Below are 56,036 nucleotides of genomic sequence, written 5' to 3'. Positions count from 1 at the left end.
GCCGCAAGGCCTTCACCGAATTGCGGCAACTCCTGGCGGTGCACGAGACCGCCGAGGAGATGGTGGTCCATCCGCGAGTGCGCCACGAGGTCGAGGGCGGCGACATCATCGTCGACGCTCGTCTCGTAGAGGAACACGATTCCAAGGAAGTGCTCGCGGCACTCGAGACGATGGACATCGGTTCGCAGGAGTTTCTCGACGAGTTGACGCTGTTCCGCGGCTCGGTACTCGACCATGCCGAGCGCGAAGAACTCGAGGAGTTCAACCGCTTGGAGCGTGAACTCGACGCTGACGACCTCGGTCGCATGGCGAAGGCCGTATTGGCGGCAGAGGCCATCGCGCCCACTCGTCCGCACGCGGGCGTCGAGTCGGCGAAGGCCAACTTCGCCGTGGGCCCGTTCGCCTCCATGCTCGACCGGGCGCGCGACGCGATCTCCGCTGCCCTTCGCTAGCCCACGCCGCTGCTGACGGCTCGGGGCGCGCGCCCACTCTGCGTGTTGACATAATGTTGCTCGAAGCAGAGCAGACGGGCCTGCGGCCTGGGGAGCGGTGACGCACTGAAACCGGTCGAGACGCGACACACCGGGGTCGGTAGCTGAGTCACAGACGTAACACCAGGCACACTGGTAACTGTCAACTACGCCTGGAGGGTGTTGCCGTGTACCGAGTATTTGAAGCGCTTGACGAGTTGGGCGCGATTGTGGAAGAAGCGCGCGGCGTGCCCATGACGGCAGGCTGCGTCGTGCCCCGCGGCGATGTCCTGGAGTTGATCGACGACATCAAGGACGCGATCCCCGGCGAACTCGACGACGCCCAGGATGTGCTGGACGCTCGCGACTCGTTGTTGCGCGAGGCCAAGGAGCACTCCGGATCCATGGTGTCGTCGGCCACGGCCGAGGCGGATTCCCTGGTCAACCACGCCCGCGCCGAGGCCGACCGGCTGCTCGCCGACGCGAAGTCGCAGGCAGATCGCATGGTCGGCGAGGCCCGCCAGCACAGCGAGCGCATGGTCGCAGAGGCGCGCGAAGAGGCCTCGCGTCTGGCGGCAACCGCCAAGCGGGAGTACGAGGCGAGCACGGGACGTGCCAAGAACGAGGCCGACCGGCTCATCGAGAACGGCAACCTCGCCTACGAGAAGGCCGTGCAGGAAGGCATCAAGGAACAGCAGCGGCTGGTCGCCCAGACCGAGATCGTCCAGACCGCCACGCTGGAAGCCACCCGCCTCATCGACTCGGCACACGCCGAGGCCGACCGACTGCGCGGCGAATGCGACATCTACGTCGACAGCAAACTGGCCGAATTCGAGGACTTCCTCAACGGCACGCTGCGGTCGGTAGGCCGCGGTCGCCATCAGCTGCGGACTGCGGCGGGGACGCACGACTACGCAGCTCGCTAGGCCCTGGGACGGTCGCCGTAAGATCGATCCCTATGGCGACGCATGCGAAGTCGGCGGCGCGGCGGGCCTCGCGATCGCCGCTCGTGTTGAACATCTCCAGGCTCGGCCGCAGGCCGGGGTCGATGATCACCGTCGCCGAGACCGTGCCCAGCCCCATGCGTATCGGACTGGACCTGATCGCGATCGACGAGGGCGCCCCGCTGGATCTGGATCTGCGGATCGAATCCGTCTCGGAGGGGGTTCTGGTCACAGGCACGATGTCCGCCCCCACGGTCGGTGAGTGTGCGCGCTGTCTGACGCCGATCACCGGGCACGTCGACATCGACATCACCGAACTGTTCGCTTATCCCGACAGCGCCACCGATGAGACCACAGAGGCCGACGAGCTCGGCCGCGTGGTGGACGACACCGTCGACCTGGAGCAGCCGATCATCGACGCCGTCGGCCTGGCGTTGCCGTTCGCCCCGGTGTGCGGACCCGACTGCATCGGGCTGTGCCCCGACTGTGGTGTGCCCCTGGCGACAGCTGAACCGGGGCACCAGCACGAAAAGATCGATCCGCGATGGGCCAAGCTCTCGGGCATGTTCGACGCTGTCGGCGGAGCCGACGATCCCGCTACTGTCGGCGGAGCCGACAATCCCACTGAGGACACCCGTGACTGACCGCACGCCACTCCTCAAGGCGCTGGGCGTTGACCTCCCGGAAGAACTGCTGACCATTTCACTCACCCATCGCAGTTACTCATACGAGAACGGCGGGTTGCCCACCAATGAGCGGTTGGAATTCCTCGGCGACGCTGTACTCGGGCTGACCATCACCGAGGAGCTCTATCACCGCCACCCCGATCGCACCGAGGGTGATCTGGCCAAGCTGAGGGCAAGCATCGTCAACACCCATGCGCTTGCCGGCGTCGGACGTGAACTGTCGGACGACGGGCTTGGCGCCTACCTGCTGCTGGGCAAGGGCGAGGAAAACTCCGGCGGCGCAGGCAAGGCCAGTATCCTCGCCGACGGTGTCGAATCCCTGCTCGGTGCAATCTATTTGGAGCATGGCATCGTCACGGCGCGGGAGGTGATCTTGCGTCTGTTCGCTTCGCTGCTCGACACCGCGCCGACGTTGGGTGCGGGGCTGGACTGGAAGAGCAGTCTGCAGGAGCTCACCGCATCCCGCGGCATGGGATCGCCGGCGTACACGGTGACATCAACAGGGCCAGACCACGACAAGGAATTCACCGCGATGGTGATCATCGCCGACGATGAGTACGGCAAAGGAGTCGGCCGCACGAAGAAAGAGGCCGAACTCAAGGCGGCCGCTGCGGCGTGGAACGCGCTGACGTCCGCCGCAGACGAAGATGCCTGAACTTCCCGAAGTCGAGGTCGTTCGCCGGGGCTTGGCCGCGCACGTCGTCGACAAGACCATCACCGCTGTGCGGGTTCATCATCCACGCGCTGTGCGTCGACACGAGGCTGGACCCGCCGATCTGACTGCGCGCCTGCTCGATTCGCGGATCGTCGGAACGGGGCGACGCGGGAAGTACCTATGGCTGACGCTCGATGACGGCTCAGCGCTCGTCGTCCATCTCGGGATGAGCGGACAAATGCTGCTCGGGCCTGCGATGAGCGCTAGCGCGAAGAGCCAACAGCCGGAGCCGCGCAACAACCATCTGCGCATTGCGGCACTTCTCGACGATGGCACCGCGCTGAGTTTTGTGGACCAGCGCACGTTCGGCGGATGGATGTTGGCCGACCTCGTCACCGTCGATGGCACCGATGTTCCCTTTCCCGTCGCGCACGTGGCGCGCGATCCGCTGGACCCGGATTTCAACCGCGATGGTGTCGTTACGGTGTTGCGGCGCAAGCACTCCGAGATCAAGCGGCAGCTGCTCGATCAGACGGTGGTATCGGGGATCGGCAACATCTACGCCGACGAGGCGCTGTGGCGGGCACGCGTCAACGGTGCGCGACTGGCGTCGTCGCTGACCCGGTCGAAGCTGGCTGAGGTGCTCGACGCCGCCGCCGAGGTGATGACCGAGGCGCTCGGCCAGGGAGGCACGTCCTTCGACTCGCTATATGTGAATGTCAACGGCGAGTCCGGCTATTTCGAACGATCGCTGGACGCCTACGGCCGCGAGGGTGAGCCGTGCCGGCGCTGCGGCGCGGTGATGCGGCGGGAGAAGTTCATGAACCGCTCGTCGTTCTACTGCCCGAAATGCCAACCGCGCCCGCGAGTCCGGCGGGAATAAGGTTCGCGAATGACCGTGTTTGTACGTCGACACGCCGTGCAGGGCTGGCATTTTGCGGTCGCTCACGGGGAAGAAGGGAACCATGACAGAACTGTGGGTTGAGCGCACCGGCGCCCGCCGCTACACCGGACGCAGCGCGCGCGGTGCCGAGGTACTCGTCGGCAGCGAGGATGTCGAGGGAGTGTTCACGCCCGGCGAGCTGATGAAGATCGCGCTGGCGGCCTGCAGCGGGATGGCCAGCGACGCCCCGTTGCAGCGTCGTCTCGGCTCGGATTACTCGACCACGATCCGGGTGTCGGGTCCCGCCGATCGCGAGCAGGAGCGCTACCCGCTGCTCGAGGAGCGCATGGAACTCGACCTGTCGGCGCTGTCGGAACCGGAGCGGGCGCGGGTACTCACCGTCGTGGAGCGGGCGATCGATCAGGTCTGCACGGTGGGCCGCACACTCAAGTCCGGTACCAAAGTGACGTTTGAGGTTAATGATGCAGGAGTTAGCTGAGGTACGACTCACGGCGTGGGTGCACGGCCACGTTCAGGGAGTCGGCTTCCGGTGGTGGACACGGTCGCGCGCGCTGGAACTCGGGTTGACCGGATACGCCTCGAACAGGCCCGACGGCCGCGTTCAAGTGGTCGCCCAGGGCCCGCGAGCGGCCTGCGAAAAGTTACTTGACCTGCTGCAAGGCGGACATACGCCGGGACATGTCGACAAAGTGATCGCGGATTGGTCAGAAGTCGGCGAAACGCTATCGGGGTTCACCGAGCGTTAGCCTGCGCGACGGTAGTGTGGCACGTCGTGCACCTCAAGAGTCTGACCCTGAAGGGCTTCAAGTCGTTTGCTTCGCCGACGACTCTGCGCTTCGAGCCAGGCATCACGTGTGTCGTCGGCCCGAATGGGTCCGGCAAGTCGAACGTGGTCGACGCGCTCACGTGGGTGATGGGCGAACAGGGTGCAAAGACTCTGCGCGGCGGCAAGATGGAAGACGTCATCTTTGCAGGCACGTCGTCGCGCCCGCCGCTGGGCCGCGCCGAGGTGACGGTCACGATCGACAACTCCGACAACTCGCTGCCGATCGAATACTCCGAAGTGTCGATCACTCGCCGGATGTTCCGTGACGGCGGCAGCGAGTACGAGATCAACGGCGCCAGTTGCCGTTTGATGGACGTGCAGGAACTGCTGTCCGACTCCGGCATCGGCCGCGAGATGCACGTGATCGTCGGACAGGGCAAGCTCTCCGAGATCCTCGAATCCCGCCCCGAGGACAGGCGCGCATTCATCGAAGAGGCCGCGGGTGTCCTCAAGCACCGCAAGCGCAAAGAAAAGGCCGTCCGCAAGCTCGACTCGATGTCGGCCAACCTGGCGCGGCTGACGGACCTGACGACCGAGTTGCGCCGTCAGCTCAAACCGCTGGGCAGACAGGCGGAGATGGCTCGCCGCGCCCAGACCATCCAGGCCGACCTGCGCGACGCCCGGCTGCGGCTGGCGGCCGACGACCTCGTCGTCCGCAAGGCGGAGTTCGAGAACACCAACCAGACCGAGACGACGCTGCGTCGCGAACATGACGATCTGGCGGCGCGGCTCGAGGCGCGTACCGTCGAGCTGAACGCGCACGAGTCGGCGGTCGGCAGCCTCAGCGAGCGCGCGGAATCGGCTCAGCAGACCTGGTTTTCGCTGTCGGCGTTGGCCGAACGGGTTAGCGCCACGGTGCGCATCGCCAGCGAGCGGGCCCAGCACCTGGACACCGAGCCCGAAGCGTCGACTGGCCCCGATCCCGACGAGCTGGAGGCCAAGGCCGAAGAGGTCGCCGCCCAGGAGCGCCGACTGCTTCAGGAGCTGGACGAATCGCGCACGCGCCTGGAAGCCGCCCGCGCCGAACTCAGTGAGCGCGAAGGTGTCGCCGCAGAAGCCGAACGCGCCCATCTGGCCGCCGTCCGCGCCGAGGCCGACCGCCGTGAAGGTCTGGCCCGGCTGGCCGGCCAGGTGGACACGATGCGCACCCGCGTCGAGTCGATCGACGAGACCGTCGCACGGCTGACCGTCGGGATCGACGAGGCCGCAGCCAAAGCCCAGCAAACGCAGGCGGAGTTCGAGACCGTGCAGAGTCGAGTCGGCCAACTCGATGCCGGCGAGGTCGGCCTCGACGAGCACCACGACCGCACCGTCACCGCATTGCGTCTCGCCGACGAGCGGGTCGCCGAACTGCAGGCAGCCGAGCGTGGCGCCGAACGTCAGGTTGCCTCGTTGCGTGCTCGCATCGAGGCGCTGTCCGTCGGCCTGGACCGCAAGGACGGCGCCGCGTGGCTGCAGAAACACCACGGTGGCGCAGGGCTTTTCGGATCGATCGCCAATCTGGTCAAGGTGCGCCCGGGTTACGAGGTGGCGATCGCCGCCGTGCTGGGGGCTGCTGCGGATGCGGTCGCCGCCGAGAACTCGGGTGCGGCGCAGTCGGCCGTCGTCGCGTTGAAGCAGTCTGACGGCGGCCGCGCGGCCATCGTGCTCGGCGACTGGCCGCACCCCTCGGTGCCGAACGCGGGCCTGCCGCCCGAGGGCGCGCAGTGGGCGTTGGATCTCATCGACGCCCCCGACCGACTGCAAGGGGCGATCACCGCATTGTTGTCGGGTGTGGCGGTGGTCAGTGACCTTTCCGCCGCGCTCGACGTGGTCGCAGCGCGTCCGCAGCTGAAGGCGGTCACCGCCGACGGTGATCTGGTCGGCGCGGGCTGGGTGACCGGCGGGTCCGACCGTAAGCCCAGCACGCTGGAGATCGCGTCGGAGGTCGAGAAGGCCCGGACTGAACTGGCGGCCGCCGAGAAACAGACCGGCGAACTGTCGGCCGCGCTGGCCGGTGCACTGGCCGAGCAGTCCACCCGCCAGGACGCCGCCGAGCAGGCGCTGGCCGCGCTGAACGAGTCCGACGCGGCGATCTCGGCGGTCTACGAACAGCTCGGGCGGCTCGGCCAGGATGCCCGCGCCACCGATGACGAATGGCAGCGGCTGATCCGGCAGCGCGACGAACTCGAGGCCAGCCGCAATCGGACGGTCCAGGAGCTCGCCGAGCTGGAGCAGCGACTCCACAACGCGCAAGAGGAGCCGACCTTCGAATCCGAACCGGTCGATCGCCAGGAGTCGATGGCGGCCGCCGAGGCTGCCCGCGCTGCCGAGGTGGAGGCCCGGCTGGCCGTGCGGACGGCCGAAGAGCGAGCGAACGCCGTTCGCGGCCGGGCCGATTCGATGCGCAGGGCGGCTACCGCCGAACGTGATGCCCGCTTGCGTGCACAGCGTGCCAGGGAGGCGCGCGTGCACGCCGCCGCAGTCGCGGCCGCCGTGGCGGAGTCTGGACGCCTGGTCGCGCAGCGGCTCAGTGCGGCGGTGGCGGTCGCGTCGCGGGCGCGTGACGACGTCGCGGCCGAACGTCAGCACCGGGCAACCGCATTGGCCAAGGCGCGCGAGGAGGTCAACGAGCTGGGCGCCAAGATCAATGCTCTCACGGACGCCCTGCACCGCGACGAGATCGCCAAAGCGCAAGCCGCACTTCGTATCGAACAGCTCGAGGAGCATGTCCTCGAGACGTTCGGAATGGCGGCGGCCGATCTGGTCGCCGAGTACGGCCCCGATGTCGGGCTCCCTCCGTCGGAGCTCGAGATGGCTGAGTACGAGCAGGCGCGCGAGCGCGGCGAGCAGGTGATGGCGCCAGCGCCCATGCCGTTCGACAGGCCCACCCAGGAACGTCGCGCCAAGAAGGCCGAGCGCGAACTCAACGAGCTGGGCCGGGTGAATCCGCTGGCGTTGGAGGAGTTTGCCGCACTGGAGGAGCGCTACAACTTCCTGTCCACCCAACTGGAGGACGTCAAGGCGGCCCGCAAGGATCTGCTCGACGTCATCGACGATGTCGACGCCCGGATCCTCCAGGTGTTCTCCGAGGCATACGTCGATGTGGAACGTGAGTTCCAGCAAGTGTTCTCGGCGTTGTTCCCCGGCGGCGAGGGCAGGCTGCTGCTGACGAACCCCGACGACATGCTCACCACCGGCATCGAGGTGGAGGCCCGCCCGCCTGGCAAGAAGATCAAGCGCCTGTCACTGCTGTCGGGTGGTGAGAAGTCGCTGACCGCCGTCGCAATGCTGGTGGCCATCTTCCGGGCGCGGCCGTCGCCGTTCTACGTCATGGACGAGGTGGAGGCCGCACTCGACGACGTGAACCTGCGCCGCCTGCTGGGGCTTTTCGAGCAATTGCGCAGCCAGTCGCAGCTGCTCATCATCACGCACCAGAAGCCGACGATGGAGATCGCCGACGCGCTCTACGGCGTGACGATGCGCGACGACGGCATCACCGCGGTGATCAGTCAGCGCATGCGCGGCCAGGAACTCGTCGGCGCCGCCAACTGATAGCGATTTCGGTGTCATTGGTCGCGCTCACCGCGACTGTCGACACCGAAATCACAGGGGGGTGACGCCGCCCTCGCGGAGTTCGGCAAGGTTGGCCGCGCCGCTGCCGTGCAAACAGATCATCAGTTCGTCGATGAAGCGCTGCAGCCAATCCACAACGGCGGCAGACGATTCGATCGCAGGTGCCAGCAACGGTCGCGCCACTGCCACCACGTCGGCACCCAATGCGATCGCCTTGGCCGCGTCCATCCCGGTGCGAATGCCGCCGGAGGCGACCAGCGGAACTCCGGGCAGTGTGCGCCGCACTTCCACAAGTGCCTGTGCGGTCGGAATGCCCCACTCGGCCAGCGCCGGGTACCGGATCTCGCCGTAGCGGACGAACTGCTCTACGCGCGCCCACGAGGTACCGCCCGCGCCTGCTACGTCGACCGCCGCGATGGGGCAGTCCGAGAGTTCGGCCGCGGCCTTGGCCCCGATGCCGTGGCCGACTTCCTTGACCATCACCGGGTATCCGATGGCTGCCGCGATGTCGCGAAGGCGTCCTATCGAACCCGAGAAGTCGGTGTCACCCTTGTGCTGCATGGCTTCCTGTAACGGATTGGTATGCACCGCAAGGGCGTTGGCGCCGATCCGATCCAACGCCTCGACCAGTGCCTGCACCGTCTGCGCGGTCAGTTGGCTCAGTCCGATGTTGCCGATCAGCAGTACATCCGGCGCGATGTCACGGACCCGGAACGTCGCGGACGCCGGACCGTTGTCGAGCATGATGCGCTGCGAGCCCAGCATCATCCCGACACCGAGCTGCTGGGCCGCATCGGCGAGGTTGCGATTGATGGTGCCGGACAACTCCGCGCCACCGGTCATCGCGCCGATGAGCACGGGCGCGCGCAAGTGGACGCCTAGGAACTCGGTCGCCAATTCGATGGACCCGAGGTCGGTCTGGGTGAGCGCGTTGTACGGCAACCGATAGCGCTCGAACCCCGTCGTCACCGTCTGGAATTCGACCGCATCGCCGAGGCACACGTCGATGTGACGTCGTTTGCGGGTTTCCATGCCACCGGGGCCGAGCGTCACCGGCTACCCCTCCTGAGACAATGACGTGGTGACTGTCGAGTTGTGGATCGCGTTCGCGGTCATCGCCGTTCTCCTCGTGACCGCGCTAGTCGTGGGCCTGGTGCGGTACCGGCGCCGACGGGTGAGTTTGTCGTCCAAGGACACCGCCACTCCTCTCGACCGCTCGGGCGGCTACACCGCCTCGTCCACCATCACGTTCTCGCAAGCAGCGCCCGCTGAGCCGGTCGAACGGATCGATACCGACGGACTACCCGCCGTCGGCGATGATGCCACCATTCCCCGGGACGCCCCGAAGCGGGTGATCGCCGACGTCCAGCTGCCGGAGCCGCCGGTCGTCCAACAACCGCCAGCAGCCCCCGCCGAACCGGCGGCCCCCGCGGAGCCTGAAGCCCCTGCCGCGCCTGAAGCGCCCGCCGAGCCTGCAGCGCCTGCACTCGACGAGATCGCCCCGGCGGAGGGCCGGCTGGAGAGGCTGCGGGGTCGCCTCGCCAAGTCGCAGAGCACGCTGGGCCGCAGCATGCTCGGCCTGCTCGGCGGCGGCGACCTCGACGAAGACTCCTGGCAGGACGTCGAGGACACCCTCCTGATCGCCGACCTGGGTCCTGCGGCGACGGATTCGGTCGTCGCGGCGTTGCGTGCGCGGATGGCCAGCAGCCAGGTGCGTAACGAGGCGGACGCCCGCGGGGTACTGCGCCAGGTCTTGATCGACCAGTTGCAGCCCGACCTGGATCGGTCCATCAGGGCGCTTCCGCACGCCGACAAACCGTCCGTACTGCTCGTCGTCGGCGTCAACGGCACGGGCAAGACGACGACCGTCGGCAAGCTGGCTCGGGTGCTGGTGGCCGACGGACGCCGTGTCGTCCTGGGTGCGGCCGACACCTTCCGCGCGGCCGCAGCAGACCAGTTGCAGAGCTGGGCGTCTCGCGTCGGCGCGCAGGTCGTACGCGGAGCCGAGGGCGCCGACCCCGCCTCGGTGGCGTTCGACGCCGTCGACGTCGGCGTCGAAACCGGTGCCGACGTGGTCGTCATCGATACCGCAGGGCGCCTGCACACCAAGACCGGCCTGATGGACGAACTGGGCAAGGTCAAGCGCGTGGTGAGCCGTCGCGCCGAGGTCGACGAGGTGCTGCTGGTGCTCGACGCCACGATCGGCCAGAACGGTCTGCCACAGGCCCGCGTGTTTGCCGAAGTCGTCGACATCACCGGCGTGGTACTCACCAAACTCGACGGCACCGCGAAAGGCGGGATCGTGTTCCGCGTGCAACAGGAGTTGGGTGTGCCCGTCAAACTCGTCGGTCTGGGCGAGGGACCGGACGACCTCGCTCCGTTCGAGCCGGCGGCGTTCGTCGACGCGTTGCTCGGTTAGTCAGCGGCCGCAAAACACGTGATGTAACACCGACGAAACGTCCAGCGTCCATCCGTTCACACGAGTGAAACACCGTGGCGTCTTCGACGAAACAACCACTCAGCAAAGTCTTGGACCAGGTCAACGGTCGTAAAGCGTTGCGGCCGTGGCATGTCGAAGGAGGAAACTGCGAGTGGATGGATTCCCGACCCTCGGTATACCGGACACCGGTGATACCGCGTGGATGCTGGCAAGCGCAGCGCTTGTCTTGTTGATGACGCCGGGCCTGGCCTTCTTTTACGGAGGCATGGTTCGGGCCAAGGGCGTGCTCAACATGATCATGATGAGCTTCAGCGCCATGGGTTTGGTGACGGTGCTGTGGGTGCTGTACGGCTACTCGATGGCGTTCGGCAACGACGTCTCCAATGTGGTCGGCGACCCGACGCAGTTCTTCGGACTGAAGGGCCTCATCGGCGGTAACGCCGCCCCCGCGGTCGAGGCGATCGCCGCGGCCCCGGGCGTGGAGGCTGTCGAGGCGGTGCCGGAGACCCTCATTCCGCTGGTCTTCACGATGCCGGCCTCGGTGTTCGTCGCGTTTCAGTTGATGTTCGCGATCATCACCGTCGCCCTCATCTCGGGCGCGGTGGCCGACCGCATCAAGTTCGGCGCATGGCTGCTCTTCGCAGGCCTCTGGGTCACCTTCGTGTACTTCCCGGTCGCGCACTGGGTGTTCTCGTTCGACGGTGGCACCGCGGAGACCGGTGGCTGGATCGCCAACAAACTGGCGGCGGTCGACTTCGCAGGCGGCACAGCGGTCCATATCAACGCAGGCACCGCCGCACTGGTTCTCGTACTGATCCTCGGAAAGCGCAAGGGATGGCCGAACACCCCTATGCGCCCGCACAATCTGCCGTTCGTCATGCTCGGCGCCGGTCTGCTGTGGTTCGGCTGGTACGGCTTCAACGCGGGCTCGGCCGGCGCCTCCGGCGGCCTCGCCGGTTCGACCTTCGTCACCACGACGGTGGCCACGGCGGCGGCGATGCTGGCGTGGTTGCTCACGGAGCGCATTCGCGACGGTAAGGCGACATCGCTGGGTGCGGCCTCGGGTGTGGTGGCCGGTCTGGTCGCCATCACTCCGTCGTGTTCAGCGGTCAATGTCCTGGGTGCACTCGTCATCGGTGTGGTCGCAGGTTCGTTGTGCGCTCTGGCGGTCGGCCTGAAATACAAACTGGGCTATGACGACTCGCTCGACGTGGTCGGTGTTCACCTGGTGGGCGGCATCGTCGGCACGTTGTTGATCGGATTTGTGGCGGCCCCAGAGGCCGGTGCGGGAGTGGCCGGTCTGTTCTACGGCGGCGGAGTCGACCAACTATGGCGTCAGGCAGTCGGCGCCGGGGCGGTTCTGCTCTACAGTGCGATCGGGACAGCTATCTTGGCCTACATCGTGAAATTCACGATTGGGCTGCGACTCAGCGAAGAAAAAGAGGCTGCTGGTGCCGACGAGAGCGAACACGCGGAAAGCGGTTACGACTTTGCAGCTGTCGGTGGCGGTTCGGTCCTCGGACGTCACGGCGGAGAGGAATAAGGGGATATGAAGCTGATTACTGCGATCATCAAGCCGTTCACGCTCGAAGACGTCAAGACCGGACTCGAGCAGACCGGAATTCTCGGAATGACCGTCAGCGAGGTTCAGGGCTACGGTCGCCAAAAGGGCCACACCGAGGTGTATCGCGGCGCCGAGTACTCCGTCGACTTCGTTCCGAAGGTTCGGGTCGAGGTCGTGGTCGATGATTCCGCCGTGGACAAGGTCGTGGACGTGATCGTCCAGGCCGCACGCACCGGAAAGATCGGCGACGGCAAGGTGTGGGTCAGTCCCGTTGACACGGTCGTGCGGGTGCGCACCGGTGAACGTGGAACGGACGCCCTTTGACCAGCCTGACGAAATAAGACGTCGTCGCCCGGCCGTTGCACCGTGAATGTTTGAAGGTAAGGGCCGGGGGAGGACACGAAATGACTGAGCAGAAACCAGATTCCGCCGCCGGGGCCCCTCGATGGGAACCCCCGGCGGCGGGTTCGTTACGACCCGCGACCGACCTTTCCGCCGCCGCCGAACAGCTACTGACCAACGGTCCCCGGCAACTGGATTCGGCTGCGTTACGCGACGCGCTGCTCGATTTGCACGAATTCTGGCTCACCACAAAGGCCACCGAGATCGGCATCACGCCCACCAGCGGCTTCGCCATCGTCGCGACCGGTGGGTTGGGCCGCGGCGAGCTGGTGCCCTATTCGGATCTGGACCTGACACTGCTGCACGACAACATGCCGCATGATGTCGTGGGCCAGGTCGCCGAGTTGCTGTGGTACCCGTTGTGGGACGCCAACATTCGCATCGACCACAGTGTGCGCACGGTACCCGAGGCGTTGACCGTCGCCAGCGAAGACATCTCCGCGGGGCTGGCCATGCTCGAAGCGCGGCACATCGCGGGCGATGCGGATCTGTCGACCCTGTTGATCGGGCGAGCGCGGCGGCAGTGGCGTACCGGCGTCGCTTCGCGTTTCGACGAACTCGTCGAGCACACCCGGGCGCGGTGGCAGCGCAGCGGCGAGATCGCCCACCGCGCCGAGCCCGACCTCAAATGCGGACGCGGTGGCCTGCGCGACGTTCAACTGCTCAACGCGTTGGCGATCGCCCAGCTCGCCGATGTCTATCCCAGCCGATCCCTGGCGTCGCCCACCGAAACTCTCGGTGAGGCGCACATGACGCTGCTGAACGTACGCACCGAATTGCATCGGGTGGCTGGGCGCGGCCGGGAGTTGTTGCTCGCCCAGCATGCCGACGAGATCGGCGCCGCGCTGCAGATCGGCGACCGGTTCGAGTTGGCGCGCATGCTCTCCGACGCCGCCCGCACCATCAGCTTCTACGTCGACGCCGGAATTCGCACCGCAGGCAACGCACTTCCCAGACGCGGACTCTCGGCGTTCCGCAGGCCCGCGCGCCGACCCCTGGACGAAGGCGTGATCGAGTTCGGCGGCGAAGTCATCCTTGCCCGCGACGCCCGTCCCGAACGTGATCCGGGTTTGATCCTGCGCGTGGCGGCCGCCTCGGCCAACACCGGCCTGCCGATGGCGGGGTCCACGCTGGCCCGCCTCGCCGAAACCGCACCCGAGCTGCGTACCCCGTGGCCTCGCCAGGCGCTCAAAGACCTGCTCGTCATGCTGGGCGCGGGTCCCGCGGCCGTGGCCACTATCGAGGCACTTGATCGAACGGGTCTGTGGGGCAGGCTTTTTCCGGAATGGGGCGCCGTGCGCGACCTCCCGCCGCGCGACGTCGTTCACATCTGGACAGTTGACCGTCATCTCGTCGAGACCGTCTCGCGAGCCAGCGCATTCACCACCAGGGTGTCGCGGCCGGATCTGCTGGTTCTCGGTGCGCTCTGCCATGACATCGGGAAGGGCCGCGGCGGCGACCACAGCATCATCGGTGCCGAGCTCGCGGTTCAAATCGGCACCCGACTCGGCCTGTGGCCGTCGGATGTGGAGATCCTGTCCAAGGTGGTGCGCCACCACCTGCTGTTGCCGCACACCGCCACGAGGCGCGATCTGCAGGACCCCAACACCATTGCGTCGGTGGTCAACGCACTCGACGGCGACCACGTCGTGCTCGAACTACTGCACGCGCTTGCCGAGGCGGACTCACTGGCCACCGGACCCGGGGTGTGGGGCGATTGGAAAGCCTCGCTCATCGGCGATCTCGTGCACCGCTGCCGGTTGGTGATGGCCGGTGACCCACTGCCGCAGCCCGATCCCATTGATCCCCGGTATCTTTCGCTGGCCGCCGAGGTCGGTATACACGTCGAGATCACGCCTGCCGACAGCCCCCACATCTACAACATCACGATGATCGCGCCGGACCGCCGGGGACTGTTGTCCAAGGCCGCGGGGGTGCTGGCGCTCAACTCGCTGCGGGTGCATTCGGCCTCGGTCAACGGACACGCGGGTTCGGCGATCAACACCTTCGTCGTGTCGCCGCATTTCGGTGCTCCACCGGCGGCCGAACTGTTGCGGCAGCAGTGGATCTTGGCCCTCGACGGCGACCTCGACGCGCTTGCCTCACTGGACAAGCGTGATCGCGACGCCGCGCAATACGGAACGGCGCGAGCGGGCGAAGTGCCGGACGCGGTGCCGATCAACCATGTGGTCGCCCCGCCACGGATCCTGTGGTCCGAAGGTGCGGCCCCGGGCGAGCTGGTGGTACAGATCCGCAGCACCGACCGCACCGGCCTGTTGGCGAGGCTGACGGCGGTGTTCGAGCGCGACGGCGTCGACATCGCCTGGGCGAAGGTCACGACACTGGGTTCGTCGGTGGTCGACCTGTTCGGAATCACCGCCGTCGGAGACGGCGATGCCGTTCGGGCCGAGCTCGAGCGCGACCTGTACGCGATCCTGCCGACCCCCGCGCCCGCGAAACCGGTTTCGGAAGCCAGCTAGTTGTACTGACCACGGGGGATTGGTGCAGGGTCGCCCCTGCAGCGACGGTCACCGATGTCGGCGCCGCGGCAATGCTCTCGTTCTCCTCGTATTCGAACCCGGTTCTGTGGATCGACCGGTGCTGATGGTCGACACTCTCGTTCTGTTGGTCGCGGCCTGGGGCGTAGCGCGCCGCAACACGCCGAAACGGCCTGGTCCCGGCGCTGGTACTTGCGCCGCTAGGCATCGTCTTCGGGCACGTGGCGCTGAGGCAGATCGAGAGAATCGGTCAGGACGGCCGGGGAATGGCCGTTGTCGGCCTGGCGATCGGCTACGTCGGGACGGTGCTGCTGGCGCTGTTCCCAATCCTCGCCGTGGCGTCGATCGTCGACGTGTCGAATGCGCTGAGAAGACCCGGCTGACCCGGGTGCCGCCTGGAAGAAGTTAGGCTGGACCGCGTGTTTGAATCGCTTTCCGACCGGTTGACCGGCGCCCTCCAGGGGCTGCGTGGCAAGGGGCGGTTGTCCGACGCCGACATCGACGCGACGACCCGCGAGATTCGGTTGGCCCTGCTCGAAGCGGACGTGTCGCTGCCGGTGGTGCGCGACTTCGTCGCACGCATCAAGGAGCGCGCGAAGGGGGCCGAGGTATCGGGCGCGCTGAACCCCGCGCAGCAGGTCGTCAAGATCGTCAACGAGGAACTCATCGCCATTCTCGGCGGGGAGACGCGCCGGCTGGCGTTCGCGAAGACCCCGCCGACGGTGATCATGCTGGCGGGTCTGCAGGGTTCCGGTAAGACCACGCTCGCCGGCAAACTTGCCAAATGGCTTAAAGAACAAGGGAATACGCCGCTTCTCGTGGCGTGTGACCTGCAGCGGCCCGGTGCCGTCAACCAGCTTCAGATCGTCGGCCAGCGAGCCGGTGTCGACGTCTTCGCGCCCCACCCCGGCACCGCCGAGGGATCCGACGATTCGGCGCCCGGCGATCCGGTCGCGGTGGCGTCGGCAGGTATCGCCGAGGCCAAGGCCAGGCACCACGACGTCGTCATCGTCGACACCGCGGGCCGCCTCGGCATCGACGAGGAGCTCATGCGGCAGGCCGGCGCCATTCGCGACGCCGTCAACCCCGACGAAGTGATCTTCGTGCTCGACGCGATGATCGGTCAGGACGCCGTCAACACCGCCGAGGCGTTCCGCGAAGGGGTCGGCTTCACGGGCGTGGTGCTGACCAAGCTCGATGGCGACGCGCGCGGCGGTGCCGCGCTGTCGGTGCGCGAGATCACCGGTGTGCCGATCCTCTTCGCGTCCGCTGGCGAGAAGCTCGAGGATTTCGATGTCTTTCATCCCGACCGGATGGCCAGCCGGATCCTGGGTATGGGCGACGTGCTCACGCTCATCGAGCAGGCCGAACAGGTCTTCGACGCGCAACAGGCCGAGGAAGCCGCCGCGAAGATCGGCAGCGGCGAACTCACGCTGGAGGACTTCCTCGAGCAGATGCTGGCGATCCGCAAAATGGGCCCGATCGGCAATCTGCTGGGCATGCTGCCCGGTGCGGGCCAGATGAAGGACGCGCTGGCAGCCGTCGACGACAAGTCGCTCGACCGGTTGCAGGCGATCATCCGTGGCATGACGCCCGCCGAGCGTGCGGACCCCAAGATCATCAACGGTTCGCGTCGCCTGCGTATCGCCAACGGATCCGGGGTCACGGTCGGTGAGGTCAACCAGCTTGTCGACCGGTTCTTCGAGGCGCGCAAGATGATGTCGTCGATGGCCGGTCAGATGGGTATGCCCTTCGGCCGCAAGGGATCGTCTCGTAAGGCGGCGAAGAACAAGAAGAAGGGCAAGAAGGGCGGTCGCGGGCCGACGCCACCCAAGGTGCGCAATCCGCTGGGTCAGGGAATGCCTGCCGGATTCCCAGACCTTTCCGATATGCCCAAGGGACTGGATGAACTTCCCCCCGGTCTCGCCAACATCGACCTTTCGAAGTTCAAGTTCCCGGGCCAGAACTAGGCATGCCTCAGCCACCACTGCACGTACGCGGTCGCGGGCTGCCCGATGAACAACCTGTCGAGTGGTGGATCGTCGACGGCATGCTCAGTGCCGAACCGGTGCAGGACGCCCAGACCGTCTTCGGTGCTGACGGAGCGGACGGCTGGATCCTGCCCGGGCTCGTCGATGCGCACTGCCACGTCGGCCTCGGGGAGCACGGCCCTGTCGACACCATCGACGAGTGCATCAGCCAGGCTGAGACGGAACGCGGCGTGGGCGCCCTGCTGCTGCGCGATGCGGGCTCACCCATCGACACCCGCAGCCTCGACGATCACCACGACCTGCCGCGGATCATCCGCGCGGGCCGCCACCTCGCCAGGCCCAAGCGTTATCAGCGCGGCTTCGCGATCGAAATGGCGGACGAGTCCCAACTGCCCGACGCCGTCGCCGAACAGGCGCGGTTCGGCGACGGGTGGGTGAAGCTCGTCGGCGACTGGATCGACCGCGAAGTCGGCGATCTGGCGCCGCTGTGGTCCGACGATGTGCTGAAGGCGGCGATAGAGGCGGCCCACGACAACGGCGCCCGCGTCACGGCGCACGTGTTCAGCGAGGACGCGTTGCCCGGGCTCATCAGGGCAGGCATCGATTGCATCGAGCACGGTACCGGCCTGACCGATGACACCATCGAGCTGATGGTCGAACACGGCACTGCGCTGGTGCCGACGCTGATCAATATCGAGAACTTTCCCGGAATCGCCGACAACGCAACGAAATTCCCGGCCTATGCCCGACACATGCGAGATCTTTACGAGAAGTGCCCGTCGCGCATCGCTGCCGCGCGGGAGGCGGGCGTGCCGATCTTCGCGGGCACCGACGCGGGCAGCATGGTGGTTCACGGCCGCATCGCGGATGAGATCGACGCGCTCAAGGGCATCGGGATGAGCCCGACCGAGGCGCTGGGCGCGGCCTGTTGGACCGCCCGCGAATGGCTGGGCCGCCCCGGCATCGAGCACGGGGCCTCGGCCGATCTCGTCTGCTACCGGGACGATCCCCGCCAGGGCGCTGCCGTCGTCAGTGCGCCCGATGTGGTGATCCTGCGGGGCAGGGTCTACCGCTAGTAGACGTCGCGCAGATACCGATGCGATTTGATGAGGTCGTTGACGTACTGGTGCGCCGCATTCCTGGTGAATTCGGCGCGCTTACCAACCCTGAGGGTCGGTTCGCGCGCCGAATACGCGTCAGCGCGGTTGGCCGAATCCCCAGTCGAACAGGCGTATCGCCTGGCCGTACAGATCGCCGGTGCCGTACATCTCCACCACCACGAGACGACGGTTGCCCCGTTGTGCGGCGGCCACAAAGGTCTCGCGGGCGAGGTTGGTGAACCCGGTCTTGCCCGCGAACGTGCCGGGGTAGCGGGTCAGGAGCTCGTTCTGGTTGCTCAGCGTCTTGCCGGGGAATTGTGCCGATTGCGATCGCATGATCTGCGCGATGAGCGGATATTTCAGGGCCGCGCGATAGATCAACGCCAGGTCGAATGGCGTGGTGGTGGATTCCCATCCGGGGCCGTCCAGCCCCGACGGCGACGAGGCCCTGGTGGAACGGGCACCGAGGCCGGCCGCCTTGCGATTCATCGCCGGGATCGCGACACCTTGCCCGCCGAGCATGTCGGCCAGCATGTTGGCGGCGTCGTTGCCCGACACCATCAACAGCGCCGACAGCAGCTGGAGGACCGTATAGGGCTGCCCGGGTTTCAATCCCACGCACGAGCACTCGACCTCGGTATGTGACGAGTTGGCGCGGGCGAAGTTGTCCGGCCGCAGGTGGTCGAGCACCACCATCGCCAGCAGCGGCTTGATGGTGCTCGCGGGCGCGTGTGACTCATTTGGGTTGCGGGAGGCCAGAATTGCGCCGGTGTCCAGATCGGCAAGCAGCCACGCCTGCGCCGGTCCTTCCGGCAACGCGACAGCCCCCGACGGCTCTATGCCGGGCTGGGCCGCGGCAGGCGTCGCCACCGCGTAGGTCGAACACAGAGAGAACATTGTGATCACCAACGCGGCCAACAACTTTCGCACGAACGCCGAGCGTAACCGGCGCGTTCCCCGTCGCGGTCTCGAACGTGTTGCGATTCAGCAACTTTGCGTCGGCTAAAGACTGCCGATCGTCGCATTCCGATCGAGTGCAAAGCCCCAGTCCAGCAGGCTGGCGGCCTGGTCCCAGTAGGTCGGCTGCCCGGGCTTGTCCATACCGAACATCATCGCGATGACCAGGCGTCTGCCGTTGCGGCCCGCTGCACCGACGAACGTCTTCTGCGCAATGTCGGTGAAGCCGGTTTTGCCGCCGAGGGTGCCGGGATAGCGCTTGAGCAGTTCGTCCTGGTTGACCAGCACCTTGTCGCCGGTCTTGGTGGGGAAGACGGCCGTCGGCTGTGCGGTGATCTGCGCGAACACCGGGTTGCCCATGGCGGCGCGGAAAATCACTGCGAGGTCATGCGGCGAGGACCACATGTCGATACCTGGACCATCGAGACCCGACGGTGAGCCGGCATTGGTGCCGTACGCGCCGAGCAGCGCCGCCTTACCGTTCATCTTCATCACGGCGACGTCTTGACCGCCGAGCATGCTCGCCAAGGTGTTGGCGGCGTCGTTGCCCGAAACCAGCAGCAGCGCCTCGAGCAGCTGGCGTGTGGTGTAGACCATGCCCGGAGCCACGCCTGCGCAGTTGCATTCGACCTTGGTGTCTGCCTCGCTGGCCACGATTGTCGCGTCGAGCGGGAGTTCGTCGAGCACCGTCAGCGCAAGCAGCACCTTGATGGTGCTCGCCGGTGCGAACTGGCCGTACTCGTCGCGGGCCGCCAGCACCGCGCCGCTGTCCATGTCGGCGACGATCCACGCCTGAGCGGGGCCTTCGGGGATGGGCACCGAACCCGATGGCTGGATGACGCCGGCGGGCACCGCCGACGCGACGGCGGTCCCCCCGGCGACCAGGCACAGCGCGGTCGCAATGCAGACGAGAATCTTCCGCATGACGGGTGAGCCTATCCCCGCAGAGTGATCGTGTTCAATCGACTCATGTTGAGCTTGGAAGAGATATCGGATCGATTCGAGATACAGCAGCTGATGATCGACTACTCGAACGCGATCGATCAGAAGCAATTCGACAACCTTGATCGCGTCTTCACCCCGGACGCTTACATCGACTACCGCGTCACCGGTGGGATCGACGGGCGTTTTCCGGACGTCAAGGCGTGGCTCAAGGAAGTGCTTCCGAACTTCCCGGCCTACTACCACATGCTGGGCAATTTCGACGTCCGCATAGACGGCGACTCCGCATCATCGAAAACCATCTGCTTCAACCCGATGGTGTTCAACGCCGAAGAGAAGCAGATCCTGTTCGTCGGCATCTGGTACGTCGACGAGTTCGTCCGCACCGCAGAGGGCTGGCGAATGAGCAAGCGCGTCGAGGAGAAGTGCTTCGACAAGCTGTTGTAGCGGTTAGCGGCGTGCCAGCTTGGCCGCCGCCCGGGTGAGCCGGTCCGAAATGCGCACAGAGAACAGCGGATTGAAGAAGTCGGTGCGAAGGCGGGTCAACGTCGAACTCGTGATGAGCCACTGGCCGTCGATCTTCTCGTAGGTCTCGTGGTAGTGGCCGTAGCCATCGAGATTCAGCCCCGGCGCCAGCCGGACGACATCGTTGAGGGCCCACACCCCTCGCGCGGTGGTGGCCGAGGTCAACTCGATCTCCGGGGCGTGCACTTGATGCACCGTCGGCTGCTTCTCCAGGGTCTTGCGCACAAACGCGACGAACTCGTCGGCACCGTCGATCACCTTGCCGCCTGATGGTGAGGTGTCGCTGTGGAAGTCGTCGGCGAAGACGCCGCGCCAGCCCTGCCAGTCCTTGGTGTCCAGGAAGCGGCAGTAGCGTGCCTTCAATTGCTTGATGGCTTCGATCTCGAGCAGGGTGTCGGCGGCGTCCACATTCGAGAGGGTAACGACCGGATTTCCACCGGTAGGGGCTGTTCTGGCAGAATGGGCGGCTGTCTGCCACGCGACCCGCTCTGAGCGATCCGCCTCCGGCTTCCCGCTGGGCGCTTGTGTGGCGGTCACACACGTAAGGCAAAACCGGGTGCGCGCAATCCGCGGGCATCGCTGAATTGCAGCGTGGCAATCACAGGAGAAGTCGTTCAACATGGCTGTCAAGATCAAGCTGACTCGGCTTGGCAAGATCCGCAATCCCCAATACCGCATCGCCGTCGCTGACGCGCGCACCCGCCGTGATGGTCGGTCGATCGAGGTCATCGGCCGGTACCACCCGAAGGAAGATCCGAGCCTGATCGAGATCGACTCGGAGCGGGCACAGTACTGGCTCGGCGTCGGCGCCCAGCCCACCGAGCCCGTGCTGCAGCTGCTGAAGATCACCGGCGACTGGCAGAAGTTCAAGGGTCTGCCCGGTGCCGAGGGCACGCTGAAGGTCAAGGAACCCAAGCCCAGCAAGCTGGACCTCTTCAACGCGGCGCTGGCCGAAGCCGACGGCGCACCGTCGGGCGAGGCGACACAGCCCAAGAAAAAGAAGGCGCCTGCCAAGAAGGCCGCAGAGAAGGCCGAGACGGCTGACGCGGCGCCCGCCGAGGATGCCGAGGCCGCGCCTGCCGAGGCTGCACCCGAGTCGTCGGCAGCTGGCTCCTCGGACGAGTCCTCGTCAACTGAGAGCTGAGGGCCCTGCTGTGAGCTCAGTCGTCGTCGACGCCGTCGAGCACCTGGTTCGCGGAATCGTGGACAACCCCGACGATGTCCGGGTCGACATGGTCACGAGTCGCCGCGGGCGCACCGTCGAGGTGCACGTCCATCCCGACGACCTCGGCAAGGTCATCGGCCGCGGCGGACGCACCGCGACCGCCCTGCGCACGTTGGTGGCCGGCATCGGGGGCCGTGGGATTCGCGTCGACGTGGTGGACACCGACCAATAGGTACGGCGGGCTGGAGCGAAGCGACTCGGGGATCGGGGCAGTTATGGACCTGGTTGTCGGGCGGGTCGTCAGAGCGCACGGGATCACCGGCGAGGTCGTCGTCGACGTCCGCACCGACGACCCGGAAACCCGTTTCGCGCCCGGAACGAGTCTGCGCGCTCGTATCAAAGGCGGAACCGAACAGCGCTTTACCGTCGACGCTTCGCGTCCGCACGGTGGGCGGCTGCTGGTCCGGCTCGACGGGGTTGCCGACCGCAACGGCGCTGACGCGTTGCGCGGCACGCTGTTCCTCGTCGATTCCGCGGACCTGCCGCCGATCGACGATCCCGACGAGTTCTACGACCATCAGCTGGAGGGGCTGCGGGTCCGAACCACCGCCGGAGCCGACGTCGGCGCGGTCGCGGAGGTGTTGCACACCCCGGCCGGCGAGTTGCTTTCGGTACGAACCGGCGATCGTGAGGTACTCGTCCCGTTCGTCGGCGCGATCGTGACGTCGGTGTCACTGGCGGATCAGGTGATCGAGATCGACCCGCCCGAGGGTCTGCTGGAACTGGAATGACGATGAGCAGCGGTCTGAAAATCGATGTGGTGACCGTGTTTCCGGCATATCTCGATCCGCTGCGACAGTCGTTGCCGGGCAGGGCGATCGAGGCTGGAATCTTCTCGGTGGCGGTGCACGATCTGCGCCGCTGGACCCACGATGTGCACCGCTCGGTCGACGACTCGCCCTACGGTGGTGGGCCGGGGATGGTCATGAAGGCTCCGGTATGGGGTGAGGCGCTCGACGAATTATGTTCCGACGAAACCCTTTTGGTGGTCCCGACGCCCGCGGGCAGGCTGTTCACCCAAGCCGACGCCCAGCGGTGGAGCAACGAAAAGCACCTGGTGTTCGCCTGCGGACGGTACGAAGGCATCGACCAGCGGGTCGCCGACGATGCGGCCCGCCGGATGCGCGTCGAAGAAGTGTCGATCGGCGACTACGTGCTGCCGGGCGGTGAGTCCGCGACGTTGGTCATGATCGAAGCGGTCGCGCGTCTGCTGCCGGACGTGCTTGGCAATCCCGCTTCGCACCAAGATGATTCGCATTCTGCCGGGATCTTGGAAGGACCGAGCTACACTCGGCCGCCGAGCTGGCGCGGACTCGACGTGCCCGAGATCCTGCTGTCCGGCGACCACGCCAAGATTGCAGCGTGGCGACGCGAGCAGGGCCTGCAACGCACCCGTGAGCGCCGCCCCGAGTTGCTGGACTGAGCGCCGTCAGGAGACCGACTCGGCCAGAGCTAGATACGGCCGCCGGGGAACATCGTCTTGACGAGTTGGGTGACGTGATCGCGCGCGGCCGCTTCGCCGCTGGGATCCAGCGATCCGATGGCCATGACGTAGCGACGCTCGGGGCCGATGACACCCGTCGACACATGCAATTGGTTGGCGCCGCTCCAACAGCAGAACCACCCCTGTTTGACGGCGACGGGCTCGGCATCGAACCCCTCGGGAATGCCGAACCTCTGCGGGTAACCGTCGATCCCCGTCGGCGTCGACTGCGCGAGATTGGCCATGATGACGTTGGCCTGCTCCGGCGGTAGCCCGCCGCTACCGCTCAGCAATTTGTCGTAGTACCGGACCAGGTCGCCCGCGGTGCTCGTCGTGAGGTCCCATTTGCCGTTGTACGGCTGCTTCGTGTTCGCCAGCCCGTACCGTGTCACGACGCGGTTGACGATGTCGCTTCCGCCGCTGCGGTTCCAGAAGTTCTCGGCCGCACTGTCGTCCGACGATCTGAGCATCACGTCGAGCGACCTGCGATCGGCTGGTGATAGCTCCGTCTCACCTTTGGATTCCTGCAGTAACAGGTCGTCGGCGATGAACAGCTTCACCACGGATGCGATGGGGAACGACGCATCGTCCCCGCCCGATACCACTTCGCCGGTGTTGCGATCCAGCATCACGACGGAGATCTGGGCGCCGGTCTTGGCGGCGTTGGCGATGGCTTGGCGGGTGCGGTCACGCAGTCCGCCGAAGGTGGCGGCGGGTTCGTCGGGTGGGGCTTCGGGCAGCGGCGCCATCCTGCCCTGCGGTACGACGACCGTCAGCGCGGATTCCGGGGGAGTTCCGTACACCCGGGCTTCGCACCCGCTCGCGGACAGCACCGCTACGCCTGCGATGGCGAGTGACGTGACCAGTTTCGACGGCCCGCGTCGCATGACCCTCCTTGACGCTGTCCTGGATTTGGGTGTCGGGCTAACTACTCCGCCGTAGCCTGTTATCCAGCCTAACCGTCTCTGGTAGCCGACGCTTGGTCAGACCGCGGGCGCGTTCGGGAGCGGTTCATCACCGGATTTCTCCGGACGGGGGCCCATCTGGCACAATTGAGCAGTTGTCTGTGCCGGTCGGGGACCTTGAGCCTCTCCGTCCGCTGCGAGATACACCCCGAAACCCGAAAGATCGGCTCGGCGACGCGATTGATTTCGCGACCACGCCCGCGGCCGCCGACAGCAAGGATGTGTCACCGATGAACACGCTGGACTTCGTCGATCAGGCGTCGCTGCGCGACGACATCCCGGACTTCAGCCCCGGTGACACCGTGAACGTGCACGTCAAGGTCATCGAGGGCTCCAAGGAACGTATCCAGGTCTTCAAGGGCGTCGTCCTGCGCCGGCAGGGTGGCGGCATCCGCGAGACCTTCACCGTGCGCAAGGAAAGCTACGGCGTGGGTGTCGAGCGGACATTCCCGGTGCATTCGCCCAACATCGACCACATCGACGTCGTCACACGTGGCGATGTGCGCCGCGCCAAGCTGTACTACCTGCGCGAACTGCGTGGCAAGAAGGCGAAGATCAAGGAGAAGCGCTGACCGGCGCACTCGGCCGACACGCCCGGTACTGACGCGTGGCAGCCGATGATCGCGGTGACGAGCGCCGCGGTGGCTACCCTGATGCGGTGAGTGGATCCACCGACCCCGATGAGCCCATCGACCTCGCGTCCGAGGACTCCGATTCGGTTTCCGATGTCGCCGCCGGGGCGGCTCCGGAAGACGACGCCGACGAGCCCAAGAAGAAGCACGGCGCGCTGCGCGAATTCGCGATACTGATCACGATCGCGCTTGTCCTGTACTACGTCATGCTGACGTTCGTCGCGCGCCCGTACCTCATTCCGTCGGAGTCGATGGAGCCCACCCTGCACGGCTGCGCCGGCTGCACAGGTGACCGCATCATGGTCGACAAGCTGACATATCGGTTCTCCTCACCGGAACCGGGTGACGTCATCGTCTTCAAGGGTCCACCGAACTGGAACATCGGCTACAAGTCGATTCGCTCCGACAACACCGCGGTGCGCTGGGTACAGAACGCGTTGTCCTTCATCGGCTTCGTCCCGCCCGACGAGAACGACCTGGTGAAGCGCGTGATCGCGGTAGGAGGGCAGACCGTCGAGTGCCGAACGAACACGGGGCTGACGGTCGATGGCAAGCGCCTCGACGAGCCGTATCTCGACTACACCACGATGAATGTCGCGCCCTCCAACCCCTACGCCGCGTGCCTTGGCAATGAGTTCGGACCGGTCACGGTTCCCGAGGACAAGGTCTGGGTGATGGGCGACAACCGCACGCATTCCGCCGATTCGCGCGCGCACTGCACCAACACCCCGGGGGACGCGCAACGCGGCCTGTTGTGTACGGGTGACCCGGAGGCGGGCACCGTGCCGATCGAGAATGTGATCGGAAAGGCACAGTTCATCGCCTGGCCGCCGTCGCGATGGGGCGGCGTGGGAAGTGTGAACCCGCAGACCCAATAGGAGTTTCAGTTGCCGGCGACATGGCCTCCGCGGACGGTGATCCGGAAATCCGCTGGCCTGCGTACGTTGGAGTCCGCGCTGTACCGGAGTGGGCTGGGACCGGTGGCGGGTGTCGACGAGGTGGGCCGCGGCGCCTGCGCGGGCCCGCTTGTGGTGGCGGCATGTGTGCTCGGGCCGAACCGGCTCGAGAGCCTTGCGGCGCTCGATGACTCGAAGAAGCTCAAGGCCAGGGAGCGTGAGCGGCTGTTTCCGCTGATCCGCAGGTACGCGTTGGCCTACCACGTGGTCTTCATCCCGACGGCCGAGGTCGATCGTCGCGGGGTCCACGTGGCGAACATCGAGGGCATGCGACGTGCCGTGGCGGGCCTGTCGGTGCGCCCGGGGTACGTGCTGTCCGACGGCTTCCGGGTGCCGGGTCTGTCGGTCCCGTCGCTGCCCGTGGTCGGCGGTGACGCGGCCGCGGCGTGTATCGCGGCGGCGAGTGTGCTGGCGAAGGTGAGTCGTGACAGGCTGATGGTCAAGATGGAGGCCGAGCATCCGGGCTATGGCTTCGCCGAGCACAAGGGTTACAGCACCCCGGCGCACAGCGCAGCGCTTGCCGAGCTGGGCCCGTGCCGCGAGCATCGGTATTCGTTCATCAACGTGCGACGGCTGGTGACGGTCGAGAGTGAGATGGGCCCGGTGTTGGTACCCGACATCGGGCTCGACACAGAATTCGACGCCGAACCCGAACAGCAGAGCCGATTCGGGTAGGGGAGGATTGGAGTCGCGATGAACGCGTATATGAAGGAACTGAGCCGATGAGTGCCGAGGATCTCGAAAAGTACGAAACCGAGATGGAGCTCTCGCTCTACCGCGAATACAAGGACATCGTCGGGCAGTTCAGCTATGTCGTGGAGACCGAGCGGCGCTTCTACCTCGCCAACAGCGTCGAACTGGTGCCCCGCAACACGGAGGGCGAGGTGTACTTCGAGCTGCGGCTCGGCGACGCCTGGGTGTGGGACATGTACCGTCCGGCGCGCTTCGTCAAACAGGTTCGGGTCATCACCTTCAAGGACGTCAACATCGAAGAGGTGGAGAAGCCCGAGCTGCGGTTGCCGGAGTGAGCGCCCTCAGCCCTGGGTCCTGAACGCTCCCTTGGGAATGGTGAGAGGCAGGTCGACGGAGCTCACCAGGCCCGGCGGTGCATCGACCACGTACGGCACGGCGTTGACCACCCGCATCGCCGTGGCCACCATCGCACCCGCTCCGGACGTCATGCTTTCGATCCCGGCTTTCTTGCGATCGCGAAGTGTCACGTCGAACGTGCAGTCGATGTCCGGTGTGCCGGTGATGACCACGCGATAGCCGAGGGCGTTCGGCAATGTCGGCCAGTCCGGCGCGACGTCAGGAGCCAGCCGGGTGACGTGTTCGATGACGATGGCCTCGCGTCCATCCACGACACCGATGGCCTGCATCCGCAATGCGCCGCACGTGCCCGCCTCGACCGTGCCCATCGCGACGTCGAGCGTCCGTTCCGTCACCGCGCGGTCGAATGTCGAGCGCATCTCCTGGACCTCCACGCCAAGTGCATCGGCGACCATCCGAATCTGCCCTTGCCATTCGCCTTCGATGGCGCCTGGCATGGCGATCCATGGCTCGTAGTCGAGTGGACGGCCGAATCCCATTGCGTCACTCATAATGTCGGGTACGCCGTAGTCGTCGTAGAGACCGATCTCGTAGGCATGGATCTTCTCGATTTGGGACGACTGCGTACTCAGTACCAGCGAAAGGTAATCGGCGGCGAAGCCGGGTTCGATACCCGAGGCATACAACGACACCTGACCCGCCTTCGCGGCGCTGGCGAGCTGATCACGCCACTCGGCCGGCTCGTAGGCATGTGGGTTGACCAGCCTCGTGGTGCTCGTCGTCACGACGTTGATTCCGGCGCGAAGCAGTTTCACGTAGTCGGGGATCGCCAGCGCATCGCGTTCGGGCCCACTCGCGGCGTAGATGACGCAGTCGGGCTTGAGCGCGATGAGCGCGTCCGCGTCGGTGGTGACCGCCAACCCGATCGGTTCGCCGTTGGCGAGTTCGCCCGCATCCATTCCGTCCTTTTCAGGGGAGTGGACCCACACCCCGACGAGATCGAGGTTCGGACGTTCGTTGATGGCGCGGATCGCGATCGATCCAATGCCACCCGTCGACCAGACGACGACGCGGTGCTTGCCTGCTGTCATTCTTTTCCTCCTCATGGAGAGCGCCCGGACCCGTTTTAGAATAGTAACCACTATTACAGCGGAACAGAACAAATCTTAGGTTATAGTCGGTCGGCGTGACCACCCCGTCCCCGATCCGGCGCTGAATGTTCACCCGTCGGCTCGACATGTGCGCGCCCGCCTCCGATGCCGGTCATCATCCGGCCCCGCACATCCTGACGGCCGCGATTGCGAGGCCGCCGGGTACATCATGGCCCGACCTGCAACGCGCCATCATGGCGTCCGAACGTCGCGATCGAAAGGGACAACCATGACATTGAGGACCGTGGTCTGGTCGACTGGAGGCGTCGGATCGATTGCGATAGACGCGATTCAGGGCAGACCGGATCTCGATCTCGTCGGCGTGTGGGTGCATTCGTCGGACAAGGTCGGCCAGGACGCCGGAGTGCTCGCCGGCATCGACCCGATCGGTGTCGCTGCGACCAACGACGCCGACGAGCTCATCGCGCTGCGGCCTGACTGCGTGGTGTATGCCGCCAGCGGACCGGACCGCGACGCGGGTGCGGTGCCCGACTACGTCAAGCTGCTCGACTCGGGAATCAACGTCGTCTCGACGTCCTCAACCAGCATGGTGTATCCACCCGCCTATTACTCGCCGGAATGGCGCGAGCAGATGGAAACCGCGGCCAAGGCGGGAAACGCGTCGTTCTACGCATCCGGCATCTTTCCCGGATTCGGCTCAGATCAGCTGGCCCTGATGCTGGCCACGCAATCGAAGAAGATCCGCTGTCTCAAGGTGACCGAGGTCGCACTCAACGACCACTATCCGGTAGCCGACGTGATGATGAATGGCATGGGTTTCGGCCATCCGCTGGACTTCGAACCCCTTCTGAAGACACCTGGCTTCATCGAAATGGCCTGGCGAGCACCGATATATCTGATAGCTGCCGGCCTGGGCGTCGAAGTCGAGGAGGTGCGCGGGACGCTCGACCGCCGTCTGACCGACAGAGACATCGAGGTGGCGTTCGGCACCATCAAGGCGGGCACGTGCGGCGCGGTGAGCACGAGGGCAGCCGGCGTGGTCAACGGCCGGGAAGCGATCGTCGTCGAACACATCATCCGGATGGCGCGCGACGTGGCACCCGATTGGCTCGCCTCGGAGTTCGACGCGACGTATCGCGTCGACATCGAGGGCGATCCCGACATTCACTGCGCGATGAACGTCGGCGCCGCTGAGGGTCACGCCGCGGGCCACGCGGCGATGGCCGCCACGGCGATGCGGGTGGTCAATGCGATTCCCTATGTCGTCCGCGCACCCGCAGGCCTACTGAGCTCGCTCGATCTGCCGAACACGTTGCCACATAACGTATTCGACTGATTTAGGGGAAACAGATCTGATGATCAACAAGAGGAGCAGCCCATGACCGAAGTGAACACCACCGATCTGTACTACGACCCGTTCGATTTCGACATCGATGACAATCCGTATCCGATCTGGAGACGGCTGCGGGATGAGGCACCGCTCTATCGCAACGAGAAGTACAACTTCTACGCACTCAGCCGCTACGAGGACGTCGCGCGGGAACTCCACAACTGGGATACCTACCGGTCAGGCAAGGGTTCGACGATCGACATCATCATGAGCGGCGTCGAGGTGCCCCCCGGGGTGATCCTTTTCGAGGACCCGCCGATTCACGACATCCATCGGCGAGTGTTGTCAAAGGTGTTCACGCCGCGGCGGATGGAGGCTATCGAAGATCTGGTACGCCAGTATTGTGTCCGCGCGCTCGACGCCTTGGCTGGCGCCTCGACGTTCGACTTGATCACGGATTTCGGGGCGCTGATTCCCATGCGGACCATCGGCTATCTGCTCGGCATTCCAGAACAGGGTCAGCAGGAGATCCGGGACAACACCGACGCGTCAATCGGACTGAAAGACGGCAACTTTCGGTCAGTCTCGGCCGAGGCCTTCGAGAATGCATATCAGCTCTTCGCCGAATACATCGAATGGCGAGCCGAACACCCCTCCGACGACTTGATGACGCAGCTGCTCAACGCGGAGGTCGAAGAGAACGGCGAGCTGAGGCCGCTGACGCGCATCGAGGTGCTGACCTATACGAGCATGATCGCCGGGGCGGGCAACGAAACAACCACCCGGCTGATCGGCTTCATCGGCCAACTCCTGGCCCAGCATCCCGACCAGCGGCGCGAGCTCGTCGAGGACTTCTCGCTCATCCCGCGGGCGATCGAGGAAGTGCTGCGTTTCGAGGCGCCGTCACCGGTACAGGCACGTTACGTCGCAAGGGACACCGAGGTACACGGTCAGACAGTCGTCGAGGGCTCGATCATGCTGCTGCTCAACGGCTCAGCCAACCGGGACGAGCGACAGTTTCCGAACGGCGAGAGTTTCGACATCCACCGCACAGGATCCCATCTGTCGTTCGGCCAGGGCCTGCACTTCTGCCTGGGTTCGTCGTTGGCGCGAATGCAGGCGCGGGTGGCACTTGAAGAGATGCTGAAACGGTGGCCCGAGTGGGACGTCGACCTGGACAATGCGGCGATGGCGCACACCACAAGCGTCCGTGGGTGGGGTCGATTGCCCATCATCACGGCTTAGCATTCTGAATCGAGGACAGGGGCGTGATGTCTCACGAGAGCACAGCTGAGCCGATCAAGATCGGCTACCTGATGGACTTCAAGTTGTCGGACGACTTTCCGCAGCACTACCGTGACGACCTCACCATCCCCTTCGACATGGTCTTCGAGGACGCGATGGCCAAGGGCGTCATCGACCGGCCCGTCGAGATCGTCTATCGCGAGGTCGAGGGGCTGCCCAAGGGCAGCGTGAAAGCGGTCATCGACGCCTATCGGGAGCTGGTCGACGAGGGCTGCCTCGTGATCTTCGGTCCGCATATCGGTGACAACGCGGTCGCGATCAAGGATGCGTTGAACGAGCAATTCCGGGTTCCCGCGATCAGCGTGACGGGATCGGATGAGGCGTTGGGAGAGTGGTTCTTCGCCTTTCCGATGGGATCCCACTTCGACGAGCCGATCTTCTGGACCGATCTGCTGGTCAAAGGCGGTCACACCGACGTGGGGGTGCTCATGGAGCAGTCGCTGGTGGGGGAGGCGTACATCGCGAACTTCCGAAAAGCCTGTCAGCAGCGCGGCATCAGGATCGTCGCCGAGGTCACGATCGCTCAGACCGCCCAGGATGTGACCAAGGCCGTGCGCACGCTGTACGACGCAAAGGCGCAGGCGATCGTGCACGCCGGCTTCGGCTTCGGAATCGTGTTCGTCAATCCCGCACTGGCAGAACTGGACTGGGACCCGCCGCGCTTCGCGGGAACCGCGTTCGAGAATGCCTGGATCAACCCGGTGATGTGGAATGCGTTCATGGGCTGGACCGGTCTCGACCAGTACGACGAGGGCAACCAGGTGGGTCAGCGCTTCCTCGACGAATTCAAGAATAGAACCGGTAGACGCCCGGAATGGTGCGTGCCGGTGGTGAATCGCGATGTCGCCGTGGCGATTCTGCACGCGGTCGCCGACGCGCACCCACTGAGCCCGCGCGGCGTCAAGGAGGCGCTCGAGCGGGTCAAATCCGTGCCGGCCGCCTCCGGCGCACCAGGTACCAGGATTTCGTTCGGGAACTGGACCCGTCGCGGTTGGATGGGCTCTGGCTACCTGGTCGCTCGGGAGTTGGAACCCGACGGTGTCAACTCCCGTCTCGTGGCCCGGTTCGGCGAGGCGTGACCGATGGCTGAACCGCGGAGCGTTGTCATCACCGGCGCATCACGCGGACTCGGTTTGGCGTCTGCGTCGCACCTCTATCGCCAGGGCTGGACGGTGGTGGCCGCCATGCGATCGGTGGACGAGGGTCTGGGCAACCTTCGCCGCGCGACCGGCGCTGCCCACGACGACGACCGCCTCATCGGTGTCCGCCTGGACCTGATGGACCCGGCGTCGGTCGAGGACGCCGCGGCCGAAATTCTGGCCGCCGTGGGGGCGCCGAACGGGCTGGTGCACAACGCCGGGATATCGGCAGCAGGCATGGTCGAGGAGACGCCAATCGACCTGTGGCAGAGAATGTTCGCCACCAACATTTTCGGACCGGTGGCGCTGACGCGGGCGTTGCTGCCGTCGATGCGGGCAGCGGGTCGCGGCCGGATTGTGCTGGTGTCGAGCGAAAGCGGGGTACGCGGCATGCCTGCCACCGCACCCTATTCGGCGGTCAAGGGAGCGCTGGAGCGATGGGGTGAGTCCATGGCCGGCGAGGTGTCGCCCTTCGGCATCGGCGTGACGATCCTCGTGGCGGGCACCTACGACACCGCGATCATCACCGATGAGGGCACCACCGACTCCCGTGACTTCGCTGGCCCCTACGCACCTCACCACAAGACGATGGACAAACGAGGCCGCTACGCGATGAAGGTGGCGGCCCGCGCCCCCGAGAAGTTCGCCGTCGGTCTGGCCAAGGCGCTCGACAGTCGCGCGCCCTTCGTCCATCGGCCGGTCGGTCCCGATGCGCGAATGTTGATGATGGGCAACAAGATCATGCCGACGGTGGCGATGCATCACATGATTCGGGTGATGATGGGCATCCCACGCTTCGGCGCCTTGCGGGACAACCGCACCTTCTCAGATGGACAGCCGCCGTCGTAGCTCGGCGCGCAGATCATGCCTCGCGGACGCTGATGCCCCGCAACGTGGTGTCTCGGGCCAGGATCAACGCGTTTCGCGTGCCGATCTGTTGGAGAATGTTCTCGGGAATCCACTGCTCACCGATGATGCATCGGGCCAGCAGATCCGCAGCGGGACTCTCTTTACGTATCTCGCCGGCTCGGATGCCCTCGGAGAGCAGGGCTTTCATCTGGCGAATCCGAGTCGTGAACGACCACGCGGGATTCGATGTATCCGGCGGGGTATGACGCAGCCAGGCCAGTTGGATTCGGAACTCGTCGGGGAACTGGTCGAGTGCGTTGATGTTCAGCCAACTCAAGGCGTCAAGCTTTTCGATCGTCGTGGCCTCTGTGTGCACGATGTCCGTCCACGCGCCGCCGACCTTGTGTCCGAACTCCAGCATGATCGACATCAACAGCTCGTCTTTCGAACCGATGACGCGGTAGACCGTGCCGGTCCCCAGTCCGGCGGCGGACGCGATGTCGCGGATGGTGGTCATCTCGTATCCGCGGCGGCCGAATTCGGCGCGGGCCACCGCCCGGACGTGAGCCGCCTTGAGGTCGCTGTCGTCCTCGGTGTCGACCCAACTCTGGATCACGTCTTCAGCGGCCGCGAATGCTTTCGACTTGTCCAGATCCGCATCTGCGGGAAGGTCGACTGCGAGACCTTCAAGCGCGATATGGCTTTTCAGCGTGGCCAGTTCGTCGGTCGACGCCTTGTGCCTGATCACGTCGAGACCGACGTGCAGCATGCTCTGACACACGCGGTCGGCCAGGGTGGGCAGGTCCAGGTCGGATCGGATGTATCCGCCCCAGCGGCCGGCTCGAAGTGTCTGCAACATCGCGGCTTGGATGGTCGACGGGGGGCGCTGCGTGAGTTCCATCAGCTCGGGGTCTGAGCTCGGGCCTTCGTAGAACGACATTTGTAGCGCGGCCCGGTGCTCTACCGCGCAGCGGGCGATCTCACAGCCGAGCTCGGTGATCTGCTCGGCCACCGGACGTGGATCCGGTTCGTCGAGGCGCTTCAGCGCCAACTCGCCGACACGGTCCAGGTCTGCGTGATAGCGCCTGATCAGCTCGACCAGTATCGCTTCCTTGGAGTCGAAGTGGTGGTAGAGGCTGCCCGCGAGGATGCCCGCCGCATCGGCGATCTGCTGCAACGAGGTACGCAGCCCCGACGCGGCGATGACGGAGTTCGCCGTCTTCAGGATCTCCGTGCGCCGCGTCGCATCGACTGCCGTTTCATCGGTGACGGCGCTGAGTTTCGCGGCGCGCTGACCCTTCTTGCCCGCAGGCCGGCTGCTTCTCGAACTCCGCCTCACGGCGTCGGCATCGGCCATCGCTACTTGCGTACCCTTCCTGGCGTCGTCGGCTTCGACAACTGCAAGCAGATCCTACCGATCGGCGTTCGAACTGCCGGGACGCCGCAATCGGGGGTTCCGTTCACGAGGGTGCGTCCGCTCGCGATGCGATCAACGGGCGGTCATAGGAGGGATCCGCCGTGTCGTGCCTGGCCACCTTCATGGAGCCCGCCATCATCGCGATCACCTCGTCGGTGATGAACGACGTCGACTCCGCGTTCCACTCGACGACGCATACCCGGTCGACGATCGCCCAGCGTCCGCCGCGTCGTTCCAGGCGATCGACGTAGCGCCCGCCCGACAGAGTCATGTGGTTCACGGGTTCGCGGTCGGTCCCGACGAAGAGGTAGTAGGTTTCGGCGTGCGCTTCCTCGCCGTTGAGTTCCACAGTGTGGTTGAGCAGGTAGTGCTGGTAGCGGGTCTGCGTGGAGTGGTAGGCGAAGGCCCAATCGATGAAGTCGTCGACCTCGCCGATGAATCCGACGTGGTCGTCAACGGCCCCATCGTGGTAGGCGGACCGCAGTAGGGCGCGATCGCGCCGGTCCATGCCTCGCGCGTAGCGCATCATGCAATCGCGGATCTGCTCGCGATCCTCAAGGCGGGCAAGCCTTTCGTGTAGTTCTGAATCGCCGGTCATCTACCTTCCCATCCATTGATGCCGACGACCTGGTCGACGGCTCGGCGGGGGGCGGCGGTGAACCTGAAATCGCTGCATGAGGCCGGCGATCAACTGTCCTCCCACGTTCTCCACGTAGGCCACGCGGTACAGGTCCGCGATCGTGTCGTGGTGAGCAGATCCTCGATTTGCACGGCCGGTCCTACGATTTCGTGGGCTCGGGAAAAGCGACTTCGGCGTTGTCAGGCATCGCGCTGATGCCGAGGCGGTCACACACTTCGAGCACTTCGTCGACGATCGAGTCGGGAACGATGAATCTGTCGGTGGCCGACACCTGGTCGAGGTGGGCCAGGATGTCCTCGGCGGTCGGCTCGGTTTCGGTGTCGGCCAGCCAGCCCTCACCGAGCCCGGTGAATACGCGTGCGTAGCGCCCCGCGCATGCCGAGTAGTTGCGGTGGGTGAAATCGCATGCGCGGCTGGCCAGGAACGACACGAGTGGCACGACCAGCTCGGCGCGGATGGCTCGCATGAAGCCCGACTCCCTGAGGAACTTCTCGTCGCCGACCGTCTCGGTTACCATCCGCGAAAAGCCGGTGGGCAGCACGGTATTCGAGAGAACTCCGTGCGCAGCTCCCTCGATGGCGATCACGTTGGACAGTCCGACGAGGCCGGTCTTGGCTGCCGCGTAATGCGCTTCCATCGGCTGACCGAAGTTGCCCGCTGACGACGAAATGAAGACGAATCGACCGTACTTCTGTTTCGCCATCACCTTGTATGCGGGCTGGCTCAGGTAGAAGGCGCCGTCGAGGTGCACAGCCAACATCTGCCGCCAGTCGTCGAGGGAGAGCGCCTCGAACGGGATGCTGTTGAAGATGCCGGCATTGCTGATGACGGCGTCCAACCGCCCGAAGGTGTCGAGAGCGGTGTCGACGATGGCCTGGCCACCCTCGGGGCTGTCGACGGACTGATGCGACGCGACTGCCCGTCCGCCCGCTTTCGTGATCTCGTCGACCACCTGATCCGCAACGCTCGCGTCCGCGCCGTCGCCCCGCATCGTGCCGCCGACGTCATTCACCACCACCGCCGCGCCCCGTCGCGCCAGATCGAGCGCGTACAGCCTGCCCAGACCACGGCCGGCGCCGGTTACGACGGTGACTTGGCCCTCGAAGTCGATCACGCTGTACTCCTTGCTGTTTGACTGCAGCAGGACCGGACTTTACGGTGGAACAGATATTTGGTCAACGGGAGGCGGCGGGAGGTGTCCGGGTGAACGACGCCGACGGTGACCGACTGCAGGCGCTGGGCATGTTGGCCTCCGCGCTCGCCGGGCGGCCCCTCGCGGTGGCGGCTGTCGATCCGGATGAGCCTTCGTGGACCGACGGACAGACTGTTTTCGTCGATCCTTCTGCACGTCCCCGCGAGAATCTGGAGTCGGTGGCGGTGCACGCGTCACTGATCGCGGCCGACAGCCTGGCCCCCGACATCATGGGTGCACTGGTCCGGCATCCCAGAGTGGCCAAGCGTTACCTGACCGTCGAGGGGCATCGTGCACTGGCTGCCAACCGGGACGTGCTCCCCGGCGTGCTGTGCGCGTTGGCCGATCCCGAAACCGCGAGCCGTAGCGACTCGCCCGAATCGTCGCTGGCCCTGGCGTCGGGTAAAGATCCGCTCGACGAACCGCCGGCGCGGTGGGGGGTTGTGCGTGCCAAGAGGTTGTTGGCGGCCGGCAATCGGGCCGCCGAACAGGTGGACCACGCAGCACATGTTCCACGGCGCGACAGCAAGGAGGCGCTCGAAGAACTCGATGACGGCGAGGTCGACGACAGCGACGATCCCGACCTGTTCAGCAATCCCGTCGGCGGGGGCGGGTTCATCGGCAAGTGGCTGAAGAAGATGTTGTCGTCGGCACGCAAGACCGGAGGCAGCGGCGGCGGTCCGCCAGGTGCCGACTCGCCGACCCACCGCACCGACTCGGCCAATCGCGGGGCCCTCGCAGTGTCGTCGACGGCGACTGCTGCAGGGGAGGACGTCGCCGACATCGCGGCAAGCGGGTACAAGTACCCGGAGTGGGACGCCGACCGCAAGAGCTATCGGCCGGAATGGTGCACCGTGCGCGAGATCGAGCCACGGATCAAGTCATCGGCGGCCGATGCGATCGACGGTGCCATCGGTGTGCGGCGTCCGCTGGCTCGCCTCGGCATGGGCCCGCATCGTCGCCATCGGCAGCCCCAAGGCGACGACATCGATATCGACGCAGCAGTCGAGATGCGCGTCGAAGTGAGAGCCGGGTCGGTTCCCGACGAGAACGTCTACCTCGACAGCCTGCGGCGCCAGCGTGACCTGTCCGTGCTACTGCTACTCGACGTCTCCGGATCGACTGCGGAACCGGGAACCGTGGGGCGAACGGTCCATCAGCAGCAGCGGGCGGTGATCACCGATCTCACAGTCGCCCTGCACGACCTGGGCGATCGTGTCGCGCTGTACGCCTACAACTCGCAGGGGCGTGGTGCGGTGAACATGTTGCCCGTCAAGAGATTCGACGACCATCTCGATGCGGGGGTGATTCGACGATTGAACAGCCTCGAGCCGGGAGCGTATTCACGCCTCGGCGCGGCCATCCGGCACGGTTCGGCCGTTCTCGAGACGCGGGGCGGGACATCACGACGGCTGCTGGTCGTGGTTTCCGATGGTCTGGCTTACGACCATGGTTACGAGCGTGCCTACGGTGCGGCAGATGCACGACGCGCGTTGACGGAAGCTCGCCGACGGGGGACCGGTTGCGTATGCCTGACCGTGGGCGCAGGTACCGATGTCGGAGTGTTGAAGAAGGTCTTCGGAAGCACCGCGCACGCCACGATCGCCCGACCAGAGCAACTGACGGGCATCGTCGGCCCGCTCTTCAGGTCGGCCGTCCGTTCCGCAGAGGTGCGGCGCCGGGTCTCGTGATTGAAACAAACATCTGTTCCGGCTACTCTCTGATCCACCGCAAGGACGCGGGTGACGAAAGGGGCGCTATGGGCACCGAGCCCGGGATTGCGTACCAGAATGGCGCCATGCAACCGGCCGACGAGTCGCGCCCCTACTACCGGCAGGTGGGTAACGAGGAGGCCGTGTTCAAAGCGGCGTATCGCCAGGGACTTTCGCTGGTCCTCAAGGGGCCCACCGGGTGCGGCAAGACCCGCTTCGTCGAAGCGATGGCGCACGACCTGGGTCGACCGTTGATCACCGTGGCCTGCCACGACGACCTCACCACCGCCGATCTGGTCGGCAGATACCTGCTTCGCGGCGATGAGACGGTCTGGGTTGACGGGCCGCTGACCCACGCGGTGCGGGAGGGAGCGATCTGTTACCTCGACGAGGTCGTCGAAGCCCGTCAGGACACCACTGTGGTCCTGCACCCGCTCGCGGACTACCGGCGACAACTGCCGATCGAGCGCCTGGGCATCACCCTCGACGCAGCGCCGGGGTTCGGCCTGGTCGTGTCGTACAACCCCGGCTACCAGAGCGTCCTGAAGGACCTCAAGGACTCTACGCGGCAGCGGATGGTCGCCATCGAGTTCGGGTTTCCTGAGCCGGACGTCGAAGAGGGCATCGTCGCGCACGAATCGGGTGTGGATCATGCGACCGCCGTCGAGCTCGTGAAATTCGGGCAGGCGATTCGGCGGCTCGAGACCGGTGGGCTGCGCGAGGTCGCGTCGACGAGGGTGCTCATTGCCGCGGGGCGGCTCATCGTCGAAGGTCTGACCATGCGTGATGCGGCCAGGGCTGCGATCGCGGGACCCCTGACCGACGACGCGTCGGTCAGCCGCGGTCTCAACGAAATGATCGACGTCTACCTGGGCGCTCCTGCCGTTGATTGACGGCTCTGTGCGCCCCAGCTAGGGTCTGAACAAATATTAGGTCGACCCCGAGGGAGGTCAGATGTCCTACGAGAGCACGGCTGAGCCGATCAAGGTCGGCTACCTGATGGATTTCACGTTGCCGCCGGGCTTTCCGGAGGACCTGCTGGCCTCGTTCACGCAGTGCTTCGACCTGATCTTCGAGGAAGCCGTTGAACAGGGCCTGATGGATCGGCCGGTGCAGATGATCTACCGCGAGGTCGAGGGTCTGCCAAAGGGTTCGGTGAAGGCGGTCATCGACGCCTACTCCGAGCTCGTCGACGAGGGCTGCCTTGTCGTTTTCGGCCCCAACATCACCGACAACTGCGTGCCGATGCGTGAGGCGATCGAAGAGCGTTTCAAGGTTCCCGCCATCAGCGTCACCGGCACCGACGACTGGCTCGGCGAGTGGACGTTCGCGTTCCCCCAGGGGTCGATGACCGACGAACCGATCTTCATCGCGGACCTCGTCGCCAAGCGCGGCCTCAACGAGATCGGCGTCCTGGTCGAGCAGAGCCTCATCGGAGAGAGCTATCTGAAGAACCTGCGGAGTGCTTGTCGTCGCAAGGGCATTCGGATCGTCGCCGAGGCGACGATTGCCCAGACTGCGCAGGACATCAACGATGCGGTGCGCACCCTGCACGAGGCAAAAGCCGAAGCGATCGTGCACCTCGGCTTCGGATTCGGCATCGTCTTCGTCAATCCGGCGCTCGAGGCGGTGGGCTGGGATCCGCCGAGGTTCACCACCACCGCGTTCCAGAACGCATGGGTGAACCCGATCATGTGGAACGCGTTCATGGGCTGGGTCGGGGTCGACCAATACGACGAGGAAAACCCCATCGGTCAAGACTTTTTGGACCGCTACGCCGAGAAATACAACGGTAGTCGTCCCGAATTCTGTGTGACGGTGGTGAACCGCGACGTCGCCGCGACGCTGGTGCGCGCCTTCACCGATGCCCACCCGCTGAGCCCGCGCGGTGTGAAAGAGGCGCTAGAGCGGGTCAAGATGATGCCCGCCGCCTCCGGAGCACCGGGAACCCGGGTGTCCCTTGGCAAGTGGACCCGCCGGGCATGGATGGGCTCGGGGTACCTCGTCGCCCGGACTCTAGACGCCGACGGCGTCAATTCGCATCTGGTCGACCGATTCGGGGAGGAATGACATGACCACTGAATCGAAACCGCTTGAAACCGAGCCGAAATCGCCGGATCCGGCTCGCACGGGCCCTAATTGGGGGCGCGTCATCGCCCTGTTCGCATGGCTCGGCTTCCTCGGTTTGTTCCTCGTAGTCGGGCGTACTGCAGTCGACCCGCGGGTGGCGAACCCGAACGTCGAGGGACGGCCCCGGCCGGTCGAGTTCCTGACAGGATTCGATCACTGGCAGATCATCCCGCAGGTCGGCGCATTGATCATGGTCGTGGTGCTGACCATCGTCTTCATCATCGGCTGGCGCAGAAATCCGGGCAGTCCGGTGTTGCTGATGGTCCTGGTCACGACGTTGATCGTGTGGCAGGACCCGATCATGAACTGGTCACCGTACGCGGTGTACAACCCGGCGCTGATGCACTGGCCGGAGAACTGGTATCTGATCATGATGTCGCCGACCGTCGAGCCGTTCATCGTGTTCGGATACGTCACGTTCTACTTCGGGCCCTACTTCCCGGCGATCTGGATTCTTCGCAAGATGCAGGCCAAGCGCGGACCGGAATCGTTCGTGAGCCGGCACCCGCTGCTCAGCCTGGGCGGGCTGGTGCTGGTGATCGGTTTCATCTTCGACGCGATGCTGGAGATCAGCCTGGTGCGCACGGGGCTGTACATCTATTCGCAGGCGATCCCGTTCGGAACATTGTTCCCGGGAAGCACCTTTCAGTTCCCCTTGCTCTGGGAGTCACTGTCGGTGACGTTCGTGATGATCCCGGCAGCCATCCTGGTGTACCGCGACGACACGGGAAAGTCGGTGGCGGAGAAGCTCGCGGCGAAGGCCAGGCTCTTCCCGAAAAAGCCGGTGCTCGGCACATTCCTGGTGATGTTCGTGATCATCAACGTGTCGTACTTCGCCTACGGCGGCTGGTTCTGGGCGATCAAGGCCAGCGGGCTTGCCACCTCCGTCGCGTGTCCGTGGCCGTATCCGGAGGCAAAGGTGTACGACCCGCAAGGGTATTACCGGGCGAACGGAGCCGAAGGGCCGTACTCGGTCGGCAAGTGGTCCACCTGGCAGCAGGGGCCGTCCCGCAACACCGACGTGGAGCTGGGATCGAAGAGTATGAGATGCGCGACCGAAACGGCCGACGGGTGATGGCGCTTGCGCGAAGAACAGCCGATGACTGAGCCTCGCAGCGTCGTCATCACCGGAGCGTCACGTGGTCTCGGCTTCGCATCGACCGTGCGCCTCTATCGCGAGGGGTGGCGCGTGGTCGCGGCAATGCGGACGCCTGATCGCGGAATGCCGCTGCTGCGTGCGGCGACCGGTGCTGGCGCCGACGACGACCGGTTGATCGGCGTGCAGCTCGACGTGACCGACAGCGCGTCGGTCGCGGCGGCCGCCAAGTCGATATTGGAAACGGTCGGCGCGCCCTATGCGGTGGTGCACAACGCCGGCATCTCGGCTGCGGGCATGGTCGAAGAGGCCGACATGGAGCTGTGGCAGAACATGTTGTCCACGCATGTGTTGGGCCCGGTCGAGCTGACCAAGGCGCTCCTGCCCGCCATGCGCGCCGCGGGCACAGGCCGAATCGTGCTGGTATCCAGTGCCGGTGGCGTCAGGGGTCAGCCGGGAATCGCCCCGTACTCAGCGGCCAAGGGCGCGCTCGAGCGATGGGGTGAGTCGATGGCCGGGGAGATCGCACCGTTCGGGCTCGGTGTCACGATCCTGGTCAGCGGGACCTACGACACCGACATCATCACCGACGCCGGCACGACTGACGACCGGAACTTCGGCGGACCGTACGCGCGTATCCACAACACCGTGAACACCCGCGGTCGGTTTGCGATGAAGCTCGCGCGGCCACCGGAAAAGTTCGCTGACGGATTGCTCAAGGCTCTCAGCGACACGGCTTCGTTCCGGCGCCACGGTGTCGGGCCGGATGCCTCGATGCTGTTGGTGTCCAACAGGATTCTGCCCGCGGCGGGTATGCATCACATGTCCCGCCTGGTCATGGGAATCCCGCGGCAGGGCACGATGCGCGACGGGGCCTGGCCATTGACGGGCACGCAACGGGCAATGGTCCTGGCTACCAAGATCATTCCGCAACCACTGATGCAGCGTTTGGCTGACCGCGCGGCGCGACGAGCGGCCGCCGTCTCCGACCAAGGGAGTGAGAGCAATGACTGAAGCCACTGCGGTTCGATTCGAGTCGAGGATGCTGATCGACGGCAAGCTCGTCGAAGGTGAAGCCGGTACCTTCACCAACATCAACCCAGCCAACGAAGACGTTCTCGGCGAGGTCGCGGACGCGTCGAAGGCCGATATGAACCGCGCGATCGATGCTGCGAGAAGGTCTTTCGACGAGACCGACTGGTCGACCAATCGGGAGCTTCGCAAGCGTTGCCTGCTGCAGCTGCACGAGGCGATCGAAAGCGAGCTCGAGGAATTGCGTGAGGAGCTCATTCTCGAGGTCGGGGCACCGCGAGCGGTCACGCACGGTCCGCACCTGGATGCTCCGCTGGAGGACGGCCTGAAGTATCCCGCCAGGCTGATCGACAGCTTCGAGTGGGAAACCGATCTCGGCGACAAGGTCGTGTCGGTGACCGGCGTCAACACCAGGCGGAAGGTGTGGCACGAGCCCGTCGGCGTGGTCGGTGCGATTGTGCCGTGGAACTTCCCGTTCGAGGTCACGATCAACAAACTCGGTCAGGCCTTGGCGACGGGTAACACCGTGGTACTCAAACCCGCGCCGAACACACCGTTCAACGCCACCCGGCTCGGTCGTCTCATCGCCGAGAAGACCGATATCCCAGCGGGTGTGGTCAGTGTGGTGACCGCCTCGGATCATTTCGTCGGCGAGGAACTCACCCTGTCACCGAAGGTCGACATGATCTCGTTCACCGGGTCCACCGTGGTGGGCAAGCGAATCATGGAGAAGGGCGCGGCGACGATGAAACGTCTGTTCCTCGAACTCGGTGGCAAGTCGGCGACCATCGTGCTCGAGGACGCGGACTTCAACACCGCCTGCCTGATCGGCATCGGTCCTCTCATGCACGCGGGCCAGGGCTGCGCGGCCCCGACGCGGATGCTGCTGCCGCGGTCCCGCTACGACGAAGGGGTCGCGATTCTTCGTGGCATCTACGAGAACATCAAGGCGGGTGATCCGCAGGATCCGGGCACGATCTGTGGTCCGGTGATTTCTGCCAAGCAGCAGCAGCGCATCCTGGGCTACATCCGCAAGGGTGTCGACGAGGGCGCGAACATGCTGGTTGGCAGCACCGAGCCGCCAGAGCAATACGACAAGGGATTTTGGGTCAACCCAACGCTTTTCACCGATGTCGACAATTCGATGACCATCGCCCAGGAAGAGATCTTCGGCCCCGTCCTCGTCGTCATTCCCTACGAGGACGAAGAAGATGCCATCCGGATCGCCAACGACAGCGTGTACGGACTCGCCGGAAACGTGATGTCGAGTTCGCTTGACCGATCGCTCTCCGTCGCGCGCCGTCTGCGCGCCGGCTTCATCGGCCTCAACGGAACCGCCGGATACGGCGCGGACACCCCGTTCGGCGGATACAAGGACAGCGGCGTCGGCCGTCAGAACGGCATCGCCGGATTCAGCCAGTACACCGAAGTGAAATCGGTGGCCTACCCAGCCCAGTAGGAGGAGCAGCACTTGTCCGATCTATTCGACGACCTCGAGGACTTCGGGGCGTTTGACGACGCCATCTCCGGCGACGTCCGTGACCCGTACACGGAGTTGGCGCGGATCCGCCGCGAAGAGCCGGTGCAGCGCCTCGAAACGTCCGGTGCTCTGCCGCACGAAGAATCGCTGCCGATGTTCATCGTGTATCGCCACGAGGACGTCCAGCAGATGCTGCGCGACAACGAGACGTTCTCGTCGTCCGCCGTCATCGCGGCCTTCGGTCCGGTGCTGGGCGAAGGGGTGATGCTCGGCATGGATGAGCCGATCCACGGTCGGCTTCGCGGCCTCGTCTCGAAAGCGTTCGCGCAGAAGTCGTTGGCACGGTGGGAGGACGAGCTGGTCGGTCGCGTCGCCAACGGCCTGATCGACAAGTTCGCGCCCAACGGCAGAGCAGATCTGGTCAAGGAGTTCACCTTCGACTATCCGAGCCAGATCATCGCCGGTCTGCTCGGACTGCCCGAGGAAGACTATCCCCAGTTCCAACGGTGGTCGATCTCGCTGTTGAGCTGGCTGATGAATCCCGAACGGGGACTTGCAGCCTCGGCTGCGCTGTGTGAATACTTCGCGCCGATCCTTGAAGCCCGCCGGGCCGACCCACGTGAGGATCTGATCAGTGCGCTCGCCGCCGCCGAGATCGACGGGGAGAAACTCAGTGACGAGGAGATCTTCTCGTTCCTCCGGCTCCTGCTGCCGGCCGGTGTCGAGACGACCTACCGCTCGCTGGGCAGCCTGCTCCTCGCGCTGCTGTCGAACCCGGACCAGCTCGAGGCAATTCGCGCCGACCGCTCGTTGCTTCCGCAGGCGATCGAGGAGGGCGTGCGGTGGGAACCGCCGTTGCTGACGATCACCCGTGTGGCGACCAAAGACACGGTGCTCGGTGGGGTGTCGATTCCCGCAGGCGCGACGGTGATGCCGATGCTCGGGTCGGCGACCCACCAGGAGGACCGGTTCCCGGACCCCAACACGTTCGACATCTTCCGTCAGCAGAAGAGCAACCTGGCGTGGGGCCACGGTGTCCACGTATGTCTCGGTATGCATCTCGCTCGCCTCGAGATGCGAACGGCCATCAATCTTTTGCTGGACCGGCTGCCGAATTTGCGGCTCGATCCCGACGGTGATGACCCGCATGTCAGGGGGCAGGTGTTCCGGTCACCAACGTCGGTACCGGTGCTGTTCGATCCGCAGCCGGCAGGAAGTGAGCACGCGCGATGAGCGATCTCGAGTCGATCGACTACTTCACCGACATGTCGCTGATCCCCGACCCTTACACGTATTACGACCAGCTGCGTTCGAAGTGTCCTGTGCAGCGGGCGACACCGTACGGTGTAGTGGCGGTGACGGGGCACCAAGAAGCGCTCGCCGCGTACAAGGATCCGGCGATGTCGTCGTGTGTCGCGGTGGCAGGTCCGTTTCCGCCGTTGCCGTTCACCCCGGAAGGGGACGACATCAGCGCCCTCATCGAAGAACACCGCGACGCGATTCCGATGGCGGAGCACGTGGTCACCATGGATGCCGCCGAACATCAGAAGACACGTGGATTGCTGAGCAGGCTGATCACGCCGAAGCGGCTCAGCGAGAACGAAGAGTTCATGTGGCGTCTGGTCGACCAGCAGCTCGAGAAGATCATCGACCGCGGTTCGTGCGAGTTCATGGAGGACTTCGCGAAACCGTTGGCGCTGTTGGTGATCGCCGATCTACTCGGCGTCCCGGCGGAAGACCATCAGGAGTTCAAGCAGATGATGGGCGCCGAGCCCCTCGGCGAGGTCGACGGCAACCAAGGTGAGACCGTCGCGCACAACCCGCTGATGTGGCTGGATGAGAAGTTCACGGAGTACATCACCGACCGGCGTCGGGAGCCTCGACAGGACGTGCTGACCGAACTCGCAGCCGCGACGTACCCGGATGGGTCGGTGCCGCCGGTGGACGAGGTCGTCAAGCTCGCGACGTTCCTGTTCGCAGCCGGTACCGACACGACGACGAAACTGGTGAGCACGGCGATGCGGGTGCTCGGCGAGCGGCAGGACATTCAGAAGTCCCTTCGCGACGACCGCTCGCAGATCCCGGCGTTTCTCGAGGAGTGCCTGCGGATGGAAAGCCCCGTCAAGAGCCACTTCCGGCTGGCCCGGACGTCGACGACCATCGGGGACTACGACGTGCCCGCCGGGACGATCCTGATGATGCTGCCCGGCGCGAGCAACCGCGATCCACGCAAGTTCGAGGACCCGAATGAGTTCAAGCACGACCGGTCCAACGTGCGCGAGCATGTTGCTTTTGGGCGCGGTCCCCATTCCTGCCCCGGCTCGCCGTTGGCGCGGGCGGAGGCGCGCATCGCGGTCAATCGGATCCTCGACCGGATGGCCGACATCCGCATCTCCGAGGAGATGCACGGGCCGGCCGACGATCGAAAGTATGGGTACGAACCGACATTCATCATGCGCGGCCTGACGGCGCTGCATGTGGAATACACTCCGAACCCATAGCTTCGCCAGCATTCAAGGAGTACGAGATGACCGGAAAGCTTGACGGCAAGGTCGCTTTCATCACCGGTGCGGCCCGCGGTCAGGGTCGGGCACACGCGATCGAGATGGCCAAGGAGGGCGCCGACATCATCGCGGTCGACATCTGCCGCGACATCCCGTCCAACCCCTATCCGTTGGCGACTCCCGACGATCTCGCGGAAACCGAGCGGTCGGTCAAAGAGACCGGACGCCGCGTCGTCGCCCGCATTGCCGATGTCCGGGAGCGTCACGAATTGCGCGACGCCGTCGAGGCGGGGGTCGCCGACCTCGGCAAGATCGACATCGTCGTCGCGAACGCCGGCATTCTGCCGATGGCCATGGGGAGAGCCTTCGACGCGATGTCGTTCGTCGATGCCAGTGACGTCGACCTGCTCGGTGTGATGAATACGGTCGCGGTCACCGTCCCGCATCTGCCCAACGGTGCCTCGGTGATCATCACCGGGTCGACCGCCGGAATGATCCGTGGCACCACCGACAACCCGAACATGGGTCCCGGCGGCAGAGGCTACGGCTGGAGCAAGCGCGTGTTGATCGAGTACGTCGAGGAGATGTCGATGGCGCTCGCGGACAGGATGATCCGCGTCAACTGCATCCACCCGACCAACTGCAACACTCACCTGCTGCAGAACGACGGCATGTACAGCATGTTCCGGCCTGACCTCACCCAAGAGGGCAAGCAGGCCACCCGCGAAGACGCCGAGCCGTTGTTCACCATCTTCCAGGCCATGCCGATCCCGTACATCGAACCCGAGGACATCGCGAAACTGGGGGTGTTCCTGGCCAGCGATGACAGCCGCTACATCACCGGCCAGCAGATCCGGGTCGACGCCGGCTCATTGCTCAAGTGGCCCAACGGACCTGGGGGATAAGCAGCACCTACGGGCGATGCAGGAACCCGTGCAGGATCGCCTGGACGAGTTCGTCGACGATCGCCTCGCGAGACGGCGGGCGATTTCCGAAGAACGTCGACCGTAGCGCGACCATGCCGACGATCATCGCGACCGTTGAATGTGCGGGCAGATCGGGGTGACCCGAATGCAGTCCGCGCAGGCGCATGCCCTCGCCGCTGATCTGGCCGAGCAGCGTCAGCGCTCGGCGGATGTCGGTGATCCCGGCACCCTCTATCTCCTCCTCGCTGAGGCCGTCGGAGGCGACGAGGGTCAGCAGAAGGCCCTTGTGCTCGACGAGGACGTCGTAGAGACGCCCGACGAACTGCCGGGACAATTCCTCTTCGTCGGTCTCTTCGGGCACGACGGCCTGCCAGGTCTTGCCGAAGTCGTCGACGAAGTTCGTGAACGGCAGGACCAGTGCTTCGCGGAACAACCCGGCTTTCGAACCGAAGTGGCGGAACAATAAGTACTCGGTGACCCCGGCGGCTTCGGCGATCTCACGCGTGGTCGTGGCGCGGTAGTCCTGGCGTGCGAACAGATCGCGCGCGGCGTCGAGCAGCAGCCTGCGTGCCTCTCCGCGCGGGCGGCGCGTCGTCGAGGTGGTCTGCTTTCCCGGTGACCCACGCTGCGGCACGGCTTCTCACTCTCCCCGCGCTGCGCGGCTAGTGGCACTCCACGATAGCTGTCCTTGACCTGAGCCCTGGTAATAGTGTCCACTATTACCGATCGCTTGATCGCTGAAGGGACGCGCTTGTGGGCCAACTCATCATGCTGGGCACTCTGTTCGGGCTGATTGTCGTGATATTCGGTGCGGTGATCTACTTCGACCCCGAGGCGCGCGGCCCGCGCGAAGAGCAGACAGCAGACGATGAGCGCTCGCGCGAAGAGCAGACAGCAGACGATGAGCGCTCGCGCGAAGAGCAGACAGCAGACGAGGCTGACCGGTGAACACCGAGATGACGCCGCTGCTGATTGCGTCCAACGCGTTCGGCTGGGGCAGCGGCATCCTGTTCGTGATCGCCGGCATCTACCTGAGTGTCCGGCGGGGTCGGTTGCACCCGCTGCTTCTGCTGTGCATTTCGGCGATCTCGTTCTCGTGGATCGAAGCGCCCTATGACTGGGCGATGTACGCGCAGTTCCCGCCGGCGCTGCCCCGGATGCCCTCGTGGTGGCCGTTGAACATGACCTGGGGTGGGCTGCCGTCCTCGGTGCCGCTGGGGTACATCGGCTATTTCTGCATACCTGCGGTCACGGGCGCGGCGATCGGGCGGCGGCTGTCCGCACGATTCAACTGGCGGCAGCCGCAGACCTTGTTGATCGTCGGTCTCGTCGTTGGCTTCTGCTGGGCCCTGATTTTCAACGCCGGCCTCGGCGCGCGGCTTGGAGTCTTTTACTACGCCTATGTGATTCCGGGTCTCGGACTGTTCGAGGGCACGCTGCATCAGTACCCGATCTACGACGCCATCGCGATGGGCATCCAGATGATGGTCTTCACGTACCTGCTCGGCCGACGGGATGCGGAGGGGCGCAATGTCATCGAGATGTGGTCGGACAAGCTGTCGAAGACGCGAGTCCAGTCGGCGATCGTATCCGTCATTGCCGTCGTCGTCCTCGGAAACGTGCTCTACGGCGCCGTTTTCGCGCCCCATCTGGTGACCAAGCAGATGGGTCTGGTGACTTCTGGTCCAGATGTGCAGCTCTTCCCCGGCGTGCCCAACCAACCGAGATAGTGCCGTTGAAGCAGTACAATTCGCCTGGTGGCGATTCGGCGTGGACGGCCTACCCAGGCGGAGACGAAAAAGCTCGACCTCGCGGTTCGTGAGGCCGCAGTCGCCACCTTTCTCGAATTCGGTTATGCCGGAGCCAGTATGGAGGCCATCGCCAAGGCCGCAGGCATCACGAAGCGCTCCCTGTACGCCCGCTATGCGGACAAGCGGGCGGTGTTCGCTGACGTCATCCCGTGGGCGCTGGCTCGCTACAGCGACGACGGCTCCATCGACGAGATCGACGAAGACGATTTGGAGACCGCGCTTCTGGCGACCGGACGCAAAGCGCTGACGCGCGCCACACATCCTGAGAACGTGCGACTCAAGCGGATCGCCTTCAACGAGGCCGCACAGTTCCCGGAGTTCAACGTCTCTGCGGAGTCGATGATGTGGGCCGGCCGCCAGCGCGCCGTCACCGAATTGCTGCGCCGCCACGAGGAACTCGGCACCATCAAGGTCGAGGACCTGGAACTGGCGGCCGAGACGTTTCTGGCGATGGTCGAGGCCGTGCCCGCGCGTATGGCCGACTTCGGCGTGTTCCGGTCGTCAGAACAGCAGGAGCGACATCTTCGGTACGCGGTGCGGCTGTTCCTGCGCGGTGTCATGCCCCGCTGACTGCGGCTTGCTGCGAGCTAGGTGCAGCGTCCACCGTTCACGCCGACGATCTGCCCGGTGATGTAACCGGCCTCCTCGGAGACCAGGAATGCGCAGGTTGCGGCGATGTCCGCTGGTGTGCCGATTCGCCGCACAGGGATCCGCGCGGCGATCTCCTCGACTGATCCGCCGAGCAGGCCTTTCGCCTCGGCATCGCGCAGCATCGGGGTGTCAATCGACCCCGGTGGCACCACATTGGCGGTGATTCCCTTTGGGCCGTATTCCAGCGCAAGGGTTTTCGTGAGACCGTTGACGGCGGACTTTGCCGCCACATACGCCGACTGGTACGGCGATCCGGAGTGGGTGCTCGATGAGGAGATGTTGACGATTCGGCCCCAGCCGGCGTCCAGCATGTCCGGCAGCACCGCCTGGGTCACATGAAAGACCCCGTTGAGGTTGACGTCGATGACCTTCGACCACTCCTCGGAGGTGAGGTTGGTGAATCGCCGGAACGAGGTCATTCCCGCGGAGTTCACCAGGATTGTGATCGGCCCGAGCGCGGCGCGGATGGCGTCGAGTGCCGCGTCGACCTGTTCGCGATCCGTGACATCGGCGACATAACCGAAGTCGGTGTCGCTCGGCGCCAGGTCGATGGTGGCGACGTGATTGCCGTCGGTGCGCAGCCGGTCGGCGATGGCCCGGCCGATCCCGGATGCCCCGCCCGTAACCAATGCTGTCTTCACGAGGTAAAATATACAAAACCGTATACTTATTGCGCAATGGCGAGTATTCTGAGCGTCGTGGCGCCAGGCGAATCTGCTCCTCTCGTGCGCGGAAAGCCGTTCCGCTTCGCCGTCCAGGCGACCAATGCAGCCGATGCGCGCGAGTGGCGCGAATTCGTCTGCAAGGTCGAGCAATTGGGCTACTCCACGCTGACGCTCGCCGACCATTACCTTGGACCCGGCCCGGCACAACGTGCCGCGCGGACGCCGCGCCAGGATCTTGCGCCGATCGCCGCGATCGCCACCGCGGCCGCCCACACGACGACGCTGCGCGTCGGCTGCCGTGTCTTCTGCATCGACTACCACGTGCCCGCGGTGCTCGCGAAGGAGATCGCGACGCTCGACCTGCTCTCGGGCGGTCGACTCGAACTAGGCATCGGGGCGGGTTGGAGCGCAACCGAATACGAGGCGATGGGGTTGACATTCGGGACCCCTGGGCACCGTATCGCGAAACTCAAAGAGGTCATCGCACTGATCAAGGCGCATTGCGCAGGCGAAGAACTTGACGTCACCGGCGAACACGTCAACGTCACCGGATATGCGGGTACTCCGCGCCCTGTTCAGCGACCCCACCCGCCGATCATGATCGGCGGTGGTGGCAAGCGGGTGCTGTCTTACGCCGGTCGGGAGGCCGACATAGTCAGTATCAACACGGTGGCGTTCACCGCGCGCAATGACGACGGACTCAGTCCTGACGAGGAAGCCGTGCGCCGCTTCGAATACGTCAGTGCCGCAGCGGGTCCCCGCGTCGGTGACCTCGACATCGAGAGTTCACCCTTCTTCGTCTCGATTGGTGACGACGCCGACGAGGCCTACCGGCACATCGCGGAGAAGTCGCAGATGTCGCCCGACGTCCTGCGCGACCATCCCAACGTTCTGATCGGCGCCGCCGACGCCGTCGTCGAAACCTTGCTGCGGCGCCGAGAATTCCACGGCGTCAACTACGTCACCGTCCGACAGTCCCACGCCGAGTCATTCGCCTCCGTCGTCGCACAGCTGGCGGGGTCGTGAAAGGAGCACGATGGCGAAGAGATCGAGATTCAGCGAGTACCAAAACAGCTACGCCAACTACAAGTTCGAGCTGACCGACGACGGCATCCTGTTCATGCAGTGCCACACCGACGGCGACAGCCTGGTGTGGAGCTGGAAAGCCCACGACGAAATGTCGGATGCCTTCGCCGACATCGCCGGCGACCGCGAGATCAAGGTGCTCATCCACACCGGAACCGGCGAGAACTACAACGCCAACTGGGGCCGACTGCCCAACGGTGAACCACCCGACGAGCCCGTGTACCAGGCGATGCCCGGCGACCGGGGCACGCACAAGCTCGACGAGAAGGCCTGGTATGCCAGGCATCTCATTTTCAATGTGCTCGACGTCGACGTCCCGATGATCAGCGCCGTCAACGGCCCCTGCAACATGCACTCCGAAGTGCCGATCATGGGCGACATCGTGCTGGCCTCCGAGGACACCTACTTCCAGGATGCGTCGCACTTCCCGCGCGGCCAGGTGCCCGGGGACGGCCAGCACGTGATCTGGAGCATCCTCGCCGGCCACAACCGCGCACGCTATTTCTTGCTGACGGGGCAGAAGCTCAGTGCGCAGGAGGCCAAGGAGTGGGGTGTGGTCAACGAGGTGCTCCCGAAGGACAAGGTGATCGACCGCGCCTGGGAGCACGCCCGGGAACTCATCAAGCGGCCACCGCTGACGCTGCGGTACACACGTCAGCTCTTCACCAATCCGCTCAAGCGCGCGTTCGTCAACGAGCTCGGCCACGGCCTGGGCCGCGAAACCTATGCCCAGCGGGTGTTTTTTCCATTCGGAGGAGAGATGGAACCGCTCGACCGACCCTGGGATCAGCAGCCCTGGTCCGACGGAAAACAGCCCAGTCAAGGAGTCACCCCATGACCGGAATTCAACAGAAGCTCGCCACCGGGCGCGGCAAGTTCACCACCGACTACCCAGACCTCGGCACGGGGCCGGTCAACTACGAGGACTCCATTTCCGAGGAGTTCTTCGCCGCCGAGCGCAAGGCTGTGTTCGAGCGCAGCTGGTTGTGCGTCGGACGCATGGAACGCCTGCCGCGCAAGGGTTCCTATTTCACCCGCGAGCTGCCGGGCCGACTGGCATCGATCGTCATCACCCGCGACCTCGACGACAACGTCTACGCCTTCCACAACGTCTGCGCGCACCGGGGCAACAAGGTGGTCTGGCAGGAACATCCGGCCGAGGAGTCATCGGGCAGTTGCCGCGCCTTCGCCTGCAAGTATCACGGTTGGCGGTACGGGCTCAACGGCGTCGTCAACCACATCACCAACGAGGAGGAGTTCTTCGACCTCGACAAATCGAAACTCCGCATGCCGCCCGTGCATTGCGAAGTGTGGGCCGGTTTCATCTTCATCAACCTCGCCGACGATCCGGTGCCGCTGCGCACGTTCCTCGGCGAGGGTCTGCTGGGAATGGAGACGTATCCGTTCCACCTCATGACGCAGCACTACGGGTTCTCCACGCAGATCAAGGGCAACTGGAAACTGGCCGTCGACTCCGTATGCGAGTGGTACCACCCACCGTATGTGCACGGCCGGTTCATCGACCCTGACGTGTCGAAGGCCGAGAAGATGGTGCCGCCGGTCGACTCCTACCATTACGACCTGTTTCGGCCGCACATGCTCACTTCCGTGCCGGGCCCGCCGATCCTTCCGCCGCGCGCACCGGGAAGTGCGGGTGAGCCGCGCCAGGATCAGCGATGGGTGTACAAGCTTTTCCGCGCAGGGCTTTTCGGGCCCGACGACGTGCCCGACATCGGCCCGTTGCCCGGTTTCCTCAACCGCGGCGAGATCGCATCGTGGGGCAATGACCAGTTCTGGGTGTTCCCGAACATCTCGATCCAGATCTGGGCGCGCAACTACTACATCACTTACACGTACTGGCCCGAGACAGTCGACACCCACATCTACGAGATCGACATGTATTTCGTGCCGCCCGCCAACGCCCACGAGCGCCTGGCTCAGGAAGTGGTTGTCGACAGCACCATCGAGTTCGCGATGCAGGACGTCAACACGATCGAGGCCACGCATTCGGCGCTGAAGACCCGGGCGCAGAACAGCTTTTACCTATCCGATCAGGAACTGCTCATCCGGCAGTTCCACTCCGTGATCCGCGACACCGTAGCGGCGTACCAGTCCGGTGAGGAGCAGAGGCCATGACGGAACGCCAACTACCGGAGGGCTTCTCCGAGCTGGAACAGTGGGTCGACGACTGGGCGCTGCCCACCCGTGCCGAACGCTATGCCGCGCGGCTCGACCGGCCTTACGACGACCTGGTGGCGTTCTACGACGGGATTGCCCCGCATGCCGAACGGGCCATCGCCTACCTCGACGGGCTCGACGTCAACAACCTCGACTCTGCGGCCAAGCGCCTGATGAACATGCTGTTCTCGATGATCCTGGTGTCGTATGCGGTGAACATCTTCAAGCAGAACCGCATCCCCGACTCCGGTGCAGCCTTCTTCGAGATGGTCGCCGAACCGGCGCTATGAGAACCCCGGCGAGCGCACTGCCGCTGTCGGGTTTGCGGGTGGTCGACGCCGCGACACTCGCGGCGGGCCCGCTGGTAGCGACCGCGCTCGGCGAATTCGGCGCCGACGTCATCAAGGTCGAACAGCCCGGAGTCGGTGACCCGCTCCGCACCTGGGGCGTGCGGCGCGACGACATCGGGCTGGTCTGGAAAAGCGTGAGCCGCAACAAGAAATGCGTCACGCTCGACCTGCGTACCGACGTCGGGCGCGACCTGCTGCATGGCCTGCTGGCGCACAGCGACGTCTTCGTCGTCAACACCCGGCCCAGCACTCTGGCCCGCTGGGGGCTGGACTACGAGTCGCTGCACGAACGGCACCCGAATCTGGTGGTCCTGCACGTGACGGGTTACGGCCTCGGCGGGCCCGCCAGCGACCGCCCCGGATTCGGCACCCTCGCCGAGGCGATGAGCGGATTCGCCCACGTCTGCGGGCAGGCGGACGGTCCGCCGACCCTGCCGCCCTTCATGCTCGCCGACGGCGTCGCCGCGCAGTCGGCCACCTACGCCGTGCTGGCGGCGCTGTATCACCGCGATGTCCACCGTGGCGGTGGTCAACTGGTCGACGTCAGCCTCGTCGAACCGTTGGCCCGACTCGTCGAACAGGCCACGCTGGCCTACGACCAGCTCGGACAGATCCAGGGCCGCACCGGCAACCGCGCTGACGCGAGCGCGCCCCGTAACGCATATCGGACGTCCGATGACAAGTGGATCGCGATTTCGAGTGCGTCGTCCAGCATCGCCGCCCGTCTCTACCGCGCCATCGACCGGCCCGATCTCGCGAACCGGCCCGAGTACGTCGACCCGATCCCACGCCAGGCCAGGGCCGACGAGATCAACGCCCTCGTCGCCGCGTGGATATGCGAACGCACACTCGCCGACGCGATGAAGGTGTTTCTCGCCGAACACGTTGCGGCGGCACCGGTCTACGATGCGGCGCAACTAATGGCCGACGAACATCTACGGGCAAGGGGAGTTTTTGTGTCGGTTGACGATCCGGATCTGGGGGAGATGACCGTACAGGCGCCAGTCGCCAGGCTGAGCGAAACGCCGGGCCGCATCGACCATCTCGGCCGGGCGCTGGGTGCGGACAACGATGCGGTCTACCGAGACCTGCTCGGGCTCGACGACGACCGGCTTGCGGACCTGCGCTCCGCGGGGACGATCTGATGCCCCGCAGAAGCGAGTTGGCGACACCGGCGAGCGATGCGCACATGTGCGAGAAGGCCGCGCGCAGCGGTGCCGATCTGGTGTTTCTCGACCTCGAGGACGCGTGCGCCCCGTCCGTGAAGGAATCGGCCCGCGCGACGGCCGTCGCGGCGCTGACCGGTCTGGACTGGGGCACCACCGTCCGAGCGGTGCGGATCAACGGTCTCGACACTCAGTGGTGCCACGACGACATCATCGAGGTCGTCACCGGGGCCCGGGACGCGCTCGACGTCATCATCATCCCGAAAGCGCTGACTGCACGTGACGTTTGGTGGGTCGACGTCCTGCTCACCCAATTGGAGGCAAAGCTCGGCCTGTCGCGTCCGATCGCGGTGGAAGTGCTCATCGAGGAGGCCGAAGGGCTACTGAATGCGGCGGAGATCGCGCGTGCCAGCCCTCGGGTGGAAGCGGTGATCTTCGGGGCGGGGGATCTGTCGGCGTCATTGCGGGCACGCGTCGACGGCAACTTCGGACCGGCCGGTGACTATCCGGGCGACTACTGGCATGCCGTACGGGTGCAGGTGCTCGCGGCGGCGCGCGCGGCAGGCGTCTACGCGATCGACGCGCCCTATCCGGGCTATCGGGACGAGGAGGGCTACCGGCGCGAGGCGCAGCGGGCGAGCCTGCTCGGATACGACGGCAAGTGGGCGATCCACCCGTCGCAGGTGGCCGTCGCGAACGAGATCTTCACCCCGACAGGCGAAGAACTCGCCGCAGCCCGCGCCATCGTGGCCGACTACCGGCGTGCGGAAGCCGGCGGAACCGGCGCGATCGGGCGCAACGGGAAACTCGTCGACGCGGCCCTGATGCGACATGCGGAGAATGTGTTGCGCAGAGCCGACCCCCGAGGATGACGCGTCAGGACAACTGAGCGGCGGGTGTTATTTCATGGTCGCGAGGTTGTGCCAGAGGTTGCGCAGGCTGTCGGTGCCGCCGAACAGGGTGGTGAAGTGCGTGGAGTCGATGAGCACGATGTCACCGGCGCGTTCACCCGTGGGCGGCATCCAAATCAAGGCGTTGAACTCGGTGTTGCCCTCCGCGGTGAACGGATGTGGTCGGTTGGGGTCGACGCGCTGACGCCCCAACACCCGCAGGTTGTCGTCCTCGGGTGCAGTGAGTTCGTAGTGCGGGAGATGCGGGTGGAAGTTGAACGTGGTGACGTTGTCGAGCAGCCGGGCCGCGTCGAGATCGAGATTTCCGGTCAACGGCGCGATCTCCTTCGTGCCTTCGACCACCGCGGGACGCAGTCCCCATCTGTTGTGGACGGGGACGTCGAGCGCCTTCATCAGTGAGCGGGTGTACTGACCGAAACGTTGCTGTCGCGGCACGAGGCGGTCGCCGTGATGTTCGTATTCGACCTGCCGCTGGGTGTAGTCGTCGGTGAATCCCACGTCGTGGTGGGGCGCCAGCAACAGGCACGTACCTTCTCTTTGCAGCCACTCGGAGATCGCCGCAATCTCTTCCGGGGCGGCCTCCT

Annotated in this window: 58 protein-coding genes (2 of these 58 only partly in view); 46 read left to right on the top strand and 12 right to left on the bottom strand. The window is 65.3% G+C overall.

The annotated features are described in order from the left end of the window. The 8 genes from M1248_RS03660 to smc form a co-directional block, all read left to right on the top strand. Positions 1-452 carry the 3' portion of a hemerythrin domain-containing protein gene (locus tag M1248_RS03660; protein ID WP_163725881.1) on the top strand. Its footprint begins 115 nt before the window's first position, so 452 of the gene's 567 nt are visible here — the last part of the coding sequence; its start codon lies off the left edge, out of view; the stop codon is at positions 450-452. Positions 453-658: 206 nt separating this feature from the next. Then, positions 659-1,396 (top strand): cell division protein SepIVA, encoded by a 738-nt coding sequence (sepIVA, locus tag M1248_RS03655; RefSeq protein WP_083125932.1) that lies wholly within the window; start codon positions 659-661, stop codon positions 1,394-1,396. A gap of 32 nt (positions 1,397-1,428) precedes the next feature. Beyond that, on the top strand, positions 1,429-2,058 hold the full coding sequence (locus tag M1248_RS03650; protein WP_163725884.1) for a YceD family protein: 630 nt from the start codon (positions 1,429-1,431) through the stop codon (positions 2,056-2,058). Further along, positions 2,051-2,755 (top strand): ribonuclease III, encoded by a 705-nt coding sequence (gene rnc, locus M1248_RS03645; protein WP_317147565.1) that lies wholly within the window; start codon positions 2,051-2,053, stop codon positions 2,753-2,755. Before M1248_RS03650 ends, rnc begins: the two co-directional genes overlap by 8 nt. Beyond that, positions 2,748-3,638, top strand: a complete 891-nt coding sequence (gene mutM, locus M1248_RS03640; protein ID WP_317147564.1) for a bifunctional DNA-formamidopyrimidine glycosylase/DNA-(apurinic or apyrimidinic site) lyase — start codon at positions 2,748-2,750, stop codon at positions 3,636-3,638. Before rnc ends, mutM begins: the two co-directional genes overlap by 8 nt. Before the next feature lie 82 nt (positions 3,639-3,720). Then, positions 3,721-4,137 (top strand): OsmC family protein, encoded by a 417-nt coding sequence (locus M1248_RS03635; RefSeq protein ID WP_163725893.1) that lies wholly within the window; start codon positions 3,721-3,723, stop codon positions 4,135-4,137. After that, positions 4,121-4,405 carry an acylphosphatase gene (locus tag M1248_RS03630; RefSeq protein ID WP_163725896.1) on the top strand — a complete coding sequence of 95 codons (285 nt, stop codon included), beginning with the start codon at positions 4,121-4,123 and terminating at the stop codon, positions 4,403-4,405. Before M1248_RS03635 ends, M1248_RS03630 begins: the two co-directional genes overlap by 17 nt. A 26-nt stretch (positions 4,406-4,431) precedes the next feature. Then, positions 4,432-8,019 (top strand): chromosome segregation protein SMC, encoded by a 3,588-nt coding sequence (smc, locus tag M1248_RS03625; RefSeq protein ID WP_317147563.1) that lies wholly within the window; start codon positions 4,432-4,434, stop codon positions 8,017-8,019. 51 nt (positions 8,020-8,070) lie between these two features. Here smc and fni read toward each other — a convergent pair whose 3' ends face one another. Further along, positions 8,071-9,072, bottom strand: coding sequence for a type 2 isopentenyl-diphosphate Delta-isomerase (gene fni, locus M1248_RS03620; RefSeq protein ID WP_317147678.1), 1,002 nt, complete (start codon positions 9,070-9,072; stop codon positions 8,071-8,073). Between the two features lie 49 nt (positions 9,073-9,121). On the opposite strand from fni, the gene ftsY reads away from it, so the two are divergent. The 7 genes from ftsY (at position 9,122) to M1248_RS03585 (ending at position 18,011) form a co-directional block, all read left to right on the top strand. Further along, the gene (ftsY, locus tag M1248_RS03615) at positions 9,122-10,459 is read left to right on the top strand and encodes a signal recognition particle-docking protein FtsY (RefSeq protein WP_163725902.1); all 1,338 of its coding nucleotides are present in this window, start codon (positions 9,122-9,124) and stop codon (positions 10,457-10,459) included. 172 nt (positions 10,460-10,631) lie between these two features. Next, the gene (locus M1248_RS03610) at positions 10,632-12,023 is read left to right on the top strand and encodes an ammonium transporter (RefSeq protein WP_163725905.1); all 1,392 of its coding nucleotides are present in this window, start codon (positions 10,632-10,634) and stop codon (positions 12,021-12,023) included. Between the two features lie 6 nt (positions 12,024-12,029). Then, complete coding sequence (locus M1248_RS03605; protein ID WP_006242172.1) at positions 12,030-12,368, top strand: P-II family nitrogen regulator; 339 nt, start codon at positions 12,030-12,032, stop codon at positions 12,366-12,368. Positions 12,369-12,448: 80 nt separating this feature from the next. Next, positions 12,449-14,926, top strand: coding sequence for a [protein-PII] uridylyltransferase (locus tag M1248_RS03600; protein WP_317147562.1), 2,478 nt, complete (start codon positions 12,449-12,451; stop codon positions 14,924-14,926). A 191-nt stretch (positions 14,927-15,117) separates the two neighbouring features. Further along, positions 15,118-15,327 carry a DUF4190 domain-containing protein gene (locus M1248_RS03595; protein ID WP_163736893.1) on the top strand — a complete coding sequence of 70 codons (210 nt, stop codon included), beginning with the start codon at positions 15,118-15,120 and terminating at the stop codon, positions 15,325-15,327. A 36-nt stretch (positions 15,328-15,363) separates the two neighbouring features. Further along, positions 15,364-16,914, top strand: a complete 1,551-nt coding sequence (gene ffh / locus M1248_RS03590; protein ID WP_163725910.1) for a signal recognition particle protein — start codon at positions 15,364-15,366, stop codon at positions 16,912-16,914. A 2-nt stretch (positions 16,915-16,916) separates the two neighbouring features. Next, positions 16,917-18,011, top strand: a complete 1,095-nt coding sequence (locus M1248_RS03585) for an amidohydrolase family protein (RefSeq protein ID WP_317147561.1) — start codon at positions 16,917-16,919, stop codon at positions 18,009-18,011. Between the two features lie 120 nt (positions 18,012-18,131). On the opposite strand, the gene M1248_RS03580 is transcribed toward M1248_RS03585, so the two are convergent. Together M1248_RS03580 and M1248_RS03575 are read right to left on the bottom strand one after the other, a co-directional pair. Next, a complete protein-coding gene (locus M1248_RS03580) occupies positions 18,132-18,932 on the bottom strand; it encodes a D-alanyl-D-alanine carboxypeptidase family protein (RefSeq protein WP_410506614.1) in 801 nt (266 codons plus the stop codon). 105 nt (positions 18,933-19,037) lie between these two features. Further along, positions 19,038-19,916, bottom strand: coding sequence for a D-alanyl-D-alanine carboxypeptidase family protein (locus M1248_RS03575; RefSeq protein ID WP_163725916.1), 879 nt, complete (start codon positions 19,914-19,916; stop codon positions 19,038-19,040). Positions 19,917-19,961: 45 nt separating this feature from the next. Here M1248_RS03575 and M1248_RS03570 point away from each other — a divergent pair, with 45 nt between their 5' ends. Then, a complete protein-coding gene (locus tag M1248_RS03570) occupies positions 19,962-20,381 on the top strand; it encodes a nuclear transport factor 2 family protein (RefSeq protein WP_163725918.1) in 420 nt (139 codons plus the stop codon). Between the two features lie 3 nt (positions 20,382-20,384). Here M1248_RS03570 and M1248_RS03565 read toward each other — a convergent pair whose 3' ends face one another. After that, on the bottom strand, positions 20,385-20,867 hold the full coding sequence (locus tag M1248_RS03565) for a nuclear transport factor 2 family protein (protein WP_163725921.1): 483 nt from the start codon (positions 20,865-20,867) through the stop codon (positions 20,385-20,387). Between the two features lie 211 nt (positions 20,868-21,078). Between M1248_RS03565 and rpsP the strand changes: the two genes are divergently transcribed. From rpsP to trmD, 4 genes are read left to right on the top strand one after another with little or no spacing between them, the layout of a single operon-like run. Continuing rightward, positions 21,079-21,603 carry a 30S ribosomal protein S16 gene (gene rpsP, locus M1248_RS03560; RefSeq protein ID WP_163725931.1) on the top strand — a complete coding sequence of 175 codons (525 nt, stop codon included), beginning with the start codon at positions 21,079-21,081 and terminating at the stop codon, positions 21,601-21,603. A gap of 10 nt (positions 21,604-21,613) precedes the next feature. Next, on the top strand, positions 21,614-21,856 hold the full coding sequence (locus M1248_RS03555) for an RNA-binding protein (protein WP_003881089.1): 243 nt from the start codon (positions 21,614-21,616) through the stop codon (positions 21,854-21,856). Between the two features lie 43 nt (positions 21,857-21,899). After that, positions 21,900-22,415 carry a ribosome maturation factor RimM gene (rimM, locus tag M1248_RS03550; protein WP_163725935.1) on the top strand — a complete coding sequence of 172 codons (516 nt, stop codon included), beginning with the start codon at positions 21,900-21,902 and terminating at the stop codon, positions 22,413-22,415. A 14-nt stretch (positions 22,416-22,429) separates the two neighbouring features. Continuing rightward, the gene (gene trmD, locus M1248_RS03545) at positions 22,430-23,107 is read left to right on the top strand and encodes a tRNA (guanosine(37)-N1)-methyltransferase TrmD (RefSeq protein WP_317147677.1); all 678 of its coding nucleotides are present in this window, start codon (positions 22,430-22,432) and stop codon (positions 23,105-23,107) included. A gap of 29 nt (positions 23,108-23,136) precedes the next feature. Here trmD and M1248_RS03540 read toward each other — a convergent pair whose 3' ends face one another. Next, positions 23,137-24,054 (bottom strand): serine hydrolase, encoded by a 918-nt coding sequence (locus M1248_RS03540; protein WP_317147559.1) that lies wholly within the window; start codon positions 24,052-24,054, stop codon positions 23,137-23,139. A gap of 308 nt (positions 24,055-24,362) precedes the next feature. Between M1248_RS03540 and rplS the strand changes: the two genes are divergently transcribed. From rplS to M1248_RS03520, 4 genes are all read left to right on the top strand, one after another. Continuing rightward, positions 24,363-24,704, top strand: a complete 342-nt coding sequence (gene rplS, locus M1248_RS03535; protein ID WP_006242158.1) for a 50S ribosomal protein L19 — start codon at positions 24,363-24,365, stop codon at positions 24,702-24,704. Positions 24,705-24,790: 86 nt separating this feature from the next. After that, the gene (gene lepB / locus M1248_RS03530; RefSeq protein ID WP_317147558.1) at positions 24,791-25,642 is read left to right on the top strand and encodes a signal peptidase I; all 852 of its coding nucleotides are present in this window, start codon (positions 24,791-24,793) and stop codon (positions 25,640-25,642) included. Positions 25,643-25,651: 9 nt separating this feature from the next. Then, positions 25,652-26,395 carry a ribonuclease HII gene (locus tag M1248_RS03525; RefSeq protein WP_317147557.1) on the top strand — a complete coding sequence of 248 codons (744 nt, stop codon included), beginning with the start codon at positions 25,652-25,654 and terminating at the stop codon, positions 26,393-26,395. A 47-nt stretch (positions 26,396-26,442) separates the two neighbouring features. Beyond that, complete coding sequence (locus M1248_RS03520; protein WP_083125914.1) at positions 26,443-26,748, top strand: DUF2469 domain-containing protein; 306 nt, start codon at positions 26,443-26,445, stop codon at positions 26,746-26,748. Between the two features lie 6 nt (positions 26,749-26,754). Here M1248_RS03520 and M1248_RS03515 read toward each other — a convergent pair whose 3' ends face one another. Next, positions 26,755-27,861 (bottom strand): dihydrodipicolinate reductase, encoded by a 1,107-nt coding sequence (locus M1248_RS03515; RefSeq protein ID WP_317147556.1) that lies wholly within the window; start codon positions 27,859-27,861, stop codon positions 26,755-26,757. 289 nt (positions 27,862-28,150) lie between these two features. On the opposite strand from M1248_RS03515, the gene M1248_RS03510 reads away from it, so the two are divergent. Genes M1248_RS03510 through M1248_RS03495 form a run of 4 tightly spaced genes read left to right on the top strand, consistent with a single transcriptional unit; the run spans position 28,151 to position 32,505 of the window. Beyond that, positions 28,151-29,218, top strand: coding sequence for a dihydrodipicolinate reductase (locus tag M1248_RS03510; protein ID WP_317147555.1), 1,068 nt, complete (start codon positions 28,151-28,153; stop codon positions 29,216-29,218). 42 nt (positions 29,219-29,260) lie between these two features. After that, entirely contained in the window at positions 29,261-30,457 is a 1,197-nt protein-coding gene (locus M1248_RS03505; protein ID WP_317147554.1) for a cytochrome P450, read from the top strand. 26 nt (positions 30,458-30,483) lie between these two features. Beyond that, positions 30,484-31,596, top strand: a complete 1,113-nt coding sequence (locus M1248_RS03500; protein ID WP_317147676.1) for an ABC transporter substrate-binding protein — start codon at positions 30,484-30,486, stop codon at positions 31,594-31,596. Between the two features lie 3 nt (positions 31,597-31,599). Then, positions 31,600-32,505, top strand: a complete 906-nt coding sequence (locus M1248_RS03495) for an SDR family oxidoreductase (RefSeq protein WP_317147553.1) — start codon at positions 31,600-31,602, stop codon at positions 32,503-32,505. Positions 32,506-32,518: 13 nt separating this feature from the next. Here the strand turns inward: M1248_RS03495 and M1248_RS03490 are convergent, their stop codons facing one another. The 3 genes from M1248_RS03490 to M1248_RS03480 form a co-directional block, all read right to left on the bottom strand. Continuing rightward, entirely contained in the window at positions 32,519-33,862 is a 1,344-nt protein-coding gene (locus M1248_RS03490) for a TetR/AcrR family transcriptional regulator (RefSeq protein WP_163686171.1), read from the bottom strand. Positions 33,863-33,965: 103 nt separating this feature from the next. Continuing rightward, complete coding sequence (locus tag M1248_RS03485) at positions 33,966-34,520, bottom strand: nuclear transport factor 2 family protein (RefSeq protein ID WP_317147552.1); 555 nt, start codon at positions 34,518-34,520, stop codon at positions 33,966-33,968. A gap of 181 nt (positions 34,521-34,701) precedes the next feature. Beyond that, positions 34,702-35,676, bottom strand: coding sequence for an SDR family NAD(P)-dependent oxidoreductase (locus M1248_RS03480; RefSeq protein ID WP_317147551.1), 975 nt, complete (start codon positions 35,674-35,676; stop codon positions 34,702-34,704). 128 nt (positions 35,677-35,804) lie between these two features. Here M1248_RS03480 and M1248_RS03475 point away from each other — a divergent pair, with 128 nt between their 5' ends. The 9 genes from M1248_RS03475 to M1248_RS03435 all read left to right on the top strand — a co-directional run bounded on the left by M1248_RS03475 (position 35,805) and on the right by M1248_RS03435 (position 46,613). Next, a complete protein-coding gene (locus M1248_RS03475; protein WP_317147675.1) occupies positions 35,805-37,445 on the top strand; it encodes a nitric oxide reductase activation protein NorD in 1,641 nt (546 codons plus the stop codon). Positions 37,446-37,513: 68 nt separating this feature from the next. After that, positions 37,514-38,359, top strand: coding sequence for a CbbQ/NirQ/NorQ/GpvN family protein (locus tag M1248_RS03470; protein ID WP_163725972.1), 846 nt, complete (start codon positions 37,514-37,516; stop codon positions 38,357-38,359). Positions 38,360-38,420: 61 nt separating this feature from the next. Beyond that, entirely contained in the window at positions 38,421-39,536 is a 1,116-nt protein-coding gene (locus M1248_RS03465; protein ID WP_163725974.1) for an ABC transporter substrate-binding protein, read from the top strand. Between the two features lies 1 nt (position 39,537). After that, a complete protein-coding gene (locus tag M1248_RS03460; RefSeq protein ID WP_317147550.1) occupies positions 39,538-40,671 on the top strand; it encodes a spirocyclase AveC family protein in 1,134 nt (377 codons plus the stop codon). Between the two features lie 24 nt (positions 40,672-40,695). Next, a complete protein-coding gene (locus M1248_RS03455; protein WP_163725980.1) occupies positions 40,696-41,706 on the top strand; it encodes an SDR family oxidoreductase in 1,011 nt (336 codons plus the stop codon). Further along, the gene (locus M1248_RS03450) at positions 41,699-43,183 is read left to right on the top strand and encodes an aldehyde dehydrogenase family protein (protein ID WP_163725983.1); all 1,485 of its coding nucleotides are present in this window, start codon (positions 41,699-41,701) and stop codon (positions 43,181-43,183) included. Before M1248_RS03455 ends, M1248_RS03450 begins: the two co-directional genes overlap by 8 nt. 12 nt (positions 43,184-43,195) lie before the next feature. Then, positions 43,196-44,437, top strand: coding sequence for a cytochrome P450 (locus M1248_RS03445; protein ID WP_317147549.1), 1,242 nt, complete (start codon positions 43,196-43,198; stop codon positions 44,435-44,437). Further along, positions 44,434-45,705 (top strand): cytochrome P450, encoded by a 1,272-nt coding sequence (locus M1248_RS03440; RefSeq protein ID WP_317147548.1) that lies wholly within the window; start codon positions 44,434-44,436, stop codon positions 45,703-45,705. Before M1248_RS03445 ends, M1248_RS03440 begins: the two co-directional genes overlap by 4 nt. Before the next feature lie 26 nt (positions 45,706-45,731). Continuing rightward, positions 45,732-46,613 carry a mycofactocin-coupled SDR family oxidoreductase gene (locus M1248_RS03435; RefSeq protein WP_163725992.1) on the top strand — a complete coding sequence of 294 codons (882 nt, stop codon included), beginning with the start codon at positions 45,732-45,734 and terminating at the stop codon, positions 46,611-46,613. Between the two features lie 7 nt (positions 46,614-46,620). On the opposite strand, the gene M1248_RS03430 is transcribed toward M1248_RS03435, so the two are convergent. Further along, on the bottom strand, positions 46,621-47,268 hold the full coding sequence (locus tag M1248_RS03430; RefSeq protein ID WP_163725995.1) for a TetR/AcrR family transcriptional regulator: 648 nt from the start codon (positions 47,266-47,268) through the stop codon (positions 46,621-46,623). A gap of 119 nt (positions 47,269-47,387) precedes the next feature. Between M1248_RS03430 and M1248_RS03425 the strand changes: the two genes are divergently transcribed. Genes M1248_RS03425 through M1248_RS03415 form a run of 3 tightly spaced genes read left to right on the top strand, consistent with a single transcriptional unit; the run spans position 47,388 to position 49,015 of the window. Continuing rightward, entirely contained in the window at positions 47,388-47,582 is a 195-nt protein-coding gene (locus tag M1248_RS03425) for a hypothetical protein (RefSeq protein WP_317147688.1), read from the top strand. After that, the gene (locus tag M1248_RS03420) at positions 47,579-48,364 is read left to right on the top strand and encodes a spirocyclase AveC family protein (RefSeq protein ID WP_163725998.1); all 786 of its coding nucleotides are present in this window, start codon (positions 47,579-47,581) and stop codon (positions 48,362-48,364) included. Before M1248_RS03425 ends, M1248_RS03420 begins: the two co-directional genes overlap by 4 nt. Positions 48,365-48,391: 27 nt before the next feature. After that, a complete protein-coding gene (locus tag M1248_RS03415; RefSeq protein WP_317147547.1) occupies positions 48,392-49,015 on the top strand; it encodes a TetR/AcrR family transcriptional regulator in 624 nt (207 codons plus the stop codon). Between the two features lie 17 nt (positions 49,016-49,032). Here M1248_RS03415 and M1248_RS03410 read toward each other — a convergent pair whose 3' ends face one another. Beyond that, positions 49,033-49,737, bottom strand: a complete 705-nt coding sequence (locus tag M1248_RS03410) for an SDR family NAD(P)-dependent oxidoreductase (RefSeq protein ID WP_317147546.1) — start codon at positions 49,735-49,737, stop codon at positions 49,033-49,035. Positions 49,738-49,773: 36 nt separating this feature from the next. Here M1248_RS03410 and M1248_RS03405 point away from each other — a divergent pair, with 36 nt between their 5' ends. The 6 genes from M1248_RS03405 to M1248_RS03380 are packed head-to-tail and all read left to right on the top strand — an operon-like array spanning position 49,774 to position 55,413. Next, complete coding sequence (locus M1248_RS03405) at positions 49,774-50,787, top strand: TIGR03621 family F420-dependent LLM class oxidoreductase (RefSeq protein WP_317147545.1); 1,014 nt, start codon at positions 49,774-49,776, stop codon at positions 50,785-50,787. A gap of 10 nt (positions 50,788-50,797) precedes the next feature. Beyond that, positions 50,798-51,685, top strand: coding sequence for an enoyl-CoA hydratase/isomerase family protein (locus M1248_RS03400; protein ID WP_317147544.1), 888 nt, complete (start codon positions 50,798-50,800; stop codon positions 51,683-51,685). Then, positions 51,682-52,983, top strand: coding sequence for an aromatic ring-hydroxylating dioxygenase subunit alpha (locus M1248_RS03395; RefSeq protein ID WP_317147543.1), 1,302 nt, complete (start codon positions 51,682-51,684; stop codon positions 52,981-52,983). Before M1248_RS03400 ends, M1248_RS03395 begins: the two co-directional genes overlap by 4 nt. Next, positions 52,980-53,315, top strand: a complete 336-nt coding sequence (locus M1248_RS03390) for a hypothetical protein (protein WP_317147542.1) — start codon at positions 52,980-52,982, stop codon at positions 53,313-53,315. The genes M1248_RS03395 and M1248_RS03390 overlap by 4 nt, the downstream gene beginning before the upstream one ends. After that, complete coding sequence (locus M1248_RS03385) at positions 53,312-54,520, top strand: CoA transferase (RefSeq protein ID WP_317147541.1); 1,209 nt, start codon at positions 53,312-53,314, stop codon at positions 54,518-54,520. Before M1248_RS03390 ends, M1248_RS03385 begins: the two co-directional genes overlap by 4 nt. Further along, positions 54,520-55,413, top strand: coding sequence for a CoA ester lyase (locus tag M1248_RS03380; RefSeq protein WP_317147540.1), 894 nt, complete (start codon positions 54,520-54,522; stop codon positions 55,411-55,413). Before M1248_RS03385 ends, M1248_RS03380 begins: the two co-directional genes overlap by 1 nt. A 27-nt stretch (positions 55,414-55,440) precedes the next feature. On the opposite strand, the gene M1248_RS03375 is transcribed toward M1248_RS03380, so the two are convergent. After that, positions 55,441-56,036, bottom strand: the 3' portion of a protein-coding gene (locus M1248_RS03375; protein WP_163726026.1) for a hypothetical protein. It continues 406 nt past the right edge of the window; the window shows 596 of its 1,002 coding nt (coding positions 407-1,002); its start codon lies off the right edge, out of view; the stop codon is at positions 55,441-55,443.

Source organism: Mycobacterium sp. 29Ha (genome assembly GCF_032883055.1).
Taxonomy (GTDB): domain Bacteria; phylum Actinomycetota; class Actinomycetes; order Mycobacteriales; family Mycobacteriaceae; genus Mycobacterium; species Mycobacterium gallinarum.
The sequence above is the reverse complement of the archived record's forward strand: the minus strand, read 5'-3'. Positions and strand labels throughout refer to the sequence as shown.

Excerpts from the sequence above, each read along its gene's own strand:
- M1248_RS03390 (WP_317147542.1), top strand. The coding sequence starts at position 52,980 with ATGACGGAACGCCAACTACCGGAGGGCTTCTCCGAGCTGGAACAGTGG.
- M1248_RS03380 (WP_317147540.1), top strand. The coding sequence starts at position 54,520 with ATGCCCCGCAGAAGCGAGTTGGCGACACCGGCGAGCGATGCGCACATG.
- M1248_RS03540 (WP_317147559.1), bottom strand. The coding sequence starts at position 24,054 with ATGCGACGCGGGCCGTCGAAACTGGTCACGTCACTCGCCATCGCAGGC.
- M1248_RS03485 (WP_317147552.1), bottom strand. The coding sequence starts at position 34,520 with ATGACCGGCGATTCAGAACTACACGAAAGGCTTGCCCGCCTTGAGGAT.
- M1248_RS03460 (WP_317147550.1), top strand. The coding sequence starts at position 39,538 with ATGACCACTGAATCGAAACCGCTTGAAACCGAGCCGAAATCGCCGGAT.
- M1248_RS03405 (WP_317147545.1), top strand. The coding sequence starts at position 49,774 with ATGGCGAGTATTCTGAGCGTCGTGGCGCCAGGCGAATCTGCTCCTCTC.
- M1248_RS03385 (WP_317147541.1), top strand. The coding sequence starts at position 53,312 with ATGAGAACCCCGGCGAGCGCACTGCCGCTGTCGGGTTTGCGGGTGGTC.
- rplS (WP_006242158.1), top strand. The coding sequence starts at position 24,363 with ATGAACACGCTGGACTTCGTCGATCAGGCGTCGCTGCGCGACGACATC.
- M1248_RS03575 (WP_163725916.1), bottom strand. The coding sequence starts at position 19,916 with ATGCGGAAGATTCTCGTCTGCATTGCGACCGCGCTGTGCCTGGTCGCC.
- M1248_RS03470 (WP_163725972.1), top strand. The coding sequence starts at position 37,514 with ATGGGCACCGAGCCCGGGATTGCGTACCAGAATGGCGCCATGCAACCG.
- M1248_RS03630 (WP_163725896.1), top strand. The coding sequence starts at position 4,121 with ATGCAGGAGTTAGCTGAGGTACGACTCACGGCGTGGGTGCACGGCCAC.
- M1248_RS03400 (WP_317147544.1), top strand. The coding sequence starts at position 50,798 with ATGGCGAAGAGATCGAGATTCAGCGAGTACCAAAACAGCTACGCCAAC.
- M1248_RS03650 (WP_163725884.1), top strand. The coding sequence starts at position 1,429 with ATGGCGACGCATGCGAAGTCGGCGGCGCGGCGGGCCTCGCGATCGCCG.
- M1248_RS03585 (WP_317147561.1), top strand. The coding sequence starts at position 16,917 with ATGCCTCAGCCACCACTGCACGTACGCGGTCGCGGGCTGCCCGATGAA.
- M1248_RS03505 (WP_317147554.1), top strand. The coding sequence starts at position 29,261 with ATGACCGAAGTGAACACCACCGATCTGTACTACGACCCGTTCGATTTC.
- M1248_RS03520 (WP_083125914.1), top strand. The coding sequence starts at position 26,443 with ATGAGTGCCGAGGATCTCGAAAAGTACGAAACCGAGATGGAGCTCTCG.
- M1248_RS03510 (WP_317147555.1), top strand. The coding sequence starts at position 28,151 with ATGACATTGAGGACCGTGGTCTGGTCGACTGGAGGCGTCGGATCGATT.
- rpsP (WP_163725931.1), top strand. The coding sequence starts at position 21,079 with ATGGCTGTCAAGATCAAGCTGACTCGGCTTGGCAAGATCCGCAATCCC.
- M1248_RS03570 (WP_163725918.1), top strand. The coding sequence starts at position 19,962 with ATGTTGAGCTTGGAAGAGATATCGGATCGATTCGAGATACAGCAGCTG.
- rimM (WP_163725935.1), top strand. The coding sequence starts at position 21,900 with ATGGACCTGGTTGTCGGGCGGGTCGTCAGAGCGCACGGGATCACCGGC.
- M1248_RS03635 (WP_163725893.1), top strand. The coding sequence starts at position 3,721 with ATGACAGAACTGTGGGTTGAGCGCACCGGCGCCCGCCGCTACACCGGA.
- M1248_RS03515 (WP_317147556.1), bottom strand. The coding sequence starts at position 27,861 with ATGACAGCAGGCAAGCACCGCGTCGTCGTCTGGTCGACGGGTGGCATT.
- M1248_RS03395 (WP_317147543.1), top strand. The coding sequence starts at position 51,682 with ATGACCGGAATTCAACAGAAGCTCGCCACCGGGCGCGGCAAGTTCACC.
- M1248_RS03435 (WP_163725992.1), top strand. The coding sequence starts at position 45,732 with ATGACCGGAAAGCTTGACGGCAAGGTCGCTTTCATCACCGGTGCGGCC.
- M1248_RS03500 (WP_317147676.1), top strand. The coding sequence starts at position 30,484 with ATGTCTCACGAGAGCACAGCTGAGCCGATCAAGATCGGCTACCTGATG.
- fni (WP_317147678.1), bottom strand. The coding sequence starts at position 9,072 with ATGGAAACCCGCAAACGACGTCACATCGACGTGTGCCTCGGCGATGCG.
- M1248_RS03580 (WP_410506614.1), bottom strand. The coding sequence starts at position 18,932 with ATGTTCTCTCTGTGTTCGACCTACGCGGTGGCGACGCCTGCCGCGGCC.
- M1248_RS03440 (WP_317147548.1), top strand. The coding sequence starts at position 44,434 with ATGAGCGATCTCGAGTCGATCGACTACTTCACCGACATGTCGCTGATC.
- M1248_RS03600 (WP_317147562.1), top strand. The coding sequence starts at position 12,449 with ATGACTGAGCAGAAACCAGATTCCGCCGCCGGGGCCCCTCGATGGGAA.
- M1248_RS03465 (WP_163725974.1), top strand. The coding sequence starts at position 38,421 with ATGTCCTACGAGAGCACGGCTGAGCCGATCAAGGTCGGCTACCTGATG.
- M1248_RS03475 (WP_317147675.1), top strand. The coding sequence starts at position 35,805 with ATGTTGGCCTCCGCGCTCGCCGGGCGGCCCCTCGCGGTGGCGGCTGTC.
- M1248_RS03495 (WP_317147553.1), top strand. The coding sequence starts at position 31,600 with ATGGCTGAACCGCGGAGCGTTGTCATCACCGGCGCATCACGCGGACTC.
- M1248_RS03450 (WP_163725983.1), top strand. The coding sequence starts at position 41,699 with ATGACTGAAGCCACTGCGGTTCGATTCGAGTCGAGGATGCTGATCGAC.
- mutM (WP_317147564.1), top strand. The coding sequence starts at position 2,748 with ATGCCTGAACTTCCCGAAGTCGAGGTCGTTCGCCGGGGCTTGGCCGCG.
- M1248_RS03455 (WP_163725980.1), top strand. The coding sequence starts at position 40,696 with ATGACTGAGCCTCGCAGCGTCGTCATCACCGGAGCGTCACGTGGTCTC.
- M1248_RS03490 (WP_163686171.1), bottom strand. The coding sequence starts at position 33,862 with ATGGCCGATGCCGACGCCGTGAGGCGGAGTTCGAGAAGCAGCCGGCCT.
- M1248_RS03605 (WP_006242172.1), top strand. The coding sequence starts at position 12,030 with ATGAAGCTGATTACTGCGATCATCAAGCCGTTCACGCTCGAAGACGTC.